Origin of the sequence: Muricauda sp. SCSIO 65647 (genome assembly GCF_021534965.1) — a bacterium.
GTDB lineage: Bacteria > Bacteroidota > Bacteroidia > Flavobacteriales > Flavobacteriaceae > Flagellimonas_A.
In genome coordinates, this window is the sequence record NZ_CP091037.1 from 115,176 (window position 1) to 172,846 (window position 57,671).

Sequence of the window (57,671 nt, forward strand, 5' to 3'; positions counted from 1 at the left end):
CACTGTCGCCACAAGATCTTTAACGGCACCTTTGTCATCGACGGGCAAGAGATGCCCAGCTCGCTCTTTAAGCTCATCAAGAAGACTTCGGCGACCCATCCCAACGATATCGTCTCGGCCTATAAAGACAATGTGGCCTTTGTAAAAGGTCCCAAAGTGGTACAGTTTGCCCCACAACGGGCCGATGTCCCCGATTTTTACAGGGAAGAAGCATTCGAGTCCGTGCTCTCGTTAAAAGCCGAAACGCACAACTTCCCCACCACGGTGGAGCCCTTCAATGGGGCCGCAACCGGTTCGGGGGGTGAAATACGTGATCGTTTGGCGGGCGGCAAAGGAGCGTTGCCCTTGGCGGGTACCGCGGTGTACATGACCTCATACTCACGATTGGAAGAAGATCGCCCATGGGAAAAGGCCTTCCCTGAGCGCGAGTGGCTGTACCAAACCCCGATGGACATCCTAATCAAAGCCTCGAATGGGGCCTCTGACTTTGGCAATAAGTTCGGACAACCCTTGATCGCAGGATCGGTGTTGACCTTTGAACATACCGAAAAGGTCATTTCGAACTTGCCTGACGGCAAGGCAGGCGTAGGTGAGAAATCTAAAGAAGCCCTGAGCATGGTCGAAGGGCAAGCTCGGCTTGGTTACGACAAAGTCATCATGCTGGCGGGGGGCATCGGTTACGGCAAGGCCGAGCAGGCCTTGAAAGATACGCCCCAAAAAGGCGATAAGATTGTAATCTTGGGCGGTGACAACTACCGCATCGGTATGGGCGGGGCCGCCGTCTCCAGTGCCGATACGGGCGAGTTTGAGTCCGCCATCGAGCTGAACGCCGTACAGCGTAGCAATCCCGAAATGCAGAAACGGGCGGCGAATGCCATCCGCGGACTGGTAGAAAGTGAAGAGAATCCCATTGTGAGCATCCACGACCATGGGGCGGGCGGACATCTGAACTGCCTCTCTGAACTCGTTGAGGAAACGGGCGGCAATATCGATTTGGACAAGCTGCCCATTGGTGACCCGACCCTATCCGCCAAAGAAATCATCGGCAACGAAAGCCAAGAGCGCATGGGCCTCGTCATCGGCGATAAAGATATGGCCCTTTTGCAGCGTATTGCCGAACGTGAACGCTCGCCCATGTACCAGGTGGGCGATGTGACGGGTAATCACCGTTTTACCTTTGAATCGGCAACGACCAACGAAAAACCGATGGACCTCGAACTATCGGCCCTTTTCGGCAGTTCGCCCGAGACCGTCATGGAAGATTCGAAGCTCGACACACAGTATGGGCAAGCGGAATATTCCCTAGAAAAATTTCACGACTACCTCGAGCAGGTATTGCAATTGGAGGCGGTAGCCTGTAAAGACTGGCTGACCAATAAAGTGGACCGCTGTGTGGGCGGGCGCGTGGCCAAGCAACAATGTGCAGGTCCGCTGCAATTGCCCTTGAACAATGTAGGGGTCATGGCACTCGATTTTAAGGGTGTTGACGGACTGGCGACCAGTATCGGGCACTCACCCATCTCGGGCCTGATAGACCCTGTGGCCGGTAGCCGCAACAGCATCGCTGAGGCCTTGACCAATATCGTCTGGGCACCCATAAAAGAGGGATTGAAATCGATCTCCCTTTCAGCCAACTGGATGTGGCCTTGCCGAAATGCCGGGGAAGATGCCCGTCTGTACGAAGCGGTGCAGGCCTGTTCCGATTTTGCCATTGCACTGGGCATCAACATCCCCACGGGCAAAGACTCGCTCAGCATGAAGCAGAAATACAAAGACCAAGAAGTTATTGCGCCCGGTACGGTCATCATTTCAGCGGCCGGGCATTGCAGTGACCTGAAAAAGGTGGTCGAGCCCGTTTTGCAGAAAGACGGTGGCGATATTTACTATATCAACCTATCAAAAGACGGGTACAAACTGGGCGGCTCATCGTTCAACCAGATTTTGAATTCCGTCGGCAACGAGGCCCCGACCGTTACCGATGCGGCCTATTTTAAAAAGGCCTTCAATGCCTTGCAACAAGAGATCAAAACGGGCAGCATTGTAGCGGGCCATGATGTCGCCTCGGGCGGATTGGTCACCACGCTATTGGAAATCTGCTTTGCCGACAATGACCTTGGGGCAGCACTTGACCTATCGGCATTGGGCGAGGCAGATACCCTCAAACTGCTGTTCGCTGAAAATAGCGGCATTGTTTTTCAGGGAGATGAACAGGTCAGGGAGCGATTGGTATCACAGGGAATCAATGTGATGAAAATCGGTAGTCAGACTGCCGAAGGAACCTTAACCATCAAGAACCAAGGCATAGAGATCGGCTTGAACATCGCTTCATTGCGTGATACCTGGTTCAAGACCTCTTACCTGTTGGATGACCAACAGACCGCCAAGGGTCTGGCAAAGACACGTTATGAGAATTATAAGCAGCAGCCGCTTCGGTATGAATTCCCTTCGGTCACGACGTCGAGTGATTCTGCCGTGCAAAATCGTATCAGGAAGCCCAAGGCCGCCATTCTGCGTGAAAAAGGCAGCAACTCAGAACGCGAAATGGCGAACGCCATGTATTTGGCCGGTTTTGATGTGAAAGATGTGCACATGACCGACTTGATCTCGGGCCGTGAAGATTTGAAAGACATCCAATTTCTGGGGGCCGTGGGAGGCTTCTCAAATTCAGATGTGCTGGGCAGTGCCAAAGGCTGGGCCGGTGCCATCAAGTACAACGAAAAGGCCAACAAGGCCATCATGGATTTCTTTGCCCGCCCCGATACGCTCTCAGTGGGCATCTGCAACGGTTGCCAATTGTTCATGGAACTCGATCTGATCAATGCCGAGCACGGCGAAGAACATGGCAAGATGACCTATAACGATTCCGGAAAGCACGAGAGCCATTTCACTTCGGTGAAAATACATGAGAACAACTCCGTGATGCTATCCAGTTTGGCGGGCAGCACCCTAGGGGTGTGGATTTCAAATGGCGAGGGCAAATTCAGTTTGCCGCTTTCAGAGGAAAATTACGACATCGTGGCAAAATATGGGTATGAGGGATATCCGGCAAATCCCAACGGTAGTGATTATAACGTGGCCATGCTCTGCGACAAAACAGGCCGTCATTTGGTAACGATGCCCCACATCGAACGCAGTATTTTTCCATGGAACTGGGCACACTATCCAAAAGACAGGAATGATGAAGTTTCACCTTGGCTGCAGGCTTTTGTCAATGCACGCGAATGGGTTAAAAAGGTTAATGGTTGATGGTTGCTAGTTAATAGTTAGTAGTTAATAGTGTAAGGTTAAGGGTGATTGGTGTTTGATGCATGATGTTCGATGTGTGATGCACGGTGTTGGGTGAAGGAGTGTTAGTTAGTAGTTAAGGGTGAATGGTGAATGGCCAATAGCCAACTTCTGTCATCTGAAGTCTAACAGCCAACTTTTAGCGTCCAGCGCCTGGCGGTTACTACTCACGGCATACTGCCCTCTGCATGCTGCTCACTGAAGTACTGCCAACCGACTACCGACTACTAACTACCGACTACTGCCTACTGAATCACTGCTCACTGAATTACTAAAGAATGAAAATAAGAAAAGCCACAAAAACCGATCTTACCGCAATCATTGAAATGCTGGCCAATGATGTGCTCGGTAGCCAACGCGAACAATTCAAAGATCCGTTGCCTGAAGCGTATCTAAGGGCTTTTGAAAAAATCGATGCAGACCCCAACCACGAATTGGTGGTTATCGATGATGAATTAGGAAAGGTGGTGGGCACATTGCAACTTTCATTCCTCCAATATTTGACCTATCAGGGTGGTATACGTGCCCAAATCGAGCAGGTACGAATCCATGAAAGCCAACGCGGACAAGGCCTAGGGAAAAAGCTTTTTGAATGGGCCATAAACCGTGCAAGGGAAAAAGGGGCACATGTCGTACAGTTGACCACTGACAAACAGCGCCCTCAGGCCAGAAAATTCTATGAAGGCTTAGGTTTCAAGGCTTCCCATGAAGGGATGAAACGCCATCTATAGAATTCAAAACACGACAGGGCGATCCAAACCACCACCAACTACCGACTACCGACTACCGACTACCAACTACCAACTGCCGACTAAAAAATAAATTCCCTATTTTGCAATTTCTATACAGAAACTTGCTATGCATTCGGTTACCAGACTCTTTGACTTTCCATACTACCAAAAAGAAAAATACAATCTCGAAAAGGCCTTCCTGACAAAGTACCAGGGTACATGGGTGCCCACTTCGACCCAAGAATATATCGATAAGGCCAATGCCATCAGTCGTGGGTTGATACGAATGGGCGTCAAGGCGAACGACAAGATCGCCATCATCTCGATGACCAACCGTACCGAATGGAACATCATGGATATCGGTGCCCTACAGACGGGAGCGCAAACAGTACCTATCTATCCGACCATCTCAGAAGAAGATTATGAATACGTATTGAACCATTCAGAGGCCAAATACTGTTTTGTCTCTTGTGGTGAGGTATTGGAAAAAGTACTGGCGATCAGTGGCCGATTGAAGAAATTGAAAGATGTGTTTTCGTTTGACCAACTTTCGAACTGCAACCACTGGTCTGAGGTACTGGAGAAGGGCAAGGATACTTCAAATCAAAAAGAAGTTGAAGAACGAATGGCGGCCGTCAAACCCGAAGACCTTGCTACCCTGATCTATACTTCAGGCACCACTGGCAAGCCAAAGGGTGTGATGCTCTCGCATGACAACATCGTTTCGAATGTCATCTCAAGCGAAAAAAGGGTACCCTTAAGTGATGGGGCGACCGCTTTGAGCTTTTTGCCCGCCTGCCACATTTTTGAGCGCATGATCTTGTATCTCTACCAATACTGCGGCATTCAGGTCTATTTTGGGGAAGGGCTCGACAAAATCGCCGACAATGTCAAAGAGGTAAAACCCAACGTGATGACCGTGGTACCTCGATTGTTGGAAAAAGTATACGATGCCATCATCGCCAAGGGAGCCGAATTAACGGGAATCAAGAAGAAATTGTTCTTCTGGGCCGTGGAATTGGGACTGAAATACGAGCCTTACGGAAAAAATGGCTGGTGGTATGAAAAACGTTTGAACCTGGCCCGAAAGCTCATTTTTAGCAAATGGCAGGAAGCGTTGGGCGGCAATATCGAAATCATGGTATCGGGCAGCGCAGCCCTTCAGGCCCGTTTGGCCCGCGTATTCGCTGCAGCGGGTATGCCCGTGATGGAAGGTTATGGGCTGACCGAGACCTCGCCCGTGATCTCGGTCAACGACCAACGTGACAGTGGCTGGAAAATCGGTACGGTGGGACGCATTATCGATGGCGTTGAGGTGAAGATCGCTGATGACGGTGAAATACTGTGCAAAGGTCCCAATATCTTGATGGGCTACTACAAAGACCCTGAAAAAACGGCCGAGGTATTGAAAAACGGTTATTTCCATACCGGAGATATCGGTGAAATCGATGCTGATGGCTTTTTGAGGATCACCGACCGCAAAAAGGAAATGTTCAAGACCTCTGGCGGAAAATACGTGGCGCCCCAGCTGTTGGAAAACCGATTCAAGCAATCGCGTTTTATAGAGCAGATCATGGTGGTCGGAGAAGGTGAAAAAATGCCCGCTGCATTGATCCAGCCCAACTTCGCCTTTGTAGAAGAGTGGGCAAAAAGGCATGATGTTACCATCCCTGAAAATTCTGACATGGTACACAACGAAAAAGTCATTGCCCGTATTCAAGAAGAGGTCGATCTGGCCAATGAAGATTTTGCCAAGTGGGAAAAGGTAAAACAGTTTCGCCTGACCCCAGATGCTTGGACGGTCGATGACGGCCACCTTACCCCAACCATGAAACTTCGCCGAAAGATCGTCAAAGAAAAATACATTCACCTGTACAACAACATCTATGGGCGTTGATCTTCGTTAAAAACTTTTCTTGACCTCATAACAACTTCATGTTGTCTCACCAAAATTTATTATGCATGCATAATAAATTTTTATATCTTTGGTGACCAATCAAGCAACATGAAAGAACTGACAATCGACCATGCCCTACGTGCTACTTGGCAGGCGGTCACCAAAATGTACAATGAAGAGGCCAGGCATTATGGCCTGACCATGGCGATCGGCTTTACCTTATTGAGCATCGATCCCAAAAAAGGCACCCCAAGTACCGCACTGGGGCCCAAAATGGGGATGGAGGCCACCAGTCTGTCACGAATATTGAAAAGTATCGAAGAAAGGGGCTATATCGAACGAAGGCCGAATCCGAATGACGGGCGTGGGGTATTGATCCACCTGACGGCCTTGGGTCTCGAAAAACGAAAAGACTCCAAAGATGTGGTGCTCCAGTTCAATGATGTGGTCAGGGAACATGCTGCCGAAGAAGATATTCAAGGTTTTTTCAAGACCATGGAGGCCATCAACAAATTGATTTCAGACAAAAAAATATATAACAGAACAACAACGAACTAAACCCATTTCGAATCCATGAAAAGACATATCAATAAAGTGGCGGTCATTGGCTCTGGAATAATGGGAAGTGGCATAGCCTGTCACTTCGCCAATATTGGGGTCGAGGTACTGCTGCTCGATATCGTTCCCCGTGAACCCAATGAAAAAGAAAAGGCCAAGGGACTCACTTTAGAAGACAGGTCGGTTCGCAACCGATTGGTCAACGAATCGCTTCAAAAGGCCCTGAAATCAAAGCCTTCCCCTATTTATCATAAGAAATTTGCCAATAGAATAACCACTGGCAACCTTGATGATGACATAGCCAAGGTCAAAGATGTTGACTGGATCATTGAAGTGGTCATTGAACGGTTAGATATAAAGAAACAGGTTTTTGAAAACCTTGAGAAACATCGTACACCGGGCACCTTGATCACTTCGAACACCTCGGGCATCCCCATCAAGTTCATGAGCGAAGGGCGTAGCGACGATTTTCAAGAGCATTTCTGTGGAACGCATTTCTTCAACCCTGCGCGTTACCTAAAACTCTTTGAAATCATACCCGGCCCCAAGACTTCACAAGAGGTATTGGATTTTCTAAATGGCTATGGAGAGCAATTTTTGGGAAAAACCTCGGTGGTGGCCAAAGACACGCCCGCCTTTATCGGAAACCGAATCGGTATTTTCAGCATCCAAAGTCTTTTTCATGCTGTAAAAGATTTGGGAATGACCGTTGAAGAAGTCGATAAATTGACGGGGCCCGTGATAGGTCGGCCAAAATCAGCCACCTTTAGAACGGTCGATGTGGTGGGCCTTGACACCTTGGTACATGTTGCCAACGGTATTCATGAGAACTGCACCGATGATGAGCGCCATGAACTGTTCAAGTTGCCCGATTTCATACAGACCATGGTCGAGAACAAATGGCTGGGCAGCAAAACCGGACAAGGGTTCTATAAAAAAGTAAAAGATGATAAGGGCAAAAGCGAGATTTTGACCCTTGACCTCGATACGATGGACTATCGCTCAAAAAAGAGTGCCAAGTTCGCCACCCTCGAACTGACAAAGTCCATCGATAAGGTAATCGAACGCTTTTCTATTCTGGTCGATGGCAAAGACAAGGCCGGTGCGTTTTACCGTAAGAGTTTGGGCCAGTTGTTTGCCTATGTATCGCACAGAATTCCTGAAATCACCGATGAGCTCTATAAAATCGACGATGCCATGAAGGCAGGTTTCGGTTGGGAACATGGCCCCTTTCAAATTTGGGATGCCGTCGGATTGGAAAAAGGCTTAGGGTTTATCGAGGCAGAAGGCCAAGAAGCGGCCGCATGGGTAAACGAGATGAAGGCTTCCGGTATCGACTCGTTCTATTCCGTAAAAGACGGGGCCACCTATTGCTACGACATTCCTTCAAAGAAAATGAAAAAGGTACCCGGTCAAGATGCCTTTATCATATTGGATAACATCAGAAAGACCAATGAGGTCTTCAAAAACCCCGGGGTCATCGTTGAAGATTTGGGCGATGGTATTTTGAACGTTGAGTTCCAATCAAAAATGAACACCATTGGATCCGATGTGTTGGCCGGACTCAACAAAGCCATTGACATCGCAGAAAAAGACTTTCAAGGTCTGGTGGTGGGCAACCAAGCGGCCAATTTTTCAGTAGGTGCCAATATCGGCATGATCTTTATGATGGCCGTTGAGCAAGAGTATGATGAACTGGCTTGGTCAGTAAAAATGTTCCAAGACAGTATGATGCGCATGCGTTATTCGTCGATACCCACGGTGGCCGCACCCCATGGCATGACCTTGGGCGGGGGTTGTGAACTGACCCTGCATGCCGACAAGGTGGTCGCCGCCTCAGAGACCTATATCGGTCTTGTCGAGTTCGGTGTGGGCGTAATTCCCGGTGGTGGAGGTTCAAAGGAAATGACCTTGAGGGCCTCTGATACTTTTAGAAAAAACGATGTTGAGCTGAACGTGTTGCAAGAGTACTTTTTGACCATCGGTATGGCGAAGGTATCGACCTCGGCCCATGAAGCCTATGATCTGGGCATCCTGCAAAAAGGAAAGGACATCGTTGTGGTCAATAAAGACCGACAGATCGCCACGGCCAAAGCCTATGCCAAGCTGATGGCCGAGCAAGGGTACACAAAGCCCGTCTCCAGAAAAGATGTAAAAGTGCTCGGCAAACAGGCCTTGGGCATGTTCTTGGTAGGAACGGATTCTATGGAAGCCGGTCATTATATTTCAGAACACGATAAGAAAATCGCCAACAAACTGGCCTATGTCATGGCAGGTGGAGACCTTTCGGAAGCCAGTTACGTTTCAGAACAGTATCTATTGGATTTGGAAAGAGAGGCCTTCTTGTCACTCTGTACCGAGCGAAAAACCTTGGAGCGAATCCAACATATGTTAAAGACAGGAAAACCTTTAAGAAATTAGATGTATTCGATTGTTGGATGTTCCGATTTTTAGCACTCCAACGATCTAAAAACCCAATGATCTAACAATCTAGATAAAAATGAAGACCGCATATATCGTAAAAGCATACCGAACCGCTGTGGGCAAGGCCCCAAGGGGATTGTTCCGTTTCAAAAGGCCAGATGAACTGGCCGCCGAGACCATCGAACATATGATGAAAGAACTGCCCGATCTTGATAAAAAAAGAATCGATGATGTTATTGTGGGCAATGCCATGCCCGAAGCGGAGCAAGGGCTCAATATGGGGCGACTGATCTCACTTATGGGCCTGAACATCGAAGACGTGCCCGGGGTAACGGTAAACCGCTACTGCGCCTCAGGTTTGGAGACCATAGGTATCGCAACGGCCAAGATTCAATCTGGGATGGCCGATTGCATCATTGCCGGTGGGGCCGAGAGCATGAGTTATATTCCCATGGGAGGGTACAAGCCCGTACCCGATTATTCAGTGGCCAAAGAGGGCAATGAAGACTATTATTGGGGCATGGGCCTAACTGCTGAGGCCGTGGCCGAACAGTTCAACATATCGCGCAAAGACCAAGACGAGTTTGCCTATAACTCCCATATGAAAGCGTTGAAGGCCCAAAAAGAGAATCGTTTTCAAGACCAGATCGTGCCCATTGAAGTCGAGCACACCTTCGTGAATGCCAATGGTAAAAAAGATACCGACACCTATACGGTCAATAAAGATGAGGGGCCCAGGGCAGATACTTCGCTTGACGTTTTGGCAAAATTGAGACCGGTGTTCGCGGCCAATGGAAGCGTGACCGCAGGCAACTCTTCGCAGATGAGCGATGGGGCCGCCTTTGTGATGGTAATGAGTGAAGAAATGGTCAAAGAACTCAATCTAGAACCCATAGCCCGATTGGTCAATTATGCCGCGGCAGGTGTAGAGCCCCGTATCATGGGCATTGGTCCGGTGAAAGCCATTCCAAAGGCCCTGAGGCAAGGTGATTTGAAGCAAGATGATATCGAGCTTATTGAATTGAACGAGGCATTTGCCTCCCAATCGCTGGCGGTCATACGTGAGTTGGGCCTGAACCAAGACATCGTCAATGTGAACGGGGGTGCCATTGCCTTGGGCCATCCACTGGGTTGTACCGGTGCGAAATTGTCGGTTCAGCTTTTTGATGAGATGCGAAAACGGAATATGAAAGGAAAATACGGTATGGTGACCATGTGTGTCGGTACCGGCCAGGGTGCCGCGGGTATTTATGAATTTTTAAATTAAAAAATATTGTTATGACAGAAGTACAGAACAAAGAAATTCTTCGGGGTGGACAGTTCATTGTCAAGGAAACCGATTGTGAGGACGTGTTCACACTCGAAGACCTTTCCGAAGAACAAAAAATGATGCGTGAAAGCACCAAAGAGTTTGTCGATAGGGAACTTTGGGCACATTGGGAACGTTTTGAGCAAAAAGACTATGCATACACCGAAGCGTGCATGCGCAAGGCCGGGGAGCTCGGCCTTTTGAGCATTGCCGTGCCCGAAGCTTACGGCGGCATGGGCATGGGCTTTGTTTCGACCATGTTGGTCTGTGACTATATCTCAGGGGCCACAGGCTCGTACAGTACCGCTTTTGGGGCACATACGGGTATCGGCACCCTGCCCATAACACTCTATGGTACCGAAGAACAGAAAAAGAAATATGTGCCAAAATTGGCCTCGGGTGAGTGGTTTGGCGCTTACTGTCTGACAGAACCTGGTGCGGGCTCTGATGCCAATTCTGGAAAAACCAAGGCTGTTCTCTCCGATGATGGGAAATATTACAGTATCACCGGACAAAAAATGTGGATTTCAAATGCAGGATTCTGCAACCTGTTCATCGTGTTCGCACGAATTGAGGACGATAAGAACATTACGGGCTTCATTGTGGAAAATGACCCCAAAAATGGAATCTCATTGGGCGATGAAGAAAAAAAGTTGGGCATCCACTCCTCTTCTACCCGTCAGGTCTTCTTCAGCGAGACCAAGGTTCCCGTTGAGAATATGCTATCTGAGCGAGGCAATGGCTTCAAGATTGCCATGAATGCCCTAAATGTGGGCAGGATCAAACTGGCAGCGGCCTGCTTGGAAGCACAGCGTAGGGTCATCAACGAGGCCACTAAGTACGCCAATGAGAGAATACAGTTCAAGACGCCCATTATAAATTTTGGGGCCATCAAGGCAAAACTGGCCGACATGGCCACCAATGTCTATGTTGATGAATCGGCATGTTACAGGGCGGCCAAAAATATTGAAGACCGGGTTGCCATGAGAATGGCCGATGGCAACAGCCATCAAGAGGCAGAGTTAAAAGGGGTCGAAGAATACGCTATTGAATGTTCCATCTTGAAAGTGGCGGTCTCCGAACATGTACAGCACACCACTGATGAAGGCATACAGATCTTTGGGGGCATGGGCTTTAGTGCAGACACCCCTATGGAATCAGCCTGGCGTGATGCGCGAATCTCTCGAATCTACGAGGGCACCAATGAGATCAACCGAATGTTGTCGGTGGGCATGTTGGTCAAAAAAGCCATGCGAGGCCATGTGGATTTACTGGGGCCCGCTACTGCGGTAGGTGAAGAATTGATGGGAATCCCTTCATTTGATACACCTGATTTCTCAGAATTGTTCGCAGAAGAAAAAGACTTGATCAAGCGTCTAAAAAAGACGTTTCTGATGATAGCGGGCAGTGCTGTGCAAAAATTCGGCACAGAGCTTGAGAAGCACCAGCAATTGTTGATGGCCGCCTCAGATATACTCATACAGGTCTATTTGGCGGAATCGGCGGTACTTCGAACCGAAAAGAATGCGAAGCGCTTTGGTGAAGATGCCCAGGCCGCACAGATCGCCATGGCCAAACTGTACCTATACCGGGCAACCGATATCATTGTACAGAAAGGCAAAGAGGCCATTGTCTCTTTCGCCGAAGGTGATGAGCAACGTATGATGCTCATGGGGCTGAAGCGATTTACCAAATACACGAACCAACCCAATGTTGTGGCACTCCGAACCCAAATCGCGGAGAAAGTAGCTGCCGATAACGGTTATACCTTCGACTAATTCAAATGATCATCTTAGATGATGACCGTCCTGATAATCCTATCAGGACGGTTTTTTTATTGGTCGTCTTGGCCTAGAGGTATCCGAATCGTTTTGAGTAATCCAACATCTGTGCTTCAAAACTGGTTGGCTGGGTTACCTTTATGTCAATGATCTCGCCAGATTCATCGGTTTCGGGCACTAAAACAGGATTGACAAAACCGCTATAGGGGGCACTCTTGAACCTTTCATTTCGCTTTAATACTTCTTTGTGCAACTCTTGATCGACCTTTACCCCATAGCCTTCGACCAGATCTTGCGCCGCTTTAAAATCCCCCTCAGATTTGATGCGCTGTGACTCCTTCAGCAACTCCCCAAAAAGTTCACGTAACCTTGCATAATCATTGATATTGTAATAGCTCTTACCGTCACGCTCGACCTTTTCGATAACATTGTCTGCCTTGCCCTTTTCAAAAGCCCAGGCAGAGACCCATTGACGATTCACCATATGGTCTTCTTCAATATCATCACCGAGTTCAATACGTATCAATTGGGTCATCAGGCCATTTCTTATATAGCCGTCATAGGCCGCCTTGCCCAATTTTTCCCAATCATCTACCAAGCCAAGCTCTTGCATTTTGGGATCCATCGAAAAATAGAGCCCTACAAGGTCTGCCCTACCCTCTTCCATGGTCGAGGCATAGTTCTTCAAGGTTTCCTTGGGTTGACCGACCCCTGGGTTGATCTGACCTGAGGCATGGCCCACCACCTCATGTAGGGCAGTGTGCAATTTATCGGCCAGCTTTCCATATTCCTCCTCTAAAGCGATCTCTTCCTGATCATGGGCAAACTCCTTCAACCGTCCGCTGCCCCCGGCATTGTTATAGGCACCGATGATATTCCCCAAAGAAACAGATTTGCTGCCGTGTTCTTGGCGAATCCAATTGTTGTTGGGCAAATTCACCCCAATGGGTGTACTGGGTGATGCATCACCCGCTTCTCCGGCCACATTGATCGTTTTATACGAAATGCCCACGACATTATCCTTTTTATGCTCTTCCATCAAAGGAGAATTGTCTTCGAACCACTGGGCGTTTTCTGATAAAACCGCCATTTGTTTTGACATTTCAAAATCTTTCAACTGCACAATGGTCTCATAAGAACCCTTATAGCCTTTTGGGTCGTTGTACACTTCGACAAAGCCGGTGATCCAGTCAATATTGCCCTCTGTAGAATTGACCCAAGCGATCGCATATTCGTCCCAAGTGTTCAAATCGCCGGTGGTGTAATAGTCGATCAGCAATTGCAGTGTTTTGGCCTGCTGCTCATTTTCGGCAACTTCTTTTGCTTTCTCCAACCATTTGATCATCTCATCTATGGCCTCACCGTACATACCGCCAGATTTCCATACCTTTTCCACCAATTTTCCATCTTCGCGCATCAATTTTGTGTTCAGTCCGATTTCAATGGGTCTTCCTTCGGGCCCCTTGTCCATCGTTTCATAAAAAGCGGTAACATCGGCATCGGTCACCGATGGGCCATAAAAATTGACCGCTGATTCGGCAACATTGTCAACCCCCTTCTTTTTGTTCACTTTTTTATTGTCGGCATCGTTGAAAATGACCTCAAAGGGCTCCCCCGTCAATTCGGTATCCGTCTCTTTCAACAAAAAATTCAAATACTCCGCCGAAAAACCAGGCTTGATCTTGTCATTGGAATAATGATGGTGAATGCCGTTTGAGAACCATACCCTCTTCAAATAGGTCTCAAAAGCCTTCCAATCTTCGGTAGCCTTATCTCCCTTAAAGGAAACATAGACATTTTCTAAGGCATCCCGTATTTGCAGATTATGGCGATAGTTTTGGTCCCACATAATGTCTCTACCGGCCAGACCAGCTTGGGTAAGATAATAGACCAATTTTTTCTCTTTTAAGGTAAGTTGTTCAAAGCCAGATATTTGATAGCGTAGAATACGAAGGTCAGCAAACTGTTCCACCACATGCTCAAAGGGCTCGGCTTTTACGGACCCCTCTTTGTTTTCAACCGCCTTTTCTTGGCAACCCCAGAAAAAAACAACTGACATGAAAATCAGTAGTACATACTTAGTTCTCATTTTTTTATTGATTTACGATTCAGGCAAATGTAATCAATGAAGGGTATGTGTTTCATGAGCAATGTCATACCATTCGAACTGATTTTCGACAAGGTCAGATTTTGTTTTGGCCTTGGGTTTTGTAAGGTTGGCCCAGAGAGTTAAATTAGAGGAATGGATAACAGTTATTTGAATCGGGTTTTCGACCTCCCAGAATATCGACAAAATGGCCATAGGCTTATCGATATGTTGGCCGAACACTTAGCGCGTTGCCTTCAGCAAAAAGGAAAGCCCATCAATTGGAACCTACCTGAGGAAGAACTGTATTTTTGGGAAGATTTTTTGGAAAATGGGAACAAGGAAGATTTTTTTCAGGAAGTATTGAATCGAACGGTGCATACCCATCACCCAAAATATGTGGGCCATCAAGTGGCTGCCACCGCCCCTCTCACGGCATTGACCGGTATGGTGTCTTCAATGCTCAACAACGGTATGGCCGTTTATGAAATGGGTATGTCTCCCTCAGCCATAGAAAGGGTCGTCACCGATAAAATCTGTGAACAGATCGGCTTTAAGGAAAGTGCTGGCGGATTTCTGACCTCTGGTGGCACCCTGGCCAATCTCACGGCACTGCTTTCGGCCAGAAAGGCAAAAGTAGCACACGATATCTGGAATGAGGGCCATACAGAACCATTGGGCATAATGGTCTGTGAAGAGGCGCATTATTGCATCGACCGGGCGGCAAAGATCATGGGGTTGGGAAAAAAAGGAATCATCAAGATACCTGCAAGCGATACCTTTTCAATGGATGTTTCAACGTTGGACGAACATTTTGTAAAGGCATCGGCAAATGGCATCAAGGTATTTGCCATTGTCGGCTCTGCCCCTTCGACCGCTACGGGCGCACATGATGATTTAGAGGCAATAGCTGAATTTGCCGTAAAAAAGAATCTTTGGTTTCATGTAGATGGCGCCCATGGCGGAGCGGCCATTTATGCCAAAAAGTACCGGCACTTGGTAAGCGGAATCGAAAAAGCAGACTCTGTGGTGATCGATGGGCATAAGATGATGCTCATGCCCACTATTACCACCGCGTTGTTGTTCAAGAACAAAAAGCACGCGCAGCATACCTTTAGCCAAAAAGCGGACTATCTACTGAATGATTCTGATGAGGACGAATGGTTCAATAGTGGCAAAAAGACCTTTGAATGCACGAAGACCATGATGAGCCTGCACTGGTACGTGCTCTTGAAATTTTATGGGGAAAGACTGTTCGATGAGTTTGTGACCAGACAATATGATTTGGCCCGTTCGTTTGCCGATTTGGTCAAAGAGCATCCCCATTTTGAGTTGGCCATCGAGCCCAGCTCGAACATTCTCTGTTTTAGATATTGGCAAGGGAATCGTTCAAAAAAAGAATTGAATGAATTGAACGCCGAGATACGGCAAGAACTGTTGGATGATGGCGAATACTATCTTGTACAGACAAGACTCAAGGGCATTCATTACCTAAGAACAACACTGATGAACCCGTTTACGACCATGGAACATCTAGGGTCGCTTCTCAAAAAGATTGAGGAAGTAGCGAAAACAATCGCTGAAAAAAATCGCTAATTCATCGACTCCCAAATCTTTTGCTCACTATCGATGCGTGAGAAGTTGATGGCACATTCAATGAGCGCCAAATGTGAGTATGCTTGTGGAAAGTTGCCCAACAAACGTTTGGTGCGAAAATCAATATCCTCACTGAAAAGCCCTAGGTGGTTACTGTACGAGAGCAACCTTTCGAAAACTTCTTGGGCCTTTTTACGCTCTCCGATCTTGAACAAGCTGTTCACAAACCAGAATGAACAGACCGTAAAAGAAGAAGAGGGCAACCCAAAATCATCCCTGTTCTTGTAACGATAGAGCAAGCCATCATTACTGAGTTCCCTTTCGATGGCCTTTACCGTTTTGATATAGCGCTCGTCTTTGGCATCTACGCAGCCGTAGGCCTCCATCAACAGTACCGAGGCATCTAAATGATCTGATCCGTACGATTGGGTATAGGCCCCTACCCTCTCATTCCATGCGTTGTCATAGATATCGTTCCAGATTTCCGCCTCTAAGTGTTTCCACTTTTCAATCTTGTGCTTTTTACCCAAGATCTGGGCTACTTTTATGGCACGGTTAAGGGCGGTCCAGCATAGTACTTTCGAAAAGGTAAAGTGCTGGTCTTCTGTGCGGAATTCCCAAATACCCTTATCAGGGTCTCGCCATGTTTGGCTAACGATCCAGACTATGCCTTTGGTTATCGTCCAAAGTTCCTCCCCATTTTCAATATCGGTGCTGAATTTCTCCAATTGCTGGTAGATGACATCCATCAAAATGCCATAGATATCATTCTGTTTTTGAAGATAAGCGGCATTGCCGACCCGCACCGGTTTTGAATTCATGTAGCCGCTGAGATGCTCAAGGGTCTCTTCGGTCAATCTCTTCTCACCATTGATACCGTACATGATTTGCATCTTCTCGCCCTTGTGTGGAATGATATCGATAATGAACTTGAGATAACGACGGGCCATGTTCTCATGCCCAAGTTCAGAAACCACCTTGATGACCATTGAGGCATCACGGATCCAACAAAAACGATAATCCCAATTGCGCACTTCACCGATCGTTTCGGGCAATGAGGTGGTGGCCGCCGCCAAAACAGCTCCAGAACGATCATAGCTCAACAATTTCAAGGTAATCGCACTTCGTGCTATCTGAGCGTTATACTTGTTGTAATTGGGCGTTTTGTTAGACCAGTTCAACCAATATACCTTGGTTCGCTCAAGATCGAGATAGCTTCGTCTAGTCGATGGCATAAAGATCTTTTCGTGATAGGCCAACAGAAAATAACCGTCTTCCCGTAAGATTATGGGCAATCCTTCCATAACGCTCCTCTTATCAAAAGAAGTGTACAGAAAGGTGGTGTCAAACTTCCCATTTTTGGTGAGGCTTGCTATGAAATCAGGTTTGATGTGGCTTTTGGTCTCATTTTGGGCGTAGCCCAATTTCGGGTCATATTTTATGGTAAAGACCGGTTTGCCCGAAATATGTCTCACGTAGCGAATGATTTCAGGAGGAGAGTGGTATTTGCCATTTTGCTTGTAGTACCGGGGCATAAAGTCATGTATTTCAAAAACATCATCCCCGTTTGAAAACTTGGTCTTTAAAATGGCCGTGTCGGTTGTGTAGCGCTGTTGGATGGTATACTCGTCGCTTACCAAAATTTCGAAGCTACCACCTATATCCTTATCCAATAACTTGGCAAAAACCGAGGCCGAATCAAATTCTGGCAAACAGCACCAATCGATTGATCCCGTTTTCGAGATCAGTGCAGCACTGTGGCAGTTACCTATTATTCCATAATCAAGGTTATCCATAGATTAAATCTTCCCAAAAGGATTCGTACTAGTTGGTTTTAAGCGACAATTTGTCGAAATTTAGAGAAATTAGCATGCAAATCAAGGTAAAGTACCCATTTAATGGCTAAAACTATCATAATCTCAAATAGACTGCCCGTACAATTGCAAATTAGCAATGGAACCATCAATGCAATACCAAGTGTTGGTGGTTTGGCCACAGGAATGAAATCGGTACATCAAGGAGGGGAAAGTCTTTGGATTGGCTGGTCAGGACTAACAGATGAGGATATATCTGACGATTTGGGTATTGAAATCGACAAGGCACTTGCCGAGCAAGGCTGTGTTTCGGTCGGTATTACAGAGCAAGAAGTTGATGGCTTCTACTTCGGATTCAGTAATCGTACGATTTGGCCGCTCTTTCATTATTTTCTGGAATATACCGAGTTTGAGCTTGATTTTTGGGAATCGTATCGAACGGTCAACCAAAAATTTGCAGATGCCATTGTTTCCCGGTCAAATGAGGGCGATATCATTTGGGTACATGACTATCAATTGATGCTCGTGCCCCAAATGGTAAGAAAAAAAATGCCCAATGCGACCATAGGGTTCTTTCTGCACATTCCTTTTCCTTCGTATGAGATTTTTAGAACAATGCCTTGGCGTGAAGAGGTTTTGGAAGGATTATTGGGTGCCGATCTCATCGGTTTTCATACGTATGACTATGAACGCCACTTTTTGAGCTCAGTACGCAGGTTATTGGGTCTGGAAGTAAGTTTCAACGATATCTATGTCGAAAATAGAGTGGTCAAGGTAGATTCGTTTCCCATGGGGATCGATTATCAAAAGTTTAGTGAAGCGGCCACCAGAAAAACGTCAAACGGCGACAAGAGCGACCTTCAAAAAAAACTGGATCACCATAAGGCCTCAACACCCGATACAAAGCTTATTCTTTCGATTGACCGATTGGATTATAGCAAGGGCATAGCCAAACGAATCAATGCTTTTGAATATTTCTTGAACAAATATCCTGAGTATAGAGAAAGGGTTCGGTTGATCATCTTGGCCGTACCCTCGCGCTCCAATGTGCCCCAATACAAGCTTTTGAAGAAAGAAATCGATGAGCTTGTCGGTAGGATCAATGGTGAGCTGGCCACCATAAACTGGACGCCCATTTGGTACTTCTATCGTTCGCTTCCCTTTGAAAACCTGATCGATCTCTATATCACTTGTGATATTGCATGGTTGACCCCGCTTCGAGATGGTATGAACCTTGTGGCCAAAGAGTATATAGCCTGCCGTTCTCATAAGGATGGGGTTTTGATCTTAAGTGAAATGGCAGGTTCGGCCTATGAAATGAATGAGGCCTTGCTCATAAACCCCAATAACTTTGAAGAACAGGCCAACACGTTGAAAAAGGCCATTACCATGCCCAAAGAAGAACAGGCTCTTCGTATAGCCGCCCTTCAAAAAAGACTTAGCCGATACAATGTTGAAGTATGGGCAAACCAGTTTATGTACACCTTACTGCAACAAGATGAAAGCAGCCCGGCACAGGTAGCCAAAAAAATGGTTCCTGCCTTGGTAGAGAACATTCAAAAACAGTACAAAAAGGCAAAAAAACGATTGCTCTTCCTTGATTACGATGGTACTTTGGCAGATTTTCACAAAGACCCTCAAATGGCTTCACCCGATAAGGAATTGTACAACATCTTGGATGCACTCCAAAAGCAACACGGCACAACCTTATTTTTAATCAGTGGCCGAGATACCGAGACCTTTGGCAGATGGTTCCTTTCGAAAAAATATAACATGGTTGTTGAACATGGGGTATGGATCTCAAGAGGAGGTGAAGATTTTCAATTATTGGAGCGGGTCAAAAAAGACTGGATGAAAAATATACGCCCGGTACTCGAATCGTTTGTAGATAGAACCCCAGGGTCTTTCATAGAAGAAAAAACGTATTCTTTTGCTTGGCATTATAGAAACACCGACCCAGACTTTGGCGAGAAAAGGGCCTCTGAACTCAATACTGTATTGACCAGTCTTATCGGCAATGATGACATCAGTGTGCTGTCTGGCAACAAGGTGATGGAAGTCAAGAGCAGTAACGTCAACAAAGGCCGGGCCGCGGTAAGGATTTTGAATGGGGACGCCTATGACTTTGTATTGGCCATTGGGGATGACTGGACCGATGAGTTCATGTTTCAACATTTACCAAAAGAGGCCGTTACCATTAAAGTGGGGCTCAAAAAAACCGAAGCGAAATATTTTGTTGAAGGCCCCCAAAAGGTAAGGGAACTTTTGAAGAAATTCATTGAGTAGGCCATGCAAAAGATCCTTTGTTTTTTTATAGGGGCATTTTTCGCCCTTTCCGTATATGGGCAAGCCGATACCGAGGTATTTCTTTTTGATCTGGATATGAAAAACGGACTGCCGTTATTATCAAATCCTAGAAATGTGTCGAACAATATAGGCTACGACAATCAACCTTCATTTTTGCATGATGATACCATACTTTTTTCATCGACAAGGGCCGGTCAAACAGACATTCGCAAAATCGATATTGAAGAAGGTAGTATTTCTTCATGGATAACCGACACGCCCACAGGCAGTGAATATTCTCCCCTAAAGATTCCGGGCAGAGAAACTATTTCTGCCATTCGCTTAGATTTGGATGGATTACAGCGATTGTATGAATATGACCTTAAAACGGGCAGCTCAACGGCACTGCTCGATTTAAAAGTAGGCTATCATGTTTGGTACAATGACCATATAATCGTCTCTTCGGTGCTCACCGATGGCCGAATGGATCTAGTGGTCAGTAACCTAAAAGATGGTTCGAACCATACGTATCAGAAGAACGTGGGGCGGTCACTGCATAAGATTCCCAACTCCGATTTGGTCAGTTATATCAGCAAAGCGAACGATTCATGGCAGATTATGTCGCTAAATCCGGTTTCGGGGGCCACAAAAGTAATTACGAACACTTTCAACAAGGCAGAAGATATGTGTTGGCTGAAAGACGGTACCATTCTTATGGGTGCGGGCAAAACAATCGTAAGGTTCGATCCAAAAACCGATGTGCAATGGCAACGGCTTATGTATTTTCCTCAGGAAGAGATCAATAACATCACCCGAATAGCCACCAATGGCAGCTCTAACCGATTGGCCTTTGTGGCCGACGTCTCACCACGTCATATCGTACAAAAACAATTGAATGCCTACAATGCACGTGACATAGACGGCTTTATGGATACGTACTCCGATAATGTAAAACTATACAACTTTCCCAATGAGCTATTTTTGGAAGGCAAGGAAAAAATGAGGCAGCGCTATGCCCGTTTCTTCGAAAATACCCCCGACCTTCATTGTGAGATCAAAAACCGTATCGTGACGGGCAACAAGGTGATCGACGAAGAGTATATTACTGCAAATGGCACAAATTTTGGCGCTGTCGCCATTTACGAGGTCATAGATGGCAAGATTGCCAAAGTCACTTTTTTGCGGTAATTTTCCTTCGTGAAATTTTCGCACCATATCAGCCGAATTGAAGCTTTTGTCAATGTAGTGCTTGCATTTGCAGCTTCGCTGCCCGCAGTATCGGTCGTTAGCAATTCAAATACTTCAATAGTACAAATCTATTTGGTAGGTTTTCCCTCTGGTATTTTTAGATAAATGAAGATTATGACAAGAAAGTTTTTTACCATCATACTATTATTGGCAGGTACGGTTTGTTTCGCACAAGATGATTTGGAATATACACGGGATGAATACTTGCGTGGGAGCATTACGGCAGAACGCGAGTGGTGGGATTTGAATTACTACCATCTCGACATTGAGGTAAAACCAGATGAAAAATTCATCTCAGGAAGCAATACGATACGCTACCAGGTACTCGAAGAGAACAAAGTGATGCAAATCGATTTGCAGCCACCCCTTAAAATCGAAAAGATTATACAAGAAGGCAAAACACTTTCTTATAAAAAAGCAGGTACCAACGCGTATCACGTACTTCTTGAAGGCCCTCAGAAAAAAGGATCGTTCAACGAAATTGTCGTTCATTATTCCGGCAAGCCACGAGAAGCGCTCAATGCCCCTTGGGATGGTGGGTTTTCTTGGAAAAAAGACAACAACGCCAACCATTTTGTGGCCACATCTTGCCAAGGGCTCGGTGCCAGTGTCTGGTGGCCCAACAAAGACCACATGTACGATGAGGTCGACAGCATGGCCATCAGTGTGACCGTACCCAAAAACTTGATGAATGTTTCAAACGGCAGGCTTAGAAAGGTAGAGGAGAATGGTGATACCAAGACCTATCATTGGTTTGTCGACAGCCCCATCAACAACTATGGGGTCAATGTCAATATCGGTGACTATGTTCATTTTGGAGAAAAATACCAAGGCGAGAAAGGCGAACTCGATTTCGATTATTATGTGTTGCGCGACAACCTTGAAAAAGCCAAAGAACAGTTCAAACAAGCCCCTATGATGATGGAAGCTTTTGAACACTGGTTCGGCCCCTACCCCTTCTACGAAGACGGTTTTAAATTGGTAGAGGTACCCTATTTGGGTATGGAGCACCAAAGCTCGGTCACTTATGGCAATGGATACCAGAATGGTTATCGTGGAACGGATTTATCAGGCACCGGTTGGGGACTGAAATTCGATTTTATCATCATACACGAAGCCGGCCATGAATGGTTCGCCAATAGTATCACCTACAAAGACATTGCCGATATGTGGGTGCATGAAGGTTTTACCGCCTATTCAGAAAACCTGTATCTCGATTATCACTTTGGCAAGGAAGCAGCTGCCGATTATGTCATCGGAACGAGAAAAAATATACGAAACGACCAGCCCATCATCGGCAGGTACAATTTGAACAGAAGGGGTTCGGGCGATATGTACTACAAAGGGGCCAACATCTTGCATACGCTCAGACAATTGATAGAAGATGACGAAAAATGGCGAAAAATATTGAGAAAGATGAACGAGGTATTCTATCACCAAACCGTCACCACCCAACAAATAGAGCATTTTTTGAGCAAGGAAACAGAAAAAGACCTGTCGGCTTTTTTTAATCAATATTTAAGAAGTACAATGATTCCTGTATTAGAGTACCGAATAAAGGGAAAAGCTCTTGAATATAGATATTCTGATGTGGTTGAAGGATTTGATATGCCGGTCAAAGTTAAAATTCATGATAGACAGGTATGGCTTTTCCCGAAAACAGAATGGCAACTTTACCAAGATGCCGTCTCGCCACAATCAGAAATTGTAATTGACCGCAATTTTTATATCAAAACAAAAGGACTATAACCAAAACCCCTGTGTCGCTCGACCTTCAACCCATTTTAGAAAATGAATTGGTCAAGATCAGGCCTTTGGCCGTCCCAGATTTCGATAAACTTTATGAAGTGGCCATTGACCCCTTGATCTGGGAACAGCACCAATGCAAAGACCGCTGGAAAAAGGACGTATTTCAAGAATTCTTTGCAGAAGCAATAGATTCTAAAGGCGCCTTGATCATTACTGACAAGCATACGGGAAGTATAATCGGTAGTTCGCGTTATAAATTGTGTGACAAAGATCAAACGACCATAGAAATAGGGTGGACATTTTTATCACGCAATTACTGGGGCGGCACATATAACCATTCAATCAAAATGTTGATGATGGCCCACGCTTTCACCTATTTTGACAACGTGCTGTTTTATATCGACAAAGACAACCTTCGCTCACAAAAAGCCACTGAGAAATTAGGGGGCCAAAAGATATATCAAAGTGATGAAAATGGGCATCTTTGCCATGATGACGAGAATGCGCTTACCTATTGCCTCAATAAAACCAGCTTTCTGAATGGGCAAGTCTAAATCTTGGCAACAACTAGTTGAAATGTACATTCATCAAAGCAATAGGTACACCTCCCCTGTCCTGGCCCTCGATTGGTTTATGCACAAAATATAGGGCCTCCACTTTTTCATTCAGTGTTTTGTTCAATTGAACAGCCAACGATCCTGAAGGCTGCCCCGGTAAGGGTGCTGGCATGGTTCCTACGCCCAATAGCTGACCATCTACGGCATCTTTTCTGACCTCAAATTGAAGCCCAACAGTCGGTGGTGCTTGCCAACGTACTGTCAACTCCACATTTTTGACACCGGTCAAATCAATGTCATCAAGTGCAAACCAACCTTCATTTTCAGGTATGGTCAAAAGGTCCATTCCCCCAAACTTAACGTGAGTAAAACCTTCATTCTTGGTGTCTTTTGAAAAAGTGATCGTACTGCTTTGCAAATATGCCGATGCGACTCCCGTCAAGGGCGGCGCATTGCCCACGCCCTTATCTGTATAACTGGCGGTCAAGACCATGACATTGGTCCCCTCTGTCGGGTTGGGCACAAATCTACCTGAGGGGGGCATTGACTTTTCATCAGAAACGTCTCCCGCCAATGATTTTATGTACAAAGCTATCTGTCTAGATTCATCTTGGGTAATGGTTGGGTGCGCGGGCATCATCACTTCGCCCCATACACCTGAACCGCCCTCGGTGATTTTCTTTTGTAGATAGGCAAGCGCATCTTCGCGATCTTTGTACTTGGTGGCAACATCAAAATAGTTTGGGCCGACCGAAGCTTCCCTTTCTTTATGACAAGTCTTACAGTCCATAGACTGGGTAAGGGCCCTGCCCATTACAGCTGCCGAAACCTGTTGATGGCCCAACGACATGTTCACTTGGTCCATTCCCTCCAAATAATCGACCGACACAAAAATATTGTCAAAATCAATGTCTTCAGAACGGTCAGGGTCGGCCACTGATACTTCATACTCAACGGGAACTCCTGCCATGAAGAACGAAGAATTTCCGCCCTTTAAATCAATCGAGACCAAAGGTCTTGAATTACCCGCGGTGACACGCAGTTGGTCACTGCTCAAAGAACCGCCTTTACCATCCTTTACCTCAACGGTTATCTTGTATTCACCAGGTTCTGAATAGGTATGCCGTACTTTGTTTTCGTTAGTTTCGTAGGTTTCGCCATTTCCAAAATTCCAAACGTAACTGATCTCATCGCCTTCGCGGTCATGTGCCTCTATCGTGGCAACCACCTCAAGTGGCAACTTTCCTGAGGTCTTGTCGACACTAAAACTATCGATGAGCGGTGGTCGGTTTCCACCATTGTAAACGATGTACGACAAACCAGAATCCTCATTCGGGGTAAACCATCCACTCCCATATTCCAACAGATAGACGCGGCCATCATCGCTCATTTCCATATCTATTAGGTTCTGCACCCTTACCTCAGGGGCAAAAGGTTCCATTTTGTTAAAGGTGCCATCATCGAAAAGGGTAACGGCCATCATCCATCCCCGAATCCATTCATAAATCAATGGTTTACCATCATAATAGTCGGGAAGCCCTCCACTGGCATACAGGTCGGAATAATACACTGGCCCGGCCATGGCATTTCTGCCACCTGTGCCCACCTGCGGAAAATCTTGGGTCGGGGCATATGGGTAATACACCATGGCTGGCTGCGCTGGCGGCAATTCTTGAAGTCCGGTATTGTTTCTACTGTCGTTTATCGGTTTCGCTGTGTCGAAGGCATCGCCACTTTCACCCGTCGCATAATCGTAGTCTACATAGGCCCTATTGTCGCCCACAAAAAGCGGCCACCCAAAATTGCCCGCGGCTCTTGCCTGGCCTACCTCATCATAGCCCCGTGGGCCCCTATCGGGGTTGTCTTCTTGGGCATCTGGGCCCACATCACCCCAATAGAGGTATCCATTTTTGGGGTCTACCGATATGCGGTACGGATTACGGTGCCCCATGGTATAGATTTCTGGTCGCGCATTTTCGGTTCCTACGGGGAATAGATTTCCCTTGGGGATATCATAACTGCCATCTTCATTTACCTTGATGCGCAAAATTTTTCCGCGCAAATCGTTGGTGTTGCCCGAAGAACGGCGTGCATCGTATTGCTCTTTGCCCGGTAGATCGTTCAAGGGCGCATAGCCCTTATTGACATATTGGGCATTGGGCTCGTCGAATGGTGTCGAGTTGTCACCTGTGGAAACATACAGCAATCCATCACCTCCAAAAGCGATTGACCCAGCTGTATGGCAACAGATTTCGCGCTGGCTTTCAACCTCTAGAATTACCTGTTCTGAATCAAGGTCAAATTCCCCATCCCTAAATTTAAACCGCGACAGTCGGTTCACCCATTGATCGCCAGTGGGTGCGTAATAGGCATAGATCCAATGATTGTTCGCATAATCAGGATCTTTTTGAAGCCCCATCAAACCTTCTTCGACATTCACCCCTGGAGCGTTCAAGGCTTTATGGTACACATCGAGATAGGCCACTTGTGCCAATTCTTTGGTTTTGTCAGAGTAAAGAAGAATCTCGCCCCTACGTTGCGCTATGAGCACATCGTTATTGGGCAAAACGGCCATTTCAATAGGTTCGAAGAATTCACCCTGAACCAGTACTTCTTTGGAAAATCTATCGGCATCGGGCGGTATCTGGGTCGTTGCCTTGTCATAATCGAGCTCTAAATTCTCGCCGATGGCATATTGAATTCCACCTAAAAGGTGCTTCAAAAACAATTCTTCGGAAAAGCTTTCATCGGTGTGGCCGCCCGCGGTGTAAAAGGCCCGCCCCCCATCATAGTCATGGTACCAGCTCATAGGGTGGTAATCACCATTCTCACCACCTTCGTAGGTTGATTCGTCAACGGTCATCAACACATTCACATCAGGGTTCAATTTCTTGAAATTGTAAAGCTCATCGGTCCGGCGCCAAATGGTATCGGTAAAAAACGCCGTGGCAATGAAGTTTCTATTTTTTATGATAAAGTCAGCCTCAGGCGTGCCGGCCGGATGGCTCAAAAATTGACCCCCGACCAATTTGTTGTACCACCCCCAGTCGTATTCGGTGTCAGTGGCCGCATGTATGCCCACAAACCCACCACCCGCCTGAATGTAGCGTTCAAAGGCAGCTTCTTGCTTGTTATCCAATACATTGCCCGTGGTACTCAGAAAAATGATCGCCGAATATTGTTTTAGGGTCTCATCTGTGAATGCCCCCGCATTTTTGGTCGTATCGACCTCAAAATTATTTTCAGCGCCCAATTCTTGTAAGGCGGCGATACCCTGGGGAATCGAGGCATGCTCAAATCCCATGGTCTTTGAGAAAATCAATACTTTCGGATTTCCAGCGCGTTTTTTTTCGCAACTGGTCGCCAGAAATACGAACAGAACAGGTAATAGGCAGATGACTTTTTTCATAGTCCAATAATAATTCCCTTTTTGTGCAAAAACAAATAGTATATTTTCATTTTCTTCAAAATTTATGGCATATTCATTATGAAAAGGCTGCTATCAAAAATGTAACGACTCGGAATGGACGAAAAGAAAGAGCATTACTTTAAAAACGATACCGAATGGCGCACATGGTTACATGAGAACCATGCTGCCTCGAGCGGAATCTATTTGATCCTCTATAAAGTCGATCACAAAAATGAAAGCATGCGCTGGGAAGAGGCCGTTCGCGTGGCCCTTTGCTACGGATGGATAGACAGTACGGTCAAAAGCTTGGGCAATGGCAAACGCCGTCAGTATTTCTGCCCCCGGAAACCCAAAAGTGTCTGGAGCAAGGTCAACAAAGACCATATAAAAGAGCTTACAGCGGCCGGTCTCATGCACGAAAGTGGATTTGAAGCCATTGAAGTCGCCAAGCAAAATGGCTCTTGGTCGGCTCTGGACGATGTTGAAAACGGTGTGGTGCCAGAAGATTTGCAAAACGCCTTTGACAAGAACCCAAAAGCTTGGAACAACTTTCAAAGCTTCACACGTGGCCAACGGAAGAGCTATCTATATTGGTTGAACCATGCCAAACGTGAAGAAACAAGACATAAGCGAATTCAAGAAATCGTTACCTTGTGTGCACAAGGGATTAAATCACGAAATACACGATAAATGAAAACGTTGCATTTTGAAACCCGTATCAATGCCCCGGTCAAAAAGGTCTATGATGTGATGCTCAATGAAGAGACCTTTAAACAATGGACCGCCGAATTCAGTCCAACTTCGCGATATAAGGGCAACTGGACCAAAGGCTCCAAAATCGTGTTTCTATCAGATGATGAAAAGGGCAATGTCTGTGGCATGATAAGCCGGATCAAGGAAAACCTGCCCAATGAGTTCGTGAGTATCGAGCATTATGGCTCCCTTGAAGATGGCAAGGAAATCACGGAAGGAGAGAAAGTCGAGGCCTTTGCAGGAATGTTGGAAGAGTACACCTATCTACCCACTGAAAATGGCACTTTGCTCAAAGTGGCTATGGATACGACCACAGAATGGGAGGCCTATTTTAACCAAACTTGGCCAAAAGCCCTGAAAAGATTGAAATCAATTTGTGAGGGTTCTTAGCTGAGCTCAGACCTGCCATACTTTCTATGGTATACTAAAGAAGCTATTCCGCCAATAAGTGCAAAAGCACTTAACATCCAAAAAACGTATTGGTGTCCTAGTTCTCCCGGATAGGTGTCCAAAAAATACCCGTAGGCCGGACCTGCAAAAATATCTGGTGTATAACCTATCAATGAAATCAAGCCAACAGCCGTACCGGTCAATGTCAATGGAATTTTTCCGACCCTCATTACGCCAAAGTACAATGCCCTTGCCGCATACACCCCAATGGCAACGATTACAACAGACATGAAAAATAATGATGTTGTAGCTGGTGCAATAATTCCAGAGGCAAACAAAATTCCCCCTATTACACAAAACAATAAACTTAGCAAGAGCCAAAAGGTTATGCGAAACCTATCCACCAACAAACCGACCAAAACTCCTGTAATAGGTCTCAGAAACTGAAGAAAAGTACCCACTTGGGCCGATTTTACCTGATCATACAACATTACCTCGTTGGCATACTGAGAAATAATATCGGTTATCTTATAGCCCACATAAGAGCAAAGAATGATTACCATCAATAGCCAAACTGACGGTAACTTTAGCACTTGTCTCAGCTCTTTAATAGTTATTCTATCAACCAATATTTTGGTTTCATCGATTCCTGACTTCATAAACAACCAAACCAAAACACCGATGACACTGATGATAATGGCAGATATGTAGATGACATAGGTAAAGGCCTCTTGCCGCTGTGCAAGTGCTGCTTCTTGAATTCCATCAGATAAAAAGGCAGAGAAAATAAAAACACCCAATAATCCAAACAGGGCTCCGGTCAATCCACGGCCCCCATCCAAAAAGCCAAAGGCCTTACCTTGCGAAGTATCGCCTCCCCAGACCCGGGTCGCTTTGATCATTGGCGCCCAGAAGAGAAAAATCGTAGTGAAGCCCCAATAGCCATACAGAATTTTTAATGTATCCAAACTAGGATAACGGGCATACCATAAACCACCCAAGGCAGTCAGCCATAAGGCTACGGCTATAAGTTTTCTAGGTGCAAATTTATCGGCCAACGGACCTCCGAACGGATAGGAAACCATGGCGATGATACCATAAACGGCAACGCCCAAATTGTAATCTAAATTAGACATTTCGAAAACATCCAAAACAGTCGGCCTGAACACCCTGGGCAAAACAAATGGAAGAATGAACACCGCCTCACCGGCCAAGATCAACAGCAGCAAATAGTACCAAGGGGCGCGTGTTTTTTTTGTTGGGTCGTTGTAATTGGGCATAAACACCAAATGTACACAAATCTAGGCTGTTTCATTTCAACGGAACAGAGCACCTTAACTTTTCGCTATCTTTAAGAGTTCTCTCATAAATCGACGATCATGAAAAATACCATATACCTTATAATTGCCCTTTTGCTCACTGCCTGCAACCAAGCCCAAGAAAAAATCAGCAAGACGGCCATTCTTATTTCTGATGTAAATGTAATCGACGTAAAAACCGGGCAACTGTATCAAAATCGACAGGTGGTTATCGATTCGGGAAAAATCAAGTCTATCGCGGAAATTGTAGAAAGTCCAGATGCCTATCCCCAAAAAATAGATGGTTCTGGAAAATTTCTTATGCCCGGACTGGCCGAGATGCACGCACATATTCCTTCACCCCCTACTTCAAAAGAACGTATTGAAGATGTGCTATTTCTCTACCTCTCAAATGGTATTACGACCATTCGCGGCATGCTGGGGCACCCCTTGCATTTAAACCTTCGCGAAAAAGCCGAGAATGGTGAAATTCTAAGTCCGCGCATTTTTACCTCTAGCCCCTCTTTGAACGGCAACTCCGTAACTTCTAGGCAAGAAGCTATCGATAAGGTCTCGGCCTATCAAAAAGATGGCTATGATTTTTTAAAGATACACCCCGGCATTCAATTGGAGGTCTTTGACCAATTAGTGGAAACAGCAAATGATGTAGGCATTGAATTTGCCGGTCATGTACCTGTTGACGTGGGCATTCGGCATGCATTGAAAAGCCGGTATGTCTCCATTGACCATGTCGATGGTTTTTTGGAGGGGTTGGTACCCGAGTCGGCCAATGTAAACCCCAGCGAAAATGGCTTTTTCGGCTACAACTTTACCCCACTTGCCGATACTGGCAAAATTGATGGATTGGTACAAATGGCCAAAGAAAACAAGGTGTGGATCGTACCCACCCAAAGCCTTTTCACCAAGTGGTTTGCCCCTACCGATGTCGATTCACTTTTGTCGTTGCCCGAAATGAAATATATGCCGAAAGAGACCTTGGCCAACTGGAGACGCGTCAAAGAACAGTTTATGGCCGACCCGGCATTTGACAAAGACCAATGGAAACGATTTGATGCCATCCGTAGGCAACTTATCAAAAAACTGAGTGACAATGGCCATGGCATGCTATTGGGTTCTGATGCCCCACAGCTGTTCAATGTGCCCGGCTTTTCCATACACCATGAAATGCAGGATATGGCCGATGCGGGAATGACCAATTTGGAAATCATTCAATCAGGCACCATAAACCCGGCCATTTATTTCAAAATGGAAGATACCTTTGGGCAAGTGAAGGAAGGCTTGGAAGCTGACCTGGTTTTGTTGGAGGAAAATCCCCTTGAAAATCTAAACGCACTTAAAAAAGTATCGGGTGTCATACGTCAGGGCAAATGGCATGCTAAAGAAGAAATCGACAAACGGCTGACAAAAATTGCCGAACAAGAGAACAATTGATGGACTCTTGCCAGCAGACCGGACGATTTCTGATGGGCAGATTCAACTTTTTTTCGCGCTAAAAAGCTTGATCAAGGCTCTTCCCACTTTATAAAAGACAAAGAAAACCCCGGCCAATACGATACCAAACAGCATGGGGATCATAGCCCCAAAGCTATAGCTCGAGCCCAGTACCCAGCCCAATACATATTCAGACTTATAAAGCGGAAAGATAAAGGCCAGTACAAAAATGGAATATAAAATATAGTTTGGTATTTCAATACCGTTTTCAAAACAGACCGAAATACTGGCGGCAACCAGCAATGCCGCCAAGAAACGACCTACGGCCAGACGAAGTGTGTTTTTTGAATCAGGGGCATCGACCCGTTTATGAATACGGTACAGCGCGATCCAGGTAAAAAAGGGCAAGATGATGCCTCCCAGCCAATTGGGGAACGGGGGCATGTTTTTATCCATGAACAGATAGTGTACCGGTATGCCGCCATGAAAATGGTCCCATAGAACATGGCCCCAGACCAAGAGGGTCACACAAACGGTTATCAAAAAGCGGAGATTTCGTGAAAGTTTCATGATGGCAGGTATTTGTGGTTTCTGATAAGACGTCGCTCTGTTCATTTTGTTACAAAGGCCAATACAGCCTTTTGGTACCTACTCTTAACAAGCCTTTAAGAAATTGCCGACCCCTTTTCGCTATCTTTAGACGGCTAATTGACTATCCACAAAAAATGATAAAAAAACTACGCTTTCTGGCGATGCTCTTCGCATCGGTAGCCCTATTTGCACAAGAAAAAAAAGACAATGAAAAATGGGATGTTTCCAATCCCAAAGGAGATTTCAACTACCAAGACCATACCTTCACCACTGACGAGGGCACATGGATGAACCTCGATGTGAGCCCAGATGGAAAAACCTTGGTCTTCGATTTATTGGGTGATATCTACACAATGCCCATTACCGGTGGAAAGGCCACCCCGCTCAGAACAGGAATCCCTTTTGAGATACAACCGCGGTTTAGTCCGGATGGAACCAAAATCTCCTTTACCAGTGATGCCGGAGGTGGTGACAACATTTGGGTAATGAACGTCGACGGCAGCAATGCCAAGCAAGTGACCAAAGAAGACTTCAGACTGTTGAACAACGCTTATTGGACACCCGACGGCAATTATTTGGTGGCCAGAAAACACTTTACCTCCCAACGTTCACTGGGTGCCGGTGAACTATGGCAATATCATATTTCTGGGGGATCTGGGCTGCAAGTGACCAAACGTAAAAATGACCAGCAAGATGTGAACGAACCCTGTGTTTCACCAAATGGCAAATACCTCTATTACAGTGAAGACGTGTATCCCGGTGGGTTCTTTCAATATAACAAAGACCCCAACAAACAAATCTATGTCATCAAACGGTATGATTTTGAAACCGGAAAAACAATGACCATCACCGGCGGACCAGGTGGCGCCGCACGGCCACAGGTTTCGAGAGACGGCAAATTGCTGGCCTTTGTCAAAAGGGTACGCACCAAAACAGTCTTGTACCTACATAATTTGGAAACGGGTGAAGAATGGCCGCTTGCCGATAATCTGAACAAAGACCAACAAGAGGCGTGGGCCATTTTTGGGGTATATCCGAATTTCAGTTGGTTGCCCAACAACGAGGAAATCGTGTTTTGGAACAAAGGCAAGATCCATAGCATCAATATCAATTCATTGGAGGTGAACAACATTCCCTTTACGGTTGATGCCACTATCAAAATCGCGGAAACACTAAGGGTCAATTCTCCTGTGGCACCCGACCAATTTACGGCCAAAGTAATTCGCCATGCGGTAACTTCTCCAGACCGGAAAACCCTCGTCTTCAATGCACTCGGAAAACTATGGACCAAACGTTTGCCCAATGGCAAACCCAAACGATTGACCAATGGTACGGACCTTGAATCAGAACCTGCATTTTCCCCTGATGGAAAAAGCATTGTCTTTGTCACATGGAATGATGAAGGGTTGGGTGCCATTCACAAAATTCCCACAAACGGGGGAGCCACGACAAAACTGACCACCATCAAAGGCATATACCGAACCCCTGCCTTTAGCCCTGATGGACGAATGCTCACTTATCGCAAAGAGCCCGGTAACAATGACCAGGGCAGAAGCTTTTCAAAAAAGACGGGCATCTATACGATGAACATCGATGGCTCAAATGTCAAATGGGTCTCAGAAGAAGGCGAACACCCCATGTTCTCTGCTGATGCAAAACGCATTTTTTACCAAACAGGGGGCACCTATTTTGGCAATCTTGAAAAGACCCTAAAATCGGTGAATCTTAACGGAAAAGATGCAAAAAGCCATGTGAAATCAAAATATGCCAACCGTTTGGTGCCAAGTCCGGATAACAAATGGATTGCCTTCACCAACCTGCACAAAGCCTATATCGCCCCATTGGTGCTCAATGGCAAGGAAATCAATTTAGACAACAAGAGCAAATCAGTGCCAGTGGCCCAGATTTCAAAAGATGCGGGTATCAACTTGCACTGGTCAAGCGACAGCAAAACCATTTTTTGGACACTTGGTGATGACTATTTTGCCAATGAAATCAAAGACCGATATACCTTTTTACCCGATTCACCAAAAGAAGTGGCCAAAATGGACAGTGTGGGCATTAAGGTCGGACTCACCTTGAAAAGCGACAAACCCTCAGGGCGTATCGCTTTTACCGGTGCACGGATCATTACCATGGAAGGAGACGAAATCATCGAGAACGGTACCATTGTCATCAACGAAAACAAAATCGAGTATCTCGGCAAGTCTGATGAAATCAACATGCCCTCAAATGCCAAGGTATTTGATGCTTCGGGCAAGACCATTATGCCTGGCATTGTAGATGCCCATGCGCATATCGGCGGGTTTCGATATGGCCTCACTACACAGAAACACTGGCAATTGTATGCCAATCTCGCTTTTGGGGTGACCACAGCCCATGACCCTTCGGCTAACACAGAATCGATTTTTGCGATGTCAGAATTAATCAAAAACGGCGATATGGTCGGGCCAAGAATATATTCTACGGGAATCATTTTGTATGGTGCCGATGGTGATTTCAAAGCGGTCATCAATAGTTTGGAAGATGCCCGATCGGCCATTCGAAGAACAAAGGCCTTTGGAGCAAAATCGGTAAAGAGCTACAACCAACCAAGACGTGACCAACGACAACAGGTGATGCAGGCCGCAAGAGAATTGGGCATCAATGTGGTACCGGAAGGGGGCTCTACCTTTTACCACAACATGACCATGATCATCGATGGCCATACAGGCATTGAGCATAATATTCCCGTTGCCCCTGTTTATAAAGACATCGTAGAGCTTTGGAAGACCAGTGGTTCAGGGTATACCCCTACCCTCATCGTAAACTATGGTGGTATGAACGGAGAATATTACTTCTACCAAAAAGACAATGTCTGGGAGAATAAACGTTTGTTGAACTTTACCCCACGCGCACTGGTCGATGCCCGTTCGCGCTATCGAACCATGATACCGGATGAAGAGTATGAGAATGGCCATATTTTGGTTTCAAAAACGGTTGCCCGACTGAACAATGAAGGTGTACTGGTCAATTTAGGGGCGCATGGACAATTACAGGGACTTGGCGCTCACTGGGAGCTTTGGCTGCTGCACCAAGGAGGACTATCGAATATGGATGCCTTAAGAACGGCAACCATCAATCCGGCCACCTATATCGGAGCAGGCAACGATATCGGCTCGCTGAAAGTCGGCAAATTGGCCGATTTGATCGTATTGGACAAAAATCCACTGGAAGATATCCGAAATACGGAGACGGTGAAATACACCATGGTCAATGGCAGGCTTTATGATGCCGAGACCATGAATGAAATCGGTAATACCACAAAAGAGCGAAGTATGTTCTGGTGGGAAAACAACAAATATAACGCGGCATTTCCATGGCATGAAGAAGCCCATAGTTTTACTAGGCCGGGCTGTGGATGCCATATTGGTCACAACTAGGTATAAGGACTATGGGGTTTTGGGTTTAGAGTTAGGAGTTCAGAGTTTAGAGTTTAGAGTTTAGAAGTATGAATTCAGCATTAGGGAAAACCTTGAATTTGATATTTATATATGATACCGAACAACTGACAACGAACACCAAACACCCAACACCAAATCATAACACTAATACAACCCTTTTTTGAAAATGAAAAAAATACTCTCGTTGGTGGTGCTTCTGGCAACCACATCCCTTTTTGCACAACAATTTTCAATGGATTTAGTCCAAGACATGAAACCTCGAAATATCGGCCCGGCCGGAATGAGTGGTCGTGTCACGGCTATTGATGTGGTCTTATCAAACCCTGATGTGATGTATGTGGGCACCGCCTCCGGGGGCCTTTGGAAATCTACTTCGGGCGGCATCAAGTGGGAACCCATTTTTGATAAAGAGGTCACCGGATCTATTGGTGCGGTGACCATACAACAATCCAATCCTTCCGTGATTTGGGTGGGCACTGGTGAGGGCAATCCACGAAACAGCCTAAATGGCGGATATGGGATCTACAAATCGTTGGATGGCGGTAAAACCTGGAAAAGCATGGGGTTGGAAAGAACGCGTCATATCCATCGGGTCATCATCGACCCGATGAATCCTGATGTGGTGTATGCAGGCGCCATTGGTTCCCCTTGGGGCGAACACCCAGAACGTGGGGTGTTCAAAACCACCGATGGCGGTGAGACCTGGCAGAAAGTACTTTTTGTAAACAACAAGACAGGAGTGGCCGATCTGGTGATGGACCCTACCAATCCGAATAAATTGTTTGCCGCGCTATGGGAGCATAAACGCGACCCGTGGTTCTTCAAATCAGGTGGGGAAGGCAGCGGACTCTATATGACCCATGATGGTGGAAAAAATTGGAAAAAGCTAACAGAGGACGACGGGCTGCCCAAAGGCGAACTGGGCCGTATTGGCATTGCCATTGCCGCCAACAAACCGAATATCGTCTATGCCTTGATCGAAGCCAAAAAAAACGCATTGTACAAATCAGAAGACGGTGGCTTCAAATGGAAAAAGGTGAACGACAAGAACGATATTGGCAATCGCCCTTTTTACTACTCTGAGATCTATGTGGATCCCGAGAATGAAAATCGAGTATTCTCAATTTTCACTTATGTCAATGTTTCTGAAGATGGAGGCAAAAACTTCAAACAATTGATGCCCGCCTATAATGTTGACAACGGTGTGCATCCAGACCATCACGCTTGGTGGATCCATCCTGACAACGGACAATTTATGATCGATGGCAACGATGGCGGCATGAACATCACCAAAGACGGTGGTCAGACGTGGCGTTTCATCGGCAATTTGCCCGTGGCCCAATTTTACCATATCAGTACCGATAATGAGTTTCCCTATAATGTGTACGGGGGCATGCAAGATAACGGTTCATGGCGTGGTCCGGCCTACGTTTGGCGCGCCCAAGGTATCAGAAACAGTTATTGGCAAGAAATTGCTTTTGGCGATGGCTTCGATGTGGTACCTGATAAAGACAATAGCCAATTTGGGTATGCCATGAGCCAACAGGGATTTGTAAGACGATACGATTGGAAAACGGGAAACAACTATACCGTTCGTCCCACGCCACCCGATGCTGACACCAAGCTCCGCTTCAACTGGAATGCCGGTATCGGGCAAGACCCTTTTGATAATTCTACCGTATATTTCGGCAGTCAGTTTGTACATAAATCAACAAATAAAGGCCAAACATGGGAAGTCATCTCTCCTGATCTGACCACCAATGACCCCGAAAAACAAAAACAAAGTGAAAGCGGGGGCCTGACCATGGATGCCACTGGTGCTGAAAACCACTGTACCATTTTGGTCATTGAGCCCTCACCAGTGGAAAAAGATATGCTATGGGTCGGAACCGATGACGGTCGAGTGCACTATACCCAAAATGGAGGTGCCACTTGGACCGAAGTAACCGCCAGTATCAAAGGGCTGCCAAAAGGAAGCTGGATTCCTCAAATCAAAGCTTCACAGAACAACAAGGGTGAGGCACTCTTGCTGGCCAACGATTACAGAAGGTTCAATTATACACCTTATGCCTACCGCACCAAGGATTATGGTAAAACCTGGACGAGAATTGTAGATGAAAACGATGTACAGAGCTATACCCTATCGATCATTGAAGATCCAGAGAATCCAAATTTGGTTTTTCTGGGCACCGATGATGGTCTTTATATCTCATTTGATGCCGGAAACAAATGGCAGAAATGGACAGAGGGCTATCCCACGGTTTCAACCAAAGATTTGGTGATACATCCCCGTGAACAAGATTTGGTCATCGGCACCTTCGGCAGGGCCGCTTGGGTGCTGGACGATATTCGACCACTACGCGAGTTGGCCACCAATATGGAGGCCCTTCTGCAAGATGTGGCACTATTCGATAGCCCTGATGCATATTTAGCAGCTTATCAACAAGGAACCGGCAGTCGTTTTGGGGGTGATGCACTCTACAACGGTGAAAATCGCAAACAGGGCGCCATGATTACCTACTATCTAAAAGAGGGCAAAAAAGATTTGGACAAAGCCAAAAAGGATAAAGGGGAAGAGAAAAAAGAAGATACAGCGGATAATGGGCAAAAATCAGATGAAAAAGAATGGTCAGGGGTACAGAAAAAAGATTCCGTTCAATTTGGGATTTATGCCGATGACCGATTGATACGAACACTAAAGTACAAGACCCCTGAAAAGAAAGGTTTCCATAGGGTATATTGGGAGTTGAACGAAAAAGGCCCGGACAGACCAGCTCGAAAAATCAAGAAAAATGAACCTGAACCTAGCGGGGCCATGGTAAAGCCAGGCACCTATAAGATCAAGGTTACGTTCGGCACGACATCTGATTCTACCATGGTCACTGTAAAGACGGATCCAAGATTGAACGTTTCAACGGCCAATATCAATGAAGTTTACCAAACGCAAAAACAACTTGAAAAGCACATTCAAACCGCTGCTGACGCTGTGAAGCAGTTGATTGAGAGCAAAGATTTGGCCAACAAATATTCGAAAGAACTGAAAGAATTGGACAAGGAAAAATACAAAGATCGCATCAAGGCATCAAAAGACATTGTTAAGCAAATTGATTCGGTTGTGGCAGTGTTTATGGGCAAGGAAGACAAGCGGCAGGGCATTACCAGAAACCCGGAAACAACCGTTATGCAACGTCTGAACACGGCCAGTTACTATGTGGGCAGTCGAAAAAACGGAATCACCGAAACCGAAAAAAGACTCATTCGCTTTGCTGAAACAGACTTGAAGAATGCACTGCAAAAGACCAATATGTTTTTCGCTGATAAATGGAAGGCTTATCGTGAATCCATTGAAGCATTGAAACTATCCCCGTTTAAAGACAAGAAAACATTCAACCTAGATTGATGGCAAAAAGAATTATAGCGATCTGGCTTTTGGCCACAGTTGGCTTATATGCCCAAAATACCGGTGAAGATGAGTTGGGGGCATGGTATATGTATTTCGGGATGAACAGGATTTCGGAAAGGTTTAGCATTCATACCGAAGCCCAATTTCGATTCTATGAGACTACCGATAGCTTCAATCAATTATTGTTGCGAACCGGATTGAATTACCACATCAATCCCAATGCCATAGTGACGGGAGGTTATGCGTTTATTGACACCGACCCCACTTTTGAAAGTGATGAAATTCTGATAAATAATATTTCTGAACATCGAATTTTTCAACAGTTCATCATGACCAACAAAGTCTGGGAGCTGTTGTTCGAGCATCGCTATCGATTGGAGCAGCGATTTATCACCATTGAAAACGAGAACAGTCCTTTTTTTGAACGAAATACAGAACACCGGGCCAGATATCGATTACAGGTCATGCTTCCATTGACAGACACCTTTTTTCTTAATTTTTACGATGAGATCTTCATCAATTTACAAAACAGCATCTTTGATCAAAATCGCCTGTATTTTGCCGGAGGGGTGCATGTAACGGAAAATGCCAGTCTTCAAGTGGGTTTTCTGAAAAACCATTTCAATAATAGAAATTTTGATCGATTGCAGATAGGGTTCTTCTATAATCCCGACTTAAGGGGTATCTTTAAGAAAAAGGCAAAAGACGATGGGTAAATGTTCAATGAATGTACCTATCTATAATGCTTTATCTTGAGCTATCAACCCAATAAGCATGAATACCTTAAAAGTAGAATTTCATAATATAGAAGGTCAAAAATTGGTGGGACGACTTGAATTGCCCGTTGATCGACATCCGCACAACTTTGCATTGTTCGCCCATTGCTTTACTTGTAACAAAAATCTGATTGCGGTAAAAAACATCAGCCGTGCCCTGACCTCCAATGGGTTTGGAGTATTGCGCTTTGATTTCACGGGATTGGGAGAAAGCGAGGGCGATTTTGCCGACACCAATTTCTCTGGAAATGTGGCCGATTTGGTGACCGCTGCCGATTTTTTGAGAGAAAATTACCAGGCCCCTACCCTCTTGATCGGGCATTCATTGGGCGGAGCCGCCGTCATTTTTGCAGCCACTGAAATCAATTCAGTAAAGGCAATCGCCACGATCGGGGCACCCTCAAATCCAAAACACGTCAAACACTTATTGAAAAGCGGCATTGACGAAATCAACGAAACCGGTAAGGCCACCATTAATCTCAGTGGGCGCGATTTCACCATCAAAAAACAATTTTTAGAGGATCTGGAAACCAAGTCGCTGCCTGAAACCGCAAAGGCCCTTCGAAAACCTTTGTTGATCATGCACTCGCCACAAGACGATACAGTGGGCATCAAAAACGCCGAGCAAATCTATCATGCCGCCCACCACCCCAAAAGTTTTGTGTCGCTTGATGGCGCCGATCATCTACTTTTTGACAAAAAAGATTCCATCTATGTAGGGGAGGTCATTTCTGGTTGGGCGAAGAGGTATCTAAACATACAGGAAAAAGTGGATGCCACCCTAAAAACAAAACATCAGGTAGCCGCCAGTCTTGATGCTGATGATGGCTTTACCACACAAATGAAAGTAGGCAACCATTATATGTTGGCCGACGAACCCATTTCGTATGGCGGAAATGACTTTGGCCCCTCACCCTACGAACTGGTTTCCGCAGGCTTATCAGCTTGCACGGCAATGACCATACAGCTGTATGCCAAACGCAAAGGCTGGCCCGTCGAAAATGTCGAGGTGCATAGCTCGTACAGTAAAGACCATGCGCAAGACTGTGAGAATTGTGAGGCCGATAGTGCCAAAATAGATACCTTCGAACGTGAGATCAAATTGACAGGTGATTTAGATGATAAGCAAAAACAGCGTATCATGCAGATAGCCGACAAATGCCCCGTGCACAAAACCTTGCACAGCAAGACCCAGGTCATCAACACGCTAATCGAATAGCACGACTGAAATCTGAGTATGGAGAGCCCGGTTTTTGAAGCAACCGTCAGTGGAATGCACAGTCTGATCATACCCGAGCAGATTGCGAGGCCATTTATCGATAATGGGCACAAAAGGGTGAAGGTTGTGGCCTCTTTTGAAGGAAAGTCTTTAACGTTTCATGCCGCGCTGAACAAATACCAAGGCAATCATGTCATCATGTTCAGCAAAAACAATCAAAAGACCCTAGGTATTTTTCTGAACGATTATTTTCAATTGCAGTTTTTTGAAGATACCTCAAAATATGGTGTTGAAGTGCCCGAAGAATTGGAAGCGGTTCTGATGGACGATCAAGCCGCCTTTCAAATTTTTGAGTCGTTCACCAAAGGCAAGCAAAGGGGCATTATCTATGCCATTGGCCGTTACAAAAACTCCCAGACCCGCATAGACAAATCATTGGTGCTCTGTGAAAACCTGAAACGGGGCATTCGCGACAACAAAGAGCTGCTAAGGCATTTTAGTTGACAGTACCTTTTATAATTGTTAACTTTATGCAGAACCTAAAAAAACCCTTACTATGAAAAAATTGATTGCGCTGCCACTTGGGCTTATGCTACTAATGGCTTTTAGCTGCAAACAGGCAAAAAAAGAAGCCGAAGAAACTTCTGAAGAAATGGAGCAGACCGTTGAAGAGGTGAAGGAGAAAATCAAAGTGGAAACCATAAAATTTCAGATGGAGCCTAAAAGCGACAGTAATGTCAAAGGCGAGGTTACCTTTACCGAAGAAAATGGGGCTGTAACAATGATGGCCAGTTTTTCAGGTTTGACCCCTGGTGAGCATGCCATCCACATCCACGAAAAGGCCGATTGTTCTTCTGCGGATGGAAAGTCTACTGGTGGGCATTGGAACCCTACCTTTCAACCTCACGGAAAATGGGGCGATGAAGGGGGATATCACAAAGGGGATATCGGTAATTTCGAAGCAGATGCCGATGGCAATGGAACTATCGAGTTTTCAACCGACCAGTGGTGTATCGGTTGCGACGATGAAACAAAAAACATCGTGGGCAAAGCCGTTATCGTACACCAAGGTGTAGATGATTTCACTTCGCAGCCAAGTGGGGCGGCCGGAGCAAGAATTTCATGTACAGGAATCATCCAGTGATTTCCATAGCAAATAATCACAAAGCCGCCAAATGGCGGCTTTTTCCCTTATAAAGTATTATTTTCAACATTTAGCATAAGACAACTACGCAATACGCTCAACTAAAACTACGAACTATGAACAAAAAACTTCTCTTGATCGGTTTGGCCACACTATGTTTGACTTTTTCTTGTGAAAAAAAAGTGTCGACAGCCAGTGTCTCCTCTCCTAGCGGCAACAATGAAATCACTTTTCAACTGACCGGTGACGGAACACCCTACTACCTGGTAAAACACGGCAACAATGTCGTCATAGACAGTTCATCCATGGGCTTCGATTTCAAAGACCAAGATCCCATAAAAAAGGGACTGAAAATTACGGGAACCGCATCCAATACGGTTGATGAAACTTGGGAAATGCCCTGGGGAGAGCAGCGAAATGTGCGCAATCATTACAATGAGCTTATCGTGAATTTGCAAGAAACAGCAGCACCCAACAGGAAGTTCAACATCCATTTCAAGGCCTATGATGATGGGGTGGCCTTTCGCTATGAGTTCTTGGAACAAGAAGGTAGGGACAGTATTACCATCATGGACGAGCATACCGAATTTCAATTGACAGGAGATCATACCACATGGTGGATACCTGGTGATTGGGACATTTACGAGCACCTGTACAACACCACCAAAGTATCTGAAATAGATGCACTGTCAAAAACCGGGCACAGCAATTTGGCGGCAACTTACATTCCTGAAAATGCCGTGAACACGCCGGTAACGATGCGCTCTGACGATGGACTACACCTGGTTTTTCATGAAGCCGACCTGACCAATTATGCGGGCATGACCCTCAAGGTTGACAATGAATCCCTTTTGTTGACCAGTGAATTGGTGGGCTCTGACCGATTGGGGCATAAAGTGTCCACTGCCCTTCCTGCCAAAACTCCTTGGCGTACCGTGCAGATTGCCGACAGGGCAGGTGACCTGATTGAATCACGTTTGATAGAAAACCTCAACGAACCCAACAAATTGGGCGATGTTTCTTGGTTTACGCCCATGAAATATGTGGGTATTTGGTGGGAAATGCACCTAGGCGTTTCCACCTGGGATATGGAAGCTACCCAAGACATGAACACCTTCGCTACCTTGGGCAAAGAGCAGACAAGTGTTGTACACGGGGCCACTACGGAAAACACCAAAAAATATATCGATTTTGCCGCGGCCAATGGTTTTGGTGGTGTATTGGTCGAAGGATGGAACACCGGCTGGGACCGTTGGATCGGCTTTGAAGACCGTGAAGGGGTCTTTGATTTTGTGACACCCTATGCCGATTATGATTTGGACGAACTTTCTGATTACGCCAAATCGAAAGGTGTGGAGATTATTATGCACCACGAGACCAGTGCGGCTCCCCGAACCTATGAGCAACAAATGAAAGCTGCCTACGAATTGATGCAAAAACACGGTATGCATTCGGTCAAAACCGGATATGTGGGCAAAATCATTCCGAAAGGAGAATATCATCACGGCCAATGGATGGTGAACCATTACCGAAAAGTACTGGAAACGGCCGCCGAATATGAAGTGGCGATCAATGCTCACGAACCCATTAAGGCAACCGGGCTACGGCGCACCTACCCCAACGCCATTGCCAGGGAAGGGCTTCGGGGGCAAGAGTTCAATGCCTGGGCCACCGATGGGGGCAATCCGCCAGAACATTTGCCCATTGTGGCCTTTACCAGAATGCTTTCTGGGCCCATTGACTTTACCCCAGGGGTTTTTGAAATCTCATTGACCACAAAACCCGACAATCAAATCAATACGACACTTGCCCAACAATTGGCACTGTATGTGGTCATCTACGGGCCTATTCAAATGGCCTGCGACTTACCTGAAAACTATGAGGGACAGCCTGCCTTTCAATTTATCAGGGATGTTGGGGTCGATTGGGAGCAATCGAAAGTGTTGAACGGCGAAGTCGGTGACTTTGTGACCATAGCCCGTGAAGAACGCGAGACCGGCAATTGGTTCGTCGGGGGTATCACCGATGAGAACAGTCGTGAAATTACCGTTGATTTCAGTTTCTTGGAGGATGGCAAAACCTATGAGGCCATCATTTATAAAGATGCCGATGATTCACATTACCGAAACAATCCCACGGCCATTGTCATCGAACAGCTCGAAATCAAAAAAGGAGATACCCAGGCCATCACCCTACAAGAAGGGGGCGGGTTTGCCATTAGTTTGAAGGCGAAGTAAAGATTCAGGCAGTTTCTCTTCATTACCATACAGGAAAAGATGGCAAATGAAATTAAATTGGGTTTGACTTTATCAATTTTCGGTACTCTTTATACACTATATAGTCTTAAAGAAATTCGAAATTTAAATATGGAAAGCGAATACGGTAAATCTGTAATTGTAGGTGATTTTATTATGGGCTTAGCATTTTTAGTATCTGGTATATTGCTGCTTTCGAACTAAGCCGCCAACGTATAAATCCTTTGGCCTCATATTTCTTACAATATAGAGTAAAGCATATCTATATTCTATAAGTAGAAAATATAAGTCTGCTGCAGTATTTTAATATTACCAGTCAGTAAACTGGCGATTATGTCAACTCACCTCTTTCCGCAGTACTTCCAAGGGTGGGCTCTGCAATACCGAACGGCTGTTGAGCAAGCCTATCAACAAGACCAATACGGTAATACCGGGCAAAACGATGAGCATCGGCTCCCAAGAGGGCGTGAATTCGGTATCGAAAACGAATTTGGCCAACAAATAACTTCCCAAAAGAGACAACAAAACACCCATGGCACTGCCCAAAAGTCCTAAATAGAGGTATTCGAACGCAGTAATACGCAGTATCTGCTTGCTCTTTGCCCCGAGGGTGCGCAGTAACACGCTTTCTTTAATGCGTTGGTATTTGCTGGTGCGCACCGAACCTATCAATACAATGATACCGGTCAATATGCTGAAAAAGGCTATGAAGTTGATGACCCAAGCGATTTTATCGAGAATATCTTCAATGACCGTGAACACCTGCCGCAAATCGATGATGGACACCGTGGGCAATTGTCGTACCAATTTTCGCTGTAAAGATGCCGAAATGGTCTCGTCGGGTGTTTTCGTCGTCAGAATATGGAATTGTGGAGCTTCCTCCAGCACTCCCGAAGGGAACAATATATTGAAATTCAACTGCATACGAAGCCAATCGACCGATCGAATATGCGCCACGACCGTTTCCATCAATACCCCTTGAATATTGAACAGCAGCTTATCCCCTACTTTGACCCTGGCATCTTCGGCCACATTATCGGTCAAAGAAACGGGTATCGGTCCATCTTCCCAAGTGGTTTGGGGCCATGAACCGTCAATGGTCGTCTCAGAGGCAACCAACGAATCGCGGTAGGTAACACGAAACTCGTGGTACAAAATCCATGAATTGAGGGTCGAGGTGGTGTCGGTAATGATCTCTCGAACGGTCGAATCCTTGATTTGGTGAATGCGCATGGTGATGATGGGTATGCTGTTGATGACATCTAAACCTTCTTCTGTAATTCCTAAAGAAGCTGTTTCCCGTTCCTCGGTCTGCACATCCAACAAAATAAGGTTCGGGGCCTCCCTCGACCCATCGATCGATGCCCGTGCCAGTAATATGTCTCTCGTAAAATAAAGCGTGCTGATCAAAAAGGTACCAATACCAATGGCCAATATCAGAACGACGGTCTGGTTGTTCGGCCGAAACAAGTTCAACAGGCTCTGGCGGGCAGCAAAGCCCCATGAATGGGGAAAGTACCGTTTCACAATTTTCATGAAAAACTTGGCAGTGCCCCCCAAAACGGCAAAAACAGCGATTAGGGCCAGTACAAAAAAGAGGGCATACTGAAGGTTGTCCAACAACCAATAAGAAAAAGCGAAGATGAAGAGCATAATGGCGGTAAACACCACTGCTCTGGCCGTCTTTGATTTCTGCACGCCATTGTCTTGAATGCGCAGTACCTGTAGTGGAGAAACAAACCACGTGCCCAACAACGGACTCATGGCAAAGAGTATCGACATCAAAATGCCCAAGGCCAGCCCCACAACTATCGCATCGGGCACCCAACTCACCTCTACCTCAAAGGGCAAAAAGTCTTGCAGCACAAATGGAAACGATTGCTGTAGCAACAAACCGGCCAACACCCCAAACAGACCACCTACGAGACCCATTCCCGCAATTTGTAACAGATAGATGAAAAATGTCTGTCTTCTGGTAGCCCCCAAACATTTCAGCACGGCCACGGACTGTAGTTTTTCCTTGATATAGATATGCACAGAGCTGGCAATGCCCACACAGCCCAGCAACAAGGCAATGAACGCAACCAGGTTAAGAAATTTTCCGAAGTTATCATAACGTCGGCCCAATCGCTGTCCTGAAGACACATGGGTATCGATATCGGCATTTTCAACATCGAGCTTAGCGTATACCTCTTCGTCAAGTGCTTCCAGATCTTGGTCGGGTTCGGCCACAAAATAATAGTCATAATCGACCCTGCTACCAATCTGTACGAGCCCTGTGGCCTCGATAAAACGATAGGGAACTATCACTGGAGGCGCGATCGAGGCCCCAACGCCGCCCATTCCCGGAGCCGAGACCAAACTGCCCAAAACCGGGAATACACTTTCCCCCAATTTGATACTATCGCCAGGCTTGATCCCAAATTGTACCATCAAGGTCGCATCGACCAAGGCCCCACCCTCTTGTTGGTATTCTTTGGCTGCTGAAAGGGGCTTCGTTTCAAACTCGCCATAAAAGGGATAATCACCTTCAATACCGCGAACCCCTACCAGTTTCGTGTCACCGTTTCGCGTAAAAACCGCCATCGAAGGAAAACTGACTTCGTGGCCATCTGCACCACCCAATGAATCTATGACCGCCATGACACGCTCATTGGGCGGCTGGTCGGTGTCAATCTTATAATCGGCACCCATTAATGCCTTTGATTGAAGCGCTATGTTTTCTTTTAGATTGGCACTGAAAGACTGTATCGAAACCACAGCTGCGATACCCAACACAATCGAGGCCATAAATAGGAACAACCGTTTACCACTGGCCTTACTGTCACGCCAAGCCATTTTCAACAGCCAATTGAAACCCGCTGTATTTTTATTTTTATCAAATGGGGCCACTAGGTTACTACGGGTTCGTTTGACAAAATCTTTCCGCCCTTGAGCCGTAAGATGCGCCCTGTTCGTTGGGCCAACTCCACATCGTGGGTCACGATGACCAAGGTGGTGCCCGCTTCTTGGTTCAGATCGAAGAGTAGTTGCACGACTTTATCCCCTGTTTCCTCATCTAGGTTACCGGTAGGTTCATCTGCAAACAAAATGGAGGGACGGTTTGAAAAGGCCCGCGCCAATGCCACCCGTTGTTGCTCACCGCCCGACAATTGGGAAGGGTAATGATGAAAGCGGTCTTTTAGCCCTACCTTGTCCAACAGGTCGATCCCTATCTTTTGAGGATTTTTGACACCCTGTAATTCTAGGGGTACCACAACATTTTCCAAAGCTGTTAGGGTCGGTAACAATTGAAAGTTCTGAAAGATGAAACCCACTTCTTGGTTACGGAGCAAGGCAAGTTCATCTTCGTTCAACATGTTCAATTTGGCACCACAAAGTTCGACCGTACCGGAATCAGGTCTGTCCAACCCGGCACAAAGCCCCAGAAGCGTGGTCTTGCCGCTTCCTGAAGGGCCTACTATGGCAAAGGTCTCGCCCGACTCAATTGAAAAGGTGATGTCTTCGAGTACGGTAAGTTTTCTAGAACCACTGGTATATGTTTTTCCAAGATGGGCGACGTTTAATATCTTTGACATGAATGCCTTGGTTTCCGTTGGGTTAAAGCGGAAAAATAGGCAAATGATTTTGATTTTTTACGCCCATGAACCCAAAGACACTCTTAAAGTTTCGTTATTTTTTGCTGTTCATCTTTCTGCTGGCCTGTAAGGATGCCCCAAAGAATGAATCTGAGGCCACCACAGCACAAGAGACCGAAGAAACCTCCAATGCCAATGAGGAAAAATCAAACAAAACCATTCTTTTTTTTGGCGACAGCCTTACCGCAGGTTATGGTCTAAAGACAGAGGAAGCCTTCCCAGCCCTCATTCAAGACCGGCTTGATTCGCTTGGCCTAGAGTACACCGTCATCAATTCAGGGGTCAGTGGCGAGACCACTTCTGGTGGACTCAACCGCTTAGATTGGGTACTCAGGCAAGAGGTAGCTATTTTTGTACTCGAACTGGGCGCGAACGATGGTCTACGTGGCGTACCGCTAGCCGAAACGCGAAAGAACCTGCAAGAAATCATCAATGCGGTCAAGGCAAAAAGTTCAGATACCCAAATAGTTTTGGCAGGCATGCAGATACCGCCCAACATGGGACCGGAGTACACCACGGAATTTCGCACTATTTTCCCTGAATTGGCAGCGCAGAACGATATTCCGTTGATTCCTTTCTTGTTAGAGGGTGTGGCTGGCATTCGTGAATTGAATCTGGAAGATGGCATACACCCCACGGCCGAGGGACACAAAATCGTTAGGGAGAATGTTTGGAAGGTTCTAGAACCTGTCTTGGTAAAATGAAAACGGTACATAAAGACATTATAGCTTACAACGATACCCAATCTGCTGCCGATAAAGCCATTTGTCGTGTTTTGGCCCATGAAATCACACAACACTTACCGAATGCAGAAAACAAAATATGGCACAGGCATCCGGTTTGGTTCTTGGATGGAAACCCTATTGTAGGATATAGCAAACAGAAGAAAGGCTTACGGCTCATGTTTTGGAGCGGAGCTGGTTTTGAGGAAGAAGATTTGAACGTTAAGGGCAAAAAATTCAAGGATGCCTCTATCTTCTACAACGCCGTGTCTGAAATCGATGTGGCCAAATTACAGTATTGGCTCGAAAAATCGAGAAGCATTCAATGGGATTATAAAAACATCGTCAAACGCAAAGGTGTACTTGAAAGATTGAAATAGTCGTAAGTCGTAAATGTTAAAACCTGAAAAATCTCCCTAAAAATACCGCCCTGTTGCTTATCGACATCCAAAAAGGATTGGATGAGCACGATTTTTATGGCGGTAACCGTAACAATCCACAAGCCGAAGAAAATGCGGCCAAAATCTTAAGGTATTGGCGCAAAAGGGGCCAGCCTATTTTTCATGTACGCCATAGTTCGCAAAACCCAAGATCACCCTTGCATGCCTCAAAATCGGGCTTTGACATCAAAGAAGAAGTAAAACCGCTTGAGAACGAACCCCTTTTCACCAAAAATGTCAACAGTGCCTTTATTGGTACGGACCTAGAAGATGTTCTGAAAGATAATGGTATCAACAATATTGTAATGGTGGGCCTGACCACCAACCATTGCATTTCGACCAGTGTGCGAATGGCGGCAAATCTGGGTTTTGAGACCGTGCTGGTATCCGATGCCTGTGCGGCCTTTGACCAAATGGGCATAAACGGTAAACCATTCGATGCAGAGCTTATTCACCAAACCGCCTTGGCCAGTCTAAAAGATGAGTTTGCACAAATTCTGTCCACCGCAAAACTGTTGGAAAAAATGCATTAAAAAACCGCGCAATCTCTACAATTGCGCGGCCAATCAATATTCAAAAAACATCCCTACAATTTCACACCAACACCAACACCAAATATCCAGGGATTAATATCTACATCGGCTACTACGGTCGCCCCTAAAGCTGTGGTAGCGTTGACCGTCGCATCTGTATTCAAAAACAATTTCTTGACATCGAAGTTCAAGAACCACTTGTCGTTCAACATATAATCGAATCCGCCTTGCAGGGCAAACCCGACCGTTGTATCATAATCGACATCATCGGCCACTGGCCCCTCATCCACTCCATAGAATAAGGTCAAATTGGGTCCTGCTCCCAAATAAGGAACAAAATCACCTCCGGTAAAGTGATATTGCGCGGTCAAGGTGGGTGGCAGTAGCCATACATGCCCCAAATCGATATCGCCAGCAGCTGTACCTACGGCTTCAACATCATGTTTAGCCGTCGCCAAAATCAGCTCCAATGACCAATTTTCATTAAAAAAATAGGTAATATCAAATTCTGGAACCACTGCTGTTGAAATGGAAACATCTCCTCCTATTGCCTCTATATCTGCGCTTTCATCAGGGGTTACTACTATACCTCTTAACCTGAACTGCCATTTTGAATCATCATTGCCGTCTGGTGCCGTCTGGGAAATGCCTAGGCCGGAAAGGCAAAACATTGCCACGAATAAAGAAATTGCGGTTTTTTTCATCTTTTTCTTTTTAAAAATTCACGCAAAATTATTGGCAACTCTTTCAACAGAATATGATGAATGTCATTGTTCAAAAAATAATCAGTGTGAATCACACCCAGAAATGAAATTCTTTCCATCTGCTCAAGCCAAAGCAAAAAAGGTGACAGTTTTGGTGAAAGTAATCCAAACAGTATTCGACCAAGCATCAGATCGAGATGGATCAAGTGGGTCTAAATGCAAGGTAATTATCATGAAAACAAAGTTGATCGTAATACTATTTATGACCGCCCTAAGTTGTTGTAAGGTAAAAAAGGTAGATTTTCAAGGGGTGCGCACGGCCACTACAGACTTCAACCGATTATCAGAAGATTTTTTACAATACACCATAGATGGCAAGAATACCAAGACCTTTCAAGAACAGTTGGCCAACACCACTGTCGATGAATTGGCGAATGCGCTGACCACCGACGAACAACGGTATGCCTTTTGGGTCAATATCTATAACGCCTACATTCTTGTTGTTTTGTCTGAAAATCCTGAATTCTATGAAGACAAGGGTGCCTTTTTCGGCAATGAGCAATTGAACATCGCCGGTGAAATGGTTTCTTTTGAGAAAATCGAACACGGCATCCTTCGAAAATCACAGTGGTCAAATGGTCTGGGCTACGTTCGTAAATGGTTCCCTGATCGGCTCGAGCGAAAATTACGGGTTGAAAAGCGTGATTATCGCATCCATTTTGCCTTGAACTGTGGGGCAAAAGATTGTCCACCGGTAGCCATTTATAACCCAGATAGAATCAAAGAACAGTTTGAAGTGGGCACAAGAACTTATTTAGCGCGCACGTCGAGTTATGATAAAAAGACGAGTACTGTAAAAGTGACATCACTCTTCAGTTGGTTTCGAGGCGATTTTGGTGGCAAGAGCGGCATCAAAAACATATTGAAAGACCATGGTATCATACCCGATACAAAGGGTGTGGATATAGAATTCAAAAACTACGATTGGACCTTGGACCTAGACAACTTCGTTGTCTTTTAACATTACCGTTACGCTTTGGTCAATTCAAATGAAAACTGACCATATCTCACATAATTTCATTTTCTTTGGAGTTGCAAACCCATGTCACCATGAATCCATCAGCTTCAGGTTGGATTAAAAAGTTCGGCCATTTGGTTCAAGACGCATCCGTTGGTTTCGACAATTATGATGCACTGTACCAACAACTTAGAGACAATGGGTTTGTCTATGGCATACATCTTTATTACCCTGCTTTTGTAAAACCAGAACATGCCCTTTCAGAAGACGAAGTCGCCAAAGTAAATTTGCTGACCGCATTGTATTTTGTGCATAAGTTTCAAAAGGGTGGCTATGATTTTGATGGGTTTGTAAACATAGTCTTCAATTACTACCAAGAGCTTGATGTAGGAAAGATTTCGTTTCTGAACAAAATCTTGACCGGATCAAAGACCGATTCACAGTTAGAAAAACTGATTGATTCAAGAATATATCTGGGCGATAACGTTATCAACAGAACATTCGGCAATAGCATCACCAACTCTTTATTGTTTGTTGATGTGCTCATTTTCAAATACTACCTCGAAGGTGGCAAAGACGTATTAGAGCATGCCAGACTATTGGAATATGTGACCATCAATATTGCCTTTCATGCCCTCAGTTCAAAAGATGCCGGTAAGAACGATGAAAAACTTGTACAGGTTTTGGCCTCATCATTGACCTATGCGAACCAAAAGCAAAACCAGTTTGACGGCTCATATCGTGAGGTGCTACAAGATAATTTTTCACAATTTGAAAAAGACTATTTGCTCGATATTGCCTGCCTTACGGTTTGGGAAGACCAATCACTTGAGTTTCTCGAGTCGGAATTTATTTATGGAATTGGAAAAGATCTAGGAAAAAGCAGGGCCAAAATCGAGAAGGCGATAAATAATGTCAAGGTGTTTTTTGAAAAGAACTTTGAAAAAATTCCTTATCTGAAAGACAGGAACCTTGCTTTTCAGTTTTATGAAGGTATGTCAAAAAATGTAAGCAAGCTCATTTTAAGAAACAGCAAACGACTCAAAAAAGAGTTGATGGAAAGCAAGGAATTGATGGCCCTTTTATCAAAATCCACAATCAGGGAATTAAGTCCTGAAGAGAAAAAAAGGGTACAACATCAACTTGTTGACATCTTCAAGAGCATTCCCTCATTGGCCATTTTCATGCTACCGGGCGGTGCTATTTTATTACCGATTTTTATTAAATTGATACCTACCTTATTGCCCTCGGCTTTTGATGACAACCGAGTAGAGAAAAAAGCTGATTTTAACAAAAAAGACAACTATAAGAAAAATTTATAGTTACTATCAACTATTTATTTTTCAGTATTTTAAATGACGTTATTCTAACCATAACTTAAAGTCTTTGACACGTTCTCTACTTACGATGATTTCTTGCTCATCAAAGCGGTTCAGCTTGATTTTTAGTCTTGAATTCGTGTAAGAGATAATGTCTTTGATATGGTTGATATTGACATAAAATTTGCGGCTGACCCGAAAGAACATTTCGGGCGACAGTTCATTTTCTAAATTTTCCAAAGTGGTATCGAGCAAGTAATTTCTTCCATCGATGGTCGCAGCATAGGTACCTTTGTTCTCACTATAAAAAGACTCGACCTCATCAGCATTGATGATTTTGATATGCTGCCCTACCCTTGCCGTAAATCTTTTTTTGTATTCGCGCTCAATCGGATTGGTCAATAACTTTTTGATGTCATCAAAATCGACCGATAGCTGATTGGTGCCTGATTTTAATTCACGGTATTTTTTAATGGCCTGTTCCAAATCTTCCTCATCGATGGGTTTCAACAAATAGTCGATACTGTTCAATTTGAATGCCTGCAACGCATATTCGTCATAGGCCGTTGTGAAGATAATGGCGCTCTTTACCGAAACGGCGTCAAAAATCTCAAATGAAAGTCCATCTGAAAGTTGGATATCCAAAAAAATGAGGTCAGGGTGCCCGTTGTTATGAAACCATTCAATTGATTCACCAACCGAATGCAACATGGTCGAAACCTCTACATTCAATTCTTCCAATAGCCTGCCCAATCTTCGGGCAGCAGGTTTTTCATCTTCTATGATTATGACTTTCATGTACCAAATTTACTTTAATAACTTCTCGCTTACGACTTGTATTGATCCATAACGTTTTTGATCTACCCATTCATGGTCTACAGATAACGTTGTGAATCTTTCTCATCTTCCTCCATATATTTTTGAATCTGCCTTTGTTCCCATTTCTTACCAAAAAACGGATTGAAATGAAAGGTGTGTGCCGCATGAAAAGCCAACCCAACACCCCAAAACAAAAGGGTGTAAAAGTGACCCCATCGCCAAAAGTTGTCGCTGTGCAGGTAGATATTGACCAAGATGAACATGTTGACCACCAAATAAACGGCCAGATGGATGTAAAACCCCTTCAATTCATCGACCCTTTTCTTGGCCCTTACCCTTTTTTCTTCGTTTCGATAGTCCATGATCATCTCCATTTTCTGGTTTTTTCATCTTCTTCCATAAACTCACGGATCTTGCGCTCTTCCCAGTCTTTCCCAAAAAAGGGATTCAATCTGAAGGTGTTGATGGCATGGAACAATACTCCGATACCCCATCCGAAGGCTGCCCATAGAAACCACATATAGCGCCATTCATTGGTCAAATAATTGATCAGGCCCAATGCCGAGATGACCAAAATATATGACCAAAGGTTGGCGTAGAATTTCTTCAATTCTTCAACTCTTTCTTTTGCTTTGATATACCTGCTCTCTTTATCTAATTGTTGCATGATTACAGATTTTGGTTGATTATACAATAAATATACTACTAGCGTTCATCATTTTGCATGAACTCTTTAATTTTACGTTCTTCCCAATCTTTGCCAAGTATGGGGTTATAGCCGTATGCGTTCATCCAGTGGGCCACCAAACCGATGCCCCAACCGACGGCCGGGAACAGCACCCAGGCAAAACTTGTAGTTCTGTAGTTGATATATGCCAAAATTGGAATAATGATACAGTAACTGAACAGATTGGAATGAAAGCCCTTTATGGCTTCAACTTTTTCTTTTGCCTTTTGATACTTATAGACTTCTAAATTTTCCATTTTTAATACGTTAAATCGTTGCTAATCAATTACACCTCAAATATCATCAAGCCAGCTTGATAAATAAAAAAGAGGTTGCCGAGTTGTCACTTTTGAAGGATGGATTGTTTGGTGAGGGACAAGGGAACCATAGCTCTGTTCAAAACTCATCCTTTTCCATCAGTTCGCGGATCTTTCGCTCTTCCCAACGTTTGCCCCAAAGGGGATTATAGCCATAGGCCTCCATACCGTGGGCAATGACCCCGAATCCCCAACCTATGGTCGGAAAAAAGGCCCAGAGGAAATCAGTAGTTCTGAAGTTCAGCCACCACAGAAAAGGAATCACAAAACAATAAGCGATCAAATTGCTGTAAAATCCCTTGATGGCCTCAACTTTTTCTTTGGCCTTTAAATAGCGTTTTTCTTGGAGGAAGGATTGCTGTGTCTCCATTACCGAGAGCTGTTTGGTCAACATGGGAAGGGCTACGGTAAATTCAGTATTTGATTTTTGAATATACACTTCCCTATCGGTCAAGATACCATAGCGTTGACGAATGTTCTGTAGGCCTACCCCACTGCTCTTTTTGACCACCTGTTTCTCTTGTAGGTTATTGCTGACCACCAACTGTCCGTCTTCTTCAAAAACCTTGATTTTCAAGGGCCGGGTACTTGATACCACATTGTGCTTCACCGCGTTTTCGAGCAAAAGCTGTAATGAAAGCGGCACTATCTTTGCCTCGGGATTTTTAGCTTCCTCAGGGATGTCAAATGTAATGCTATCTTCAAAGCGCATTTTTAACAACTGCACATACGTTCTGGCAAAACGCAACTCTTCATTTACCGTGACCAAATCTTTGTTTTTTTGTTCGAGCACATAGCGATATACTTTTGATAGCGATGTGGTGAACCTCTGGGCCTGTCGTGTGTCTTCTTCGATAAGGCTGGTCAATACGTTGAGGCTGTTGAATAGAAAATGGGGGTCGAGTTGGTTTTTGAGCGCATCGAATTTAGCTGATGCGGTACCTGCAATGATCTTTTGCTCTTTGACACGGTTTTCTTGCCAGTTTTTGTAAAAGCGCGCTGCATGGAAGATAACGGTGACGACCAAGGTGATCAAAAGGGCAACAACATAGAAAATGGCCTTTTCACCTGCTATGAAAGAATCCCAATCTTTGCCTTCAAAACCAATATAAATGACAATACGGATCCAAAAAATGCTGAGCATGGTAATGATCACCCCACCAAGCCCACTTATGGGAATTCGATATTTGGCATAACGCTTCCATTTTACTTTGTCGTTCAGATAATCAAAATAAATGCTGTTGACCAGAGTGAGAACGATAGAGTAAAAGACATAATACCCCACTTCTTTAAGCAATAGGATATTAAAATTGACATCTCTCCCCATAAGGGCCTCTAAACCTATGAAGACTAGGGCTACCCCGAGTCCAATAATGATCGCGATGCCCAGTAATTTGATTATATATTGAATAATTCTATTCACTCAGCGCATTGTTTTGATACCCTTTCTGCCCTGTCTTTTCCCCAAGAGGGATAAAAAGGCGTATCGTTGCTAAAATTAGCGAAAAGTTGCAAAGCCCTGTCCACGTCTTTACAATAGGGCGTGGTATCTTGCCCAAAAAAGCGGGCCGACCCCATATCCCATTCGGCTTTTGAAAAGACCACCCGTGGGTTATCTGGGGCAAGTGCCAATGCTTTTTGGTAAAGTTGGGCGTTTTTTCCCGAAAGGGTCATACCATATGTGGCGCCATCAAAAGCGATCCAAGCCGTGTTTATCATTGCCTCCATGACCAGAATTTCAGCATTTTCGGGAGATATACTTTTGGCAATATCGATAAACTCTTTTGCCTTTTCGAGTTGTTGGGTCAATTTCTCCACATCTTTTTCGCCAAAGGAAACGGTCGTATTCACCAAGGCCACATAATAATAGGGAAGCCAGTTGTCTTGCTCTGCCATGGCTATGCGCTCAAATAGGTTTGAGGCATCCAAATTTTTTTGCGCTGACCAGAGTTGAAATGCTTTTTCCATACCCTTTGTGTATTTGTCTTGGGCATTGGTCGCAAAAGAGGTGAACAATAGGGTCAAAATGATTAGTTTTTTCATGACTGTTCGTTTTTACTTATTTACCGGCAAATATGCTTGAGATTACCGTTTTTAAGCAATATGACTTACCGAACTGTGACTTTTAGTGGATGAATCGTCAACGATTTAAAGATTATCCAACTGGTTGCTTTTCTTGTCGGCACTGATCGTCCAGAAAAAACCCACAAAAAAGAAACTATCAGCGGCCGGGCGCAACGCTTGCCGTTCAAAAACGCCATCTGAATTGGGCGTATTGGCATATTGGTAGTTATTGATATTGTTAATGCCGAGCACGTTGTTCACCGAGAAGTACAGTATTTTCTGTTGATCGATCAAATAGGCCCAATTAACGCTCAGATTGTTGAAAGGTTTTGTTTTCTCTGCAAGGAATTCGGTAGAATTCGGATTGTCATATGGCCTGCCCGATCCATATAAATATGACAGCCCTACCTGTGAACGAAGTTTGTTCCACCAGTATTTGGTCACTATTGAAAAACTGTGTTCTGGGGCAAAATTAGGTGTTGCCGCCTCACGAAAATTTCTAAAATCCCGTTCTGTGTTCAAATAGGAATAAGACACCCAATAATCTAAATTTTGAATGCTTTTATTGTCTCGCCAAAATACATCGACACCACCGGCATAACCACTTCCTGAGTTGCTAAAGGTCGAATTGAACTGAGGCATTTCGGTATCAAATTTGATCAGGTCATCGTAGTCTTTATAATAGGCCTCAGCCCGAAATGTCTTGCCCTCGCCCAAGAATTGATAATTCAAAATATAATGTGAGGTCTTTTCTGATTGCAATGATCGATCATACCGCAAGATCGCCGTCAACGGATTTTGGTAAAAATCACCATAGGCCAGAGAAAATTGGCCTTTTTTCCCTGTTTTATAGGCCAAGGAAACACGTGGCGACAAGGTGAAATCTTCAAAAACGGTACTGTATTCGCTCCTAACACCCAACTTCATGGCAAAATCATTACTGAAGAAAATGTCGCTCTCTATAAAAGTTGCCCATAATCTGTCATTATAGCCTGCATCAAAAGTAAAACCGTCTGTAGACGTAAAAGTCTCTGAGTAATCAGTGACAAAGTATTCTGTGCCCACGGTCAAGTTAAGCCTACCGCTAAATGTTTTCTTGATTTTTGCTTTGAGATGTGAAGCTGTTTCTTCAGTGTCGATGGCATCTTCGATTATTCCGACATCATTGGCGTCCCATGAAAGACTGGCCCCAGTGGTCAAGGTCCACTCCTTATCAAAGAAATATCTATAAGAGGCATTGAAATACAGATTTTTATTGGTCAGTTGAAAACGAACAAAATCCTCAAAATTGACATCCTCTTGTGCGATATCCAAGTGGGCAAGGTTAAAGCCTGTGTAAAACTTGAGCAAACCTTTGTCGCCTTTACTTCTGAACACCGCTTCACCTACGATGGACTCATATGGGCTGTTCCATCGCACACCCTGTGTTGAGGGTATCAAATTCTCATAGGGAGCTAGATTGATATATTGGGTGTTCAGGCTAAGCGATTGGTCACCCCAAATTTCAGTATGGCCTATACCCGCACCTACAGACATGGCCGAAATATCGGTTTTCTCTTGATCTGGTACGTCAGTGGTATTCAAAAGCAGCACGCTTGATAGTGCTTGGCCATATTCTGCAGAATAACCCCCGGTACTAAAGGTAATCCCTTTAAAAAGAAAGGGAGAGAAGCGACCCCGTGTCGGAATATTGTTCGCCGTTGCATTGAACGGCTGAAAAACTCGAAGACCATCAATAAAAACCTGTGTCTCACCGGCGTCACCACCCCTAACGAACAAACGACCATCTTCATTGACGGTCGTGGTGCCCGGAAGCGTTTGCAGAGCGGCAACAAAATCGCCCGCTGCCCCAGCCGTGGTAACAATGTCCAATGGTTTGAGCACCGAGACTTTTGAGTTATCGCCCGCTTCAAAGG

Annotated in this window: 42 protein-coding genes (2 of these 42 cut by a window edge); 27 read left to right on the top strand and 15 right to left on the bottom strand. The window is 45.2% G+C overall.

Features of this window, described 5'->3' with window-relative positions:
* From purL to L0P89_RS00575, 7 genes are all read left to right on the top strand, one after another.
* Window positions 1-3,246, top strand: the 3' portion of a protein-coding gene (purL, locus tag L0P89_RS00545) for a phosphoribosylformylglycinamidine synthase (protein ID WP_235267969.1). 498 nt of this gene lie to the left of the window's left edge; the window shows 3,246 of its 3,744 coding nt (coding positions 499-3,744); the start codon falls outside the window, past its left edge; it ends in the stop codon at window positions 3,244-3,246.
* Between the two features lie 317 nt (window positions 3,247-3,563).
* Window positions 3,564-4,016, top strand: a complete 453-nt coding sequence (locus L0P89_RS00550; protein ID WP_235266453.1) for a GNAT family N-acetyltransferase — start codon at window positions 3,564-3,566, stop codon at window positions 4,014-4,016.
* 127 nt (window positions 4,017-4,143) lie between these two features.
* On the top strand, window positions 4,144-5,913 hold the full coding sequence (locus L0P89_RS00555; protein ID WP_235266454.1) for an AMP-dependent synthetase/ligase: 1,770 nt from the start codon (window positions 4,144-4,146) through the stop codon (window positions 5,911-5,913).
* Between the two features lie 108 nt (window positions 5,914-6,021).
* The gene (locus tag L0P89_RS00560) at window positions 6,022-6,471 is read left to right on the top strand and encodes a MarR family winged helix-turn-helix transcriptional regulator (protein WP_235266455.1); all 450 of its coding nucleotides are present in this window, start codon (window positions 6,022-6,024) and stop codon (window positions 6,469-6,471) included.
* Window positions 6,472-6,486: 15 nt separating this feature from the next.
* Window positions 6,487-8,892 carry a 3-hydroxyacyl-CoA dehydrogenase/enoyl-CoA hydratase family protein gene (locus tag L0P89_RS00565; protein ID WP_235266456.1) on the top strand — a complete coding sequence of 802 codons (2,406 nt, stop codon included), beginning with the start codon at window positions 6,487-6,489 and terminating at the stop codon, window positions 8,890-8,892.
* A gap of 79 nt (window positions 8,893-8,971) precedes the next feature.
* Complete coding sequence (locus tag L0P89_RS00570) at window positions 8,972-10,162, top strand: acetyl-CoA C-acyltransferase (RefSeq protein ID WP_235266457.1); 1,191 nt, start codon at window positions 8,972-8,974, stop codon at window positions 10,160-10,162.
* An 11-nt stretch (window positions 10,163-10,173) separates the two neighbouring features.
* Window positions 10,174-11,982, top strand: a complete 1,809-nt coding sequence (locus L0P89_RS00575) for an acyl-CoA dehydrogenase family protein (protein ID WP_235266458.1) — start codon at window positions 10,174-10,176, stop codon at window positions 11,980-11,982.
* 73 nt (window positions 11,983-12,055) lie between these two features.
* Here L0P89_RS00575 and L0P89_RS00580 read toward each other — a convergent pair whose 3' ends face one another.
* Complete coding sequence (locus L0P89_RS00580) at window positions 12,056-14,074, bottom strand: dipeptidyl peptidase 3 (RefSeq protein WP_235266459.1); 2,019 nt, start codon at window positions 14,072-14,074, stop codon at window positions 12,056-12,058.
* 153 nt (window positions 14,075-14,227) lie between these two features.
* Here L0P89_RS00580 and L0P89_RS00585 point away from each other — a divergent pair, with 153 nt between their 5' ends.
* A complete protein-coding gene (locus L0P89_RS00585; RefSeq protein ID WP_235266460.1) occupies window positions 14,228-15,667 on the top strand; it encodes a pyridoxal phosphate-dependent decarboxylase family protein in 1,440 nt (479 codons plus the stop codon).
* Here L0P89_RS00585 and L0P89_RS00590 read toward each other — a convergent pair.
* Window positions 15,664-17,463: a glycoside hydrolase family 15 protein gene (locus L0P89_RS00590; protein ID WP_235266461.1), complete on the bottom strand. Its 1,800-nt coding sequence runs from the start codon at window positions 17,461-17,463 to the stop codon at window positions 15,664-15,666. The two genes, L0P89_RS00585 and L0P89_RS00590, sit on opposite strands and share 4 nt — an antisense overlap.
* A 102-nt stretch (window positions 17,464-17,565) precedes the next feature.
* Here L0P89_RS00590 and L0P89_RS00595 point away from each other — a divergent pair, with 102 nt between their 5' ends.
* The 4 genes from L0P89_RS00595 to L0P89_RS00610 all read left to right on the top strand — a co-directional run bounded on the left by L0P89_RS00595 (window position 17,566) and on the right by L0P89_RS00610 (window position 23,318).
* Window positions 17,566-19,767 (top strand): bifunctional alpha,alpha-trehalose-phosphate synthase (UDP-forming)/trehalose-phosphatase, encoded by a 2,202-nt coding sequence (locus tag L0P89_RS00595; RefSeq protein WP_235266462.1) that lies wholly within the window; start codon window positions 17,566-17,568, stop codon window positions 19,765-19,767.
* 3 nt (window positions 19,768-19,770) lie between these two features.
* Window positions 19,771-20,955, top strand: coding sequence for a nuclear transport factor 2 family protein (locus L0P89_RS00600; RefSeq protein WP_235266463.1), 1,185 nt, complete (start codon window positions 19,771-19,773; stop codon window positions 20,953-20,955).
* A gap of 174 nt (window positions 20,956-21,129) precedes the next feature.
* The gene (locus L0P89_RS00605; protein ID WP_235266464.1) at window positions 21,130-22,764 is read left to right on the top strand and encodes a M1 family metallopeptidase; all 1,635 of its coding nucleotides are present in this window, start codon (window positions 21,130-21,132) and stop codon (window positions 22,762-22,764) included.
* 11 nt (window positions 22,765-22,775) lie between these two features.
* The gene (locus L0P89_RS00610; protein ID WP_235266465.1) at window positions 22,776-23,318 is read left to right on the top strand and encodes a GNAT family N-acetyltransferase; all 543 of its coding nucleotides are present in this window, start codon (window positions 22,776-22,778) and stop codon (window positions 23,316-23,318) included.
* 13 nt (window positions 23,319-23,331) lie between these two features.
* On the opposite strand, the gene L0P89_RS00615 is transcribed toward L0P89_RS00610, so the two are convergent.
* Window positions 23,332-26,730 carry a ThuA domain-containing protein gene (locus tag L0P89_RS00615; RefSeq protein ID WP_235266466.1) on the bottom strand — a complete coding sequence of 1,133 codons (3,399 nt, stop codon included), beginning with the start codon at window positions 26,728-26,730 and terminating at the stop codon, window positions 23,332-23,334.
* Between the two features lie 114 nt (window positions 26,731-26,844).
* On the opposite strand from L0P89_RS00615, the gene L0P89_RS00620 reads away from it, so the two are divergent.
* Entirely contained in the window at window positions 26,845-27,420 is a 576-nt protein-coding gene (locus L0P89_RS00620; RefSeq protein ID WP_235266467.1) for a YdeI/OmpD-associated family protein, read from the top strand.
* Window positions 27,421-27,873: an SRPBCC domain-containing protein gene (locus tag L0P89_RS00625; RefSeq protein WP_235266468.1), complete on the top strand. Its 453-nt coding sequence runs from the start codon at window positions 27,421-27,423 to the stop codon at window positions 27,871-27,873.
* Here L0P89_RS00625 and L0P89_RS00630 read toward each other — a convergent pair.
* Window positions 27,870-29,153: an MFS transporter gene (locus L0P89_RS00630; protein WP_235266469.1), complete on the bottom strand. Its 1,284-nt coding sequence runs from the start codon at window positions 29,151-29,153 to the stop codon at window positions 27,870-27,872. The two genes, L0P89_RS00625 and L0P89_RS00630, sit on opposite strands and share 4 nt — an antisense overlap.
* 99 nt (window positions 29,154-29,252) lie before the next feature.
* On the opposite strand from L0P89_RS00630, the gene L0P89_RS00635 reads away from it, so the two are divergent.
* The gene (locus L0P89_RS00635; protein ID WP_235266470.1) at window positions 29,253-30,623 is read left to right on the top strand and encodes an amidohydrolase family protein; all 1,371 of its coding nucleotides are present in this window, start codon (window positions 29,253-29,255) and stop codon (window positions 30,621-30,623) included.
* Window positions 30,624-30,665: 42 nt separating this feature from the next.
* On the opposite strand, the gene L0P89_RS00640 is transcribed toward L0P89_RS00635, so the two are convergent.
* Window positions 30,666-31,193 (bottom strand): hypothetical protein, encoded by a 528-nt coding sequence (locus tag L0P89_RS00640; protein WP_235266471.1) that lies wholly within the window; start codon window positions 31,191-31,193, stop codon window positions 30,666-30,668.
* A gap of 155 nt (window positions 31,194-31,348) precedes the next feature.
* Between L0P89_RS00640 and L0P89_RS00645 the strand changes: the two genes are divergently transcribed.
* The 7 genes from L0P89_RS00645 to L0P89_RS00675 all read left to right on the top strand — a co-directional run bounded on the left by L0P89_RS00645 (window position 31,349) and on the right by L0P89_RS00675 (window position 43,436).
* On the top strand, window positions 31,349-34,636 hold the full coding sequence (locus L0P89_RS00645) for an amidohydrolase family protein (RefSeq protein ID WP_235266472.1): 3,288 nt from the start codon (window positions 31,349-31,351) through the stop codon (window positions 34,634-34,636).
* Between the two features lie 187 nt (window positions 34,637-34,823).
* Window positions 34,824-38,057 (top strand): WD40/YVTN/BNR-like repeat-containing protein, encoded by a 3,234-nt coding sequence (locus tag L0P89_RS00650; RefSeq protein WP_235266473.1) that lies wholly within the window; start codon window positions 34,824-34,826, stop codon window positions 38,055-38,057.
* The gene (locus L0P89_RS00655; protein ID WP_235266474.1) at window positions 38,057-38,776 is read left to right on the top strand and encodes a DUF2490 domain-containing protein; all 720 of its coding nucleotides are present in this window, start codon (window positions 38,057-38,059) and stop codon (window positions 38,774-38,776) included. The genes L0P89_RS00650 and L0P89_RS00655 overlap by 1 nt, the downstream gene beginning before the upstream one ends.
* 58 nt (window positions 38,777-38,834) lie before the next feature.
* On the top strand, window positions 38,835-40,055 hold the full coding sequence (locus L0P89_RS00660; protein WP_235266475.1) for a bifunctional alpha/beta hydrolase/OsmC family protein: 1,221 nt from the start codon (window positions 38,835-38,837) through the stop codon (window positions 40,053-40,055).
* 18 nt (window positions 40,056-40,073) lie between these two features.
* On the top strand, window positions 40,074-40,559 hold the full coding sequence (locus L0P89_RS00665) for a YdeI/OmpD-associated family protein (protein ID WP_235266476.1): 486 nt from the start codon (window positions 40,074-40,076) through the stop codon (window positions 40,557-40,559).
* A 52-nt stretch (window positions 40,560-40,611) separates the two neighbouring features.
* A complete protein-coding gene (locus L0P89_RS00670; protein WP_235266477.1) occupies window positions 40,612-41,199 on the top strand; it encodes a superoxide dismutase family protein in 588 nt (195 codons plus the stop codon).
* A gap of 116 nt (window positions 41,200-41,315) precedes the next feature.
* Window positions 41,316-43,436 carry a glycoside hydrolase family 97 protein gene (locus tag L0P89_RS00675; protein ID WP_235266478.1) on the top strand — a complete coding sequence of 707 codons (2,121 nt, stop codon included), beginning with the start codon at window positions 41,316-41,318 and terminating at the stop codon, window positions 43,434-43,436.
* Window positions 43,437-43,790: 354 nt separating this feature from the next.
* Here the strand turns inward: L0P89_RS00675 and L0P89_RS00680 are convergent, their stop codons facing one another.
* A complete protein-coding gene (locus tag L0P89_RS00680; protein WP_235266479.1) occupies window positions 43,791-46,292 on the bottom strand; it encodes an ABC transporter permease in 2,502 nt (833 codons plus the stop codon).
* Window positions 46,293-46,345: 53 nt separating this feature from the next.
* Window positions 46,346-47,032 carry an ABC transporter ATP-binding protein gene (locus L0P89_RS00685; RefSeq protein ID WP_235266480.1) on the bottom strand — a complete coding sequence of 229 codons (687 nt, stop codon included), beginning with the start codon at window positions 47,030-47,032 and terminating at the stop codon, window positions 46,346-46,348.
* Between the two features lie 65 nt (window positions 47,033-47,097).
* Here L0P89_RS00685 and L0P89_RS00690 point away from each other — a divergent pair, with 65 nt between their 5' ends.
* From L0P89_RS00690 to L0P89_RS00700, 3 genes are read left to right on the top strand one after another with little or no spacing between them, the layout of a single operon-like run.
* Entirely contained in the window at window positions 47,098-47,796 is a 699-nt protein-coding gene (locus L0P89_RS00690) for an arylesterase (protein ID WP_235266481.1), read from the top strand.
* Window positions 47,793-48,194: a DUF1801 domain-containing protein gene (locus tag L0P89_RS00695; RefSeq protein ID WP_235266482.1), complete on the top strand. Its 402-nt coding sequence runs from the start codon at window positions 47,793-47,795 to the stop codon at window positions 48,192-48,194. The genes L0P89_RS00690 and L0P89_RS00695 overlap by 4 nt, the downstream gene beginning before the upstream one ends.
* A 23-nt stretch (window positions 48,195-48,217) precedes the next feature.
* On the top strand, window positions 48,218-48,787 hold the full coding sequence (locus tag L0P89_RS00700; protein ID WP_409557568.1) for a cysteine hydrolase family protein: 570 nt from the start codon (window positions 48,218-48,220) through the stop codon (window positions 48,785-48,787).
* A 53-nt stretch (window positions 48,788-48,840) separates the two neighbouring features.
* Here L0P89_RS00700 and L0P89_RS00705 read toward each other — a convergent pair whose 3' ends face one another.
* Entirely contained in the window at window positions 48,841-49,491 is a 651-nt protein-coding gene (locus L0P89_RS00705; protein WP_235266484.1) for an OmpW/AlkL family protein, read from the bottom strand.
* A gap of 232 nt (window positions 49,492-49,723) precedes the next feature.
* On the opposite strand from L0P89_RS00705, the gene L0P89_RS00710 reads away from it, so the two are divergent.
* Window positions 49,724-50,512 carry a DUF547 domain-containing protein gene (locus L0P89_RS00710; RefSeq protein WP_235266485.1) on the top strand — a complete coding sequence of 263 codons (789 nt, stop codon included), beginning with the start codon at window positions 49,724-49,726 and terminating at the stop codon, window positions 50,510-50,512.
* Between the two features lie 89 nt (window positions 50,513-50,601).
* Window positions 50,602-51,831 carry an LETM1-related biofilm-associated protein gene (locus L0P89_RS00715; protein ID WP_235266486.1) on the top strand — a complete coding sequence of 410 codons (1,230 nt, stop codon included), beginning with the start codon at window positions 50,602-50,604 and terminating at the stop codon, window positions 51,829-51,831.
* A 39-nt stretch (window positions 51,832-51,870) separates the two neighbouring features.
* Here L0P89_RS00715 and L0P89_RS00720 read toward each other — a convergent pair whose 3' ends face one another.
* From L0P89_RS00720 to L0P89_RS00750, 7 genes are all read right to left on the bottom strand, one after another.
* Window positions 51,871-52,626 carry a LytR/AlgR family response regulator transcription factor gene (locus L0P89_RS00720; protein WP_235266487.1) on the bottom strand — a complete coding sequence of 252 codons (756 nt, stop codon included), beginning with the start codon at window positions 52,624-52,626 and terminating at the stop codon, window positions 51,871-51,873.
* 77 nt (window positions 52,627-52,703) lie between these two features.
* The gene (locus L0P89_RS00725; RefSeq protein WP_235266488.1) at window positions 52,704-53,021 is read right to left on the bottom strand and encodes a 2TM domain-containing protein; all 318 of its coding nucleotides are present in this window, start codon (window positions 53,019-53,021) and stop codon (window positions 52,704-52,706) included.
* Window positions 53,012-53,314 carry a 2TM domain-containing protein gene (locus L0P89_RS00730; RefSeq protein WP_235266489.1) on the bottom strand — a complete coding sequence of 101 codons (303 nt, stop codon included), beginning with the start codon at window positions 53,312-53,314 and terminating at the stop codon, window positions 53,012-53,014. Before L0P89_RS00730 ends, L0P89_RS00725 begins: the two co-directional genes overlap by 10 nt.
* Window positions 53,315-53,352: 38 nt before the next feature.
* Complete coding sequence (locus tag L0P89_RS00735; RefSeq protein ID WP_235266490.1) at window positions 53,353-53,631, bottom strand: 2TM domain-containing protein; 279 nt, start codon at window positions 53,629-53,631, stop codon at window positions 53,353-53,355.
* A 139-nt stretch (window positions 53,632-53,770) separates the two neighbouring features.
* Window positions 53,771-55,105, bottom strand: a complete 1,335-nt coding sequence (locus L0P89_RS00740) for a 2TM domain-containing protein (protein WP_235267970.1) — start codon at window positions 55,103-55,105, stop codon at window positions 53,771-53,773.
* 5 nt (window positions 55,106-55,110) lie between these two features.
* A complete protein-coding gene (locus L0P89_RS00745) occupies window positions 55,111-55,734 on the bottom strand; it encodes a hypothetical protein (RefSeq protein WP_235266491.1) in 624 nt (207 codons plus the stop codon).
* Between the two features lie 105 nt (window positions 55,735-55,839).
* On the bottom strand, window positions 55,840-57,671 hold the 3' portion of the coding sequence (locus tag L0P89_RS00750) for a TonB-dependent receptor (RefSeq protein WP_235266492.1). It continues 331 nt past the right edge of the window; only the last 1,832 of its 2,163 coding nucleotides appear in the window; its start codon lies beyond the right edge, outside the window; the stop codon is at window positions 55,840-55,842.

Bases quoted from the DNA above. Each gene is read 5' to 3' on its own strand.
- L0P89_RS00550 (WP_235266453.1), top strand. From the start codon at position 3,564: ATGAAAATAAGAAAAGCCACAAAAACCGATCTTACCGCAATCATTGAA.
- L0P89_RS00555 (WP_235266454.1), top strand. From the start codon at position 4,144: ATGCATTCGGTTACCAGACTCTTTGACTTTCCATACTACCAAAAAGAA.
- L0P89_RS00560 (WP_235266455.1), top strand. From the start codon at position 6,022: ATGAAAGAACTGACAATCGACCATGCCCTACGTGCTACTTGGCAGGCG.
- L0P89_RS00565 (WP_235266456.1), top strand. From the start codon at position 6,487: ATGAAAAGACATATCAATAAAGTGGCGGTCATTGGCTCTGGAATAATG.
- L0P89_RS00570 (WP_235266457.1), top strand. From the start codon at position 8,972: ATGAAGACCGCATATATCGTAAAAGCATACCGAACCGCTGTGGGCAAG.
- L0P89_RS00575 (WP_235266458.1), top strand. From the start codon at position 10,174: ATGACAGAAGTACAGAACAAAGAAATTCTTCGGGGTGGACAGTTCATT.
- L0P89_RS00580 (WP_235266459.1), bottom strand. From the start codon at position 14,074: ATGAGAACTAAGTATGTACTACTGATTTTCATGTCAGTTGTTTTTTTC.
- L0P89_RS00585 (WP_235266460.1), top strand. From the start codon at position 14,228: ATGGATAACAGTTATTTGAATCGGGTTTTCGACCTCCCAGAATATCGA.
- L0P89_RS00590 (WP_235266461.1), bottom strand. From the start codon at position 17,463: ATGGATAACCTTGATTATGGAATAATAGGTAACTGCCACAGTGCTGCA.
- L0P89_RS00595 (WP_235266462.1), top strand. From the start codon at position 17,566: ATGGCTAAAACTATCATAATCTCAAATAGACTGCCCGTACAATTGCAA.
- L0P89_RS00600 (WP_235266463.1), top strand. From the start codon at position 19,771: ATGCAAAAGATCCTTTGTTTTTTTATAGGGGCATTTTTCGCCCTTTCC.
- L0P89_RS00605 (WP_235266464.1), top strand. From the start codon at position 21,130: ATGACAAGAAAGTTTTTTACCATCATACTATTATTGGCAGGTACGGTT.
- L0P89_RS00615 (WP_235266466.1), bottom strand. From the start codon at position 26,730: ATGAAAAAAGTCATCTGCCTATTACCTGTTCTGTTCGTATTTCTGGCG.
- L0P89_RS00620 (WP_235266467.1), top strand. From the start codon at position 26,845: ATGGACGAAAAGAAAGAGCATTACTTTAAAAACGATACCGAATGGCGC.
- L0P89_RS00625 (WP_235266468.1), top strand. From the start codon at position 27,421: ATGAAAACGTTGCATTTTGAAACCCGTATCAATGCCCCGGTCAAAAAG.
- L0P89_RS00630 (WP_235266469.1), bottom strand. From the start codon at position 29,153: ATGCCCAATTACAACGACCCAACAAAAAAAACACGCGCCCCTTGGTAC.
- L0P89_RS00635 (WP_235266470.1), top strand. From the start codon at position 29,253: ATGAAAAATACCATATACCTTATAATTGCCCTTTTGCTCACTGCCTGC.
- L0P89_RS00640 (WP_235266471.1), bottom strand. From the start codon at position 31,193: ATGAAACTTTCACGAAATCTCCGCTTTTTGATAACCGTTTGTGTGACC.
- L0P89_RS00645 (WP_235266472.1), top strand. From the start codon at position 31,349: ATGATAAAAAAACTACGCTTTCTGGCGATGCTCTTCGCATCGGTAGCC.
- L0P89_RS00650 (WP_235266473.1), top strand. From the start codon at position 34,824: ATGAAAAAAATACTCTCGTTGGTGGTGCTTCTGGCAACCACATCCCTT.
- L0P89_RS00655 (WP_235266474.1), top strand. From the start codon at position 38,057: ATGGCAAAAAGAATTATAGCGATCTGGCTTTTGGCCACAGTTGGCTTA.
- L0P89_RS00660 (WP_235266475.1), top strand. From the start codon at position 38,835: ATGAATACCTTAAAAGTAGAATTTCATAATATAGAAGGTCAAAAATTG.
- L0P89_RS00665 (WP_235266476.1), top strand. From the start codon at position 40,074: ATGGAGAGCCCGGTTTTTGAAGCAACCGTCAGTGGAATGCACAGTCTG.
- L0P89_RS00670 (WP_235266477.1), top strand. From the start codon at position 40,612: ATGAAAAAATTGATTGCGCTGCCACTTGGGCTTATGCTACTAATGGCT.
- L0P89_RS00675 (WP_235266478.1), top strand. From the start codon at position 41,316: ATGAACAAAAAACTTCTCTTGATCGGTTTGGCCACACTATGTTTGACT.
- L0P89_RS00680 (WP_235266479.1), bottom strand. From the start codon at position 46,292: ATGGCTTGGCGTGACAGTAAGGCCAGTGGTAAACGGTTGTTCCTATTT.
- L0P89_RS00685 (WP_235266480.1), bottom strand. From the start codon at position 47,032: ATGTCAAAGATATTAAACGTCGCCCATCTTGGAAAAACATATACCAGT.
- L0P89_RS00690 (WP_235266481.1), top strand. From the start codon at position 47,098: ATGAACCCAAAGACACTCTTAAAGTTTCGTTATTTTTTGCTGTTCATC.
- L0P89_RS00695 (WP_235266482.1), top strand. From the start codon at position 47,793: ATGAAAACGGTACATAAAGACATTATAGCTTACAACGATACCCAATCT.
- L0P89_RS00705 (WP_235266484.1), bottom strand. From the start codon at position 49,491: ATGAAAAAAACCGCAATTTCTTTATTCGTGGCAATGTTTTGCCTTTCC.
- L0P89_RS00710 (WP_235266485.1), top strand. From the start codon at position 49,724: ATGAAAACAAAGTTGATCGTAATACTATTTATGACCGCCCTAAGTTGT.
- L0P89_RS00715 (WP_235266486.1), top strand. From the start codon at position 50,602: ATGAATCCATCAGCTTCAGGTTGGATTAAAAAGTTCGGCCATTTGGTT.
- L0P89_RS00720 (WP_235266487.1), bottom strand. From the start codon at position 52,626: ATGAAAGTCATAATCATAGAAGATGAAAAACCTGCTGCCCGAAGATTG.
- L0P89_RS00725 (WP_235266488.1), bottom strand. From the start codon at position 53,021: ATGGAGATGATCATGGACTATCGAAACGAAGAAAAAAGGGTAAGGGCC.
- L0P89_RS00730 (WP_235266489.1), bottom strand. From the start codon at position 53,314: ATGCAACAATTAGATAAAGAGAGCAGGTATATCAAAGCAAAAGAAAGA.
- L0P89_RS00735 (WP_235266490.1), bottom strand. From the start codon at position 53,631: ATGGAAAATTTAGAAGTCTATAAGTATCAAAAGGCAAAAGAAAAAGTT.
- L0P89_RS00745 (WP_235266491.1), bottom strand. From the start codon at position 55,734: ATGAAAAAACTAATCATTTTGACCCTATTGTTCACCTCTTTTGCGACC.